This is a genomic window from Streptomyces sp. NPDC007917 (genome assembly GCF_042959105.1).
Classification (GTDB): domain Bacteria; phylum Actinomycetota; class Actinomycetes; order Streptomycetales; family Streptomycetaceae; genus Streptomyces.
The window spans coordinates 227,917-284,150 of the sequence record NZ_JBIBKK010000010.1 but is presented as its reverse complement, the minus strand read 5'-3'; the positions used below and the strand labels follow the sequence as shown (position 1 = coordinate 284,150).

Genomic DNA, 56,234 nt, shown 5'->3' with positions numbered 1-56,234 from the left:
CGCACAGAGCCGCCGCCGTCCGTCCCCAGGCTCAGCGGACCCGCGCCCAGCGCCACCGCGGCGGCGCTGCCCCCGCTCGAGCCGCCCGCGGTGCGCCTCGGGTCGTACGGATTGCCCGTCACCCCGTACACCGGGCTGTCCGTGACGCCCTTCCAGCCGAACTCCGGGGTCGTCGTCTTCCCCAGGAACACCGCGCCGTGCTCGCGCAGCCGGGCCACCGAGGGCGCGTCCTCGTCCCACGCCCGGCCCTCGGGCGCGACGGTCAGCGAGCCGCGCAGGGTGGGGCCGCCGCGCTGCAGCAGGATGTCCTTCACCGACACCGGCACCCCGTCCACCAGACCGGCGGGTTCGCCGCGTCGCCACCGCTCGGCCGACTCCTCGGCCTGCCGCAGCGCGGCCTCCGCGTCCACCCGGCTGAACGCGTTGACCTCTGGCTGGATCTGTTCGATCCGCTCCAGTGCGGCGCGGGTCGCCTCGACGGGGGAGAGGTCGCCGGAGGCGTACCGCTCGAGGAGTTGAACGGCTGTCAGATCGTGGATATCGGTCATCCACCCTCTCCTTCTAGTCGACCGGTACGTAGCCCAGGCGCTTGTCGACGACGTTGAGCAGCGGTTCGCCCGCGGCCCAGCGGTCGTAGTTGTCCTGGAACTGCTCGGCGAGCTGGTCCCGCCAGCCGATCGTGTCGCCGCTCATATGGGGCGAGACGAACAGCCCCGGCACGTCCCACAGGGGGTCGTCGGCGGCCAGCGGCTCATGCTCGAACACATCCAGCGCCGCGCCCGCGATACGCCGCGCGACCAGCGCCGCCACCAGGTCGTCCTCGACGACCAGCGGCCCGCGCCCCACGTTGACGAACGCGGCGCTCGACTTCATCCGGGTGAAGGCCTCGCGCCCGAACATGCCGCGCGTGCCGTCGGTGAGCGGGGCCGCGCAGACCACCCAGTCGGCCTCAGGCAGCAGCCCGTTCAGCTCGTCGGCGCCGCGTACGCCCTCGCGGGCGGTGCGCCCCACCAGGTCGACCACGATGCCGAGGGCGGCCAGCGTACGGCCGATGGCCCGGCCGATCGGGCCGGCGCCGACGACGACCGCCCGGCTGCCGGCCAGCCGCACCGTCTCGCGGTGGCGCCAGCGGCGCTGCCGCTGAAGCTCCCAACTTCCGTAGAAGTCCTTGGCCATGGCGATGACGAGCCCCGCGACGTACTCGGCGATCGGCTGCTCGAAGACGCCCCGGGCATTGGTCAATACGGTGTCCGACTCGATCAGTTCGGGGCACATCAGCCGGTCCACGCCCGCGCTCGCGGTATGGACCCAGCGCGGCCTGGGCCCCTCGCCGGGCCAGGCGGCGCGTACCGCCTCGGAGGCGAAGTCCCAGACCAGCAGGGCGTCGGCGGCGGGCAGCAGTTCGGGCAGCGAGGACTCGTCGCAGACAAGGATCTTGGCCCGGCCGGCCAGCCGGTCGAGACGGACGGGTGGGTCGTCGCCGAAGACGACCACGGTGCTTTCGGTCATGGGCGAGAAACCGTTTCGAAACGTAGGTGCGCTTGGCTGTCGAGGGTGTCGGGAAGTCGCCTCAGAGCGAGGATTGACCACGCTAGGCAGCGGAAACTACCGTCGTCAACAACGGCATCGCTCCGGTATCTGTCCCGACGTCCCGGCATTCAGGCCGGCTCTTTCCCTCTGGCCAATGGTCCAGCCCTCCGTTGTGTATTGGGGCTCGATAATGGACGTCTCATTTCTGGGTGGCCCGCAGCCGCAGCGCGGTGTGGGCGTCGTAGCACCATTCGATTTCGCGCTCGACCGTGAGCTGTGGCGCTGGGTGCCCGACGAGGTCTCCTTGCATCTGACGCGCACTCCGTTCGTCCCGGTCGAGGTCAGTCTCGATCTGGCGCGGCTGGTCAGCGAGCACGAAACTCTGCACGAGGCGGTGCGCGCCCTGTGCGCGATCGCGCCCGAGGTGGTGGCATACGCCTGCACATCGGGCAGCTTCGTCGGCGGCGTCGCCGGCGAGCGCGCGATGTGCGCGGCGATGACGCAGGCGGGCGAGATGGCGTCGCTCACCACGTCGGGGGCGCTGCTCGAGGCGCTGCGGGAGATCGGCGCCCGGCGCATCGCCGTGGTGACGCCCTATACGAAGTCGGTGACCGACTCCCTGGAGGAGTATCTGGGCGAGGCCGGGATCACCGTGACCGGACGGGCGTACCTCGGGTTGACCAGGCACATCTGGAAGGTGCCCTACCGCGACGTGGTCGACATGGCGCGGCAGGCGGTGGTCGGCGCGGCCGACGCGCTCTTCATCAGCTGCACCAACCTCCCCACGTACGACGTGATCCCGCAGCTGGAGGCCGAGCTGCGGATGCCCGTCCTCTCGGCGAACCAGGTCACGATGTGGGCGGCGCTGCGGGCGATCGGTGAACGGGCGGTCGGGCCGTACCAGGCCCTGCTGGACCCGGCGGCGCGCCGCGGCCCGGCGGGGATGGCGGGGCCGCCGGGGCTGGCGGAGCTGGGCGGGCCGGCGGGTCCGGCCGGCCCGACGGGGCTGACGGGCCCTGGCGACCCGGTGATCAGCCCCGCGGATTCCGTCGCGGGGGCGATGGATCACCTGGTCGGGCCGGTGGAGCCGGTGGTGATTCCCTCCGTGCCACTGGCCGATCCCGCCCCGTCCGTGCCCCTGCCGGAGCCCGAGGCGGCGCTGGCCGGCCCGCCGCCGGCGGTGGACGGGGAGCCGGGCAGCGCTGGTGGCGGCCCGGACCCGGCGTTCGGCTCCGGGATGGGGGACGTCCCGTACCGGGACGAGACGGGAGGCAATCCGCCGGCGCTGTGAGGGAACGCGAGGGGCGGCCGCGGTGTATCAGAAGTGTCAGGCGGACGGAGCGGCGCCCGAGGGGCCGCTTGAGAGGGAGGCAGCCATGGTGGAAGCGGCGACGGACGGGGCAGTGGGCGAGCTGGTGGGCGACACCGTGGGCTTCCTCTACCCGGGATACTCCGCCGAGGACGACTATCCGCGGCTCGAATCCATCCTCGGCGCCGGTGGCGCCGGTGTCCGGCTGCCCCTCGTCCATACCAACATCGGCGAGGACGCCCACCGTGTGGACGCCTTGCTGGAGATGGGCTCGGCCCTCCGGCTCGCCGCCGGGGTGGGGGAGCTGAAGGCGCGCGGCGCCCAGGCCGTGGTCTGGGCCTGCACCAGCGCCAGCTTCGTCTTCGGCTGGGACGGCGCGCATGAGCAGGTGCGTGAGCTGTCGCAGACGGCGGGGCTGCCCGCCTCCAGCACCTCCTTCGCCTTCGCCCACGCCGTGCGGGCGCTCGGAGCCGAGCGGGTGGCCATCGCCGCGACCTATCCGGAGGATGTCGCGGATCACTTCCGGGGCTTTCTCAAGGCGGCGGGCGCTGAGGTCGTCGCGATGCGCGGCAGCGGGATCATCACCGCCGCCGAGGTCGGCACCTGGGGCCGGGAAGAGGTGCTGCACCTGGCCCGGGCCGGCGACCATCCCGATGCGCAGGCGGTGCTCCTTCCGGACACCGCCCTGCACACCGCCGCCTGGATACCCGACTTGGAGGAGGCCCTTGGCAAGCCGGTGCTCACGGCGAACCAGGTCACCGTCTGGGAGGGGCTGCGGCTGCTGGGCAGGGAGGTGGCGTCCGACCGGCTCGGCAGGCTCTTCCGCTCTTCATGAGCCTCGTGGGCGCGTGCGTGAGCCTCACGGGAATAAAGCGGAGCCGTTCTCCGGTTGGCAGTCTGCGGTGCGGAGTGACGCACACCGAGCGGCGCAGACAGGGCGACAAGGAGGCGGGCCACCGTGGCCGACGAGCAGGACCGGCGGGACCGGCAGGATGAACAGGACCGGCAGCGAGGCGCAGACGGCCGAGCCGGAGCACAGGGCGGGCGCGACCCCCGTCACGAGCAGGACGGGGCGCAGGGCCACGGCGTCTACGCCACGCCCAAGGGAAGCGCCCCGATCCCGCTGTCGGTGCTGGACCTGGCGACCGTCGGCAGCGGGCGGACCGCCGCCCAGGCGCTGCGGATCACCGTGGCGCTCGCCAAGCTCACCGAGCAGCGGGGTTTCCACCGGTTCTGGGTGGCCGAGCACCACTCCATGCCCGGCGTCGCCAGCTCCTCCCCGGCGGTGATCCTGGCCCACCTGGCCGCCCATACGGAGCGGATCCGGCTCGGTTCCGGCGGGGTCATGCTGCCCAACCACGCGCCGCTGGTCATCGCCGAGCAGTTCGGGACGCTGGAGGCCCTGGCGCCGGGGCGGGTGGACCTGGGGCTGGGGCGGGCGCCGGGGACGGACGGAGCCACGGCCGCCGCGCTGCGCCGCACCGACCGGCTGAACGAGGGCGCCGACGACTTCCCGCAGCAGCTCGCCGAACTGCTCCGGTTCCTCGACGACGACTTCCCGGACGGCCACCGCTATGCGCGCATCCACGCCGTCCCCGGGCCGGTGCAGGGCACGGTGCCCGGTGGGGTGCAGTCCGCAGACCGGCCCTCGGTGTGGCTGCTGGGGTCCAGCGGCTTCAGCGCCCGGCTCGCCGGGGCGCTCGGCCTGCCGTTCTCCTTCGCCCACCACTTCTCCGCGGCGAACACTCTCCCCGCGCTGGACCTCTACCGCCAGTCCTTCCGGCCGTCCGCGATCCTCGACCGGCCGTACGCCTCGATCGGGGTCTCGGCGTTCGCCGCCGAGGACGAGAAGGAGGCGCGCCGCCAGGTGCTCACCGGCGCGCTGTCGATGGTGCGGCTGCGCACCGGGCGGCCCGGCCTGATACCGACCCCCGAGGAGGCGGAGGCGCATGAGTTCAATGCCATCGAGGAGGACTTCGTCGACAGCTGGCTGACCAACGTCGTGTACGGCACCCCGGACGCGGTGCGCGAGGGACTCGACGGGCTGATCAAGCGGACCGGCGTGGACGAGATCAAGATAACGGCCAACGTCCATGGCCCCGAGGCCAAGCTGCGCTCGTACGAGCTGATCGCCGACGCCTACGATCTGCCGACGGCCGCAGCCTGACCCCGTCCGTGCCTGCCTGATTCGCCCCCTACTGCGCGCCCGTGGCCGCCGGATGGCCGCCGATCATGGCGGAGATACGATCCGGCGGCACCGGGCGGGAGTAGAACCAGCCCTGTCCGGTGTCGCAGCCGATCCGCGCCAGCCGCTCCGCCTGCTCGGCGCTCTCCACGCATTCGGCGGTCACCGTGAGACCGAGCCGGTGCGCGAGCTCGACGAGCGCCTGGACGATCGTTTCGTCTGCCGGGTTCGGGTGTTCCTCCGCCCGGAACCCCTGGACGAACGATCCGTCGAGCTTGAGCGTGGAGACGGGGAGCCGGCTCAGATAGGCGAGGTTGGAGTAGCCGGTCCCGAAGTCGTCGATGGCGATGGCCACCCCCATCTCGCTGAGTTGCAGCAGCGCCTGCAGCGGCCGCCCCGCCGAGCCCATCACCGCGGACTCGGTCAGCTCCAACTGCAGCAGATGCGGCGGCAGCCCCGTCTCGGCGAGGATCGAGCCGACATCCGCCACCAGATCCGAGTCCCAGACCTGGCGGACCGCCACATTGACGCTGACGATCAGCGGGTTGAGCGGGTGGGCCAACTGCCAGTCGCGGGCCTGCCGGCAGGCCGTCCGCAGCACCCACCGCCCCAGGGGGACGATCGCGCCGTTCTCCTCGGCCAGCGAGATGAACCGATTCGGCGAGAGCCTGCCGAACTGCGGATGCTCCCATCGCACCAGCGCTTCCACGCCCTTGACCACACCGTCGACCAACCCGACCAGCGGCTGGTAGTCGAGTACGAACTCCTCCCGCTCGACCGCCGGACGCAGCGTGCTGGACAGCGCCTGCCTGGTCATCCGGTGGGCGTTGCGCTCCGGGTCGAAGAGCGTCCAGCGCGCCTTGCCGTCCTCCTTGGCCCAGTACAGCGTGGTGTCCGCGGCCTGCATCAGCCAGGTGGTGTGCGTCTCGGCGGCGGGCCGCTCCACCACGCCGATGCTGGCCGACACCGACAGCCGCTGCCCCGCCACGTCGAACGGCCGCTGCAGCGCCGCCAGCACGGCCTTGGCCAGCTCGCACAGCTGCTCCGTACCCGTGGAGTCCCGGACCAGCAGGGCGAACTCATCGCCGCCGAGCCGCGCCACCAGATGGCCACCGGGCGCGGCGCATTCGGTGAGCCGCTGGGCCACCGCGCCCAGGAGCCGGTCTCCGACGCGGTGGCCGAGCGTGTCGTTGATCGCCTTGAAGCCGTCGAGGTCGAGGTAGCACAGGCCGATCCGCCCGGTGCCGCCCCGGTCGTACGCGGCGGCCTCCAGCGCGGAGGCCAGCCGCTCGAAGAAGAGATTGCGGTTGGGCAGCCGGGTCACCGGGTCGTGCATCTGCAGATGGCGCAGCCGCCCCTGCAGATCGCGCCGCTCGCTGATGTCGGCCATCGACAGCAGCACACTGCAGCTGTCGGGCACCGGCTCGACGGTGATCTCCGCCCACAGGGCATGGCCGTCGGGGCGCTGCAGCCGACGGGTGCAGCACAGCCGGGGCCGGCGGCCGTGCAACACCTCGCGGTACTCGCTCCAGGTGCGCGGATCCTCGCGCAGATCGGCCAGGTCCGCGGCGCTGCGGGCGATCAGCCGGGCCGGCTCGGCGCCCAGCAGCGCGCCGAGCGCGGGGTTGGCGTCGAGCACCACGCCCTCGCGGTCGATGACGGCCATGGCGAGGTGCGCCGCGTTGAACGCGGCGCGGTAGTCACTCGGCGCGGTGCCGGGCGGTGGTGTGCTCCCGGGCGGCCCGGCACTGGGCGCCGCGTTACGTTCCGTGATCGTCGGCAGAGTCGCGCCGGGCGCGCGGCCCTGGCCGTCAGGGGATCCGCTCACCGCTCGCTCCCGCGTGGCGCTCGTCTCGTACAGGTCTGTCGTACACGTCTTGTGCATGTCTCACACCGGGTGCCGGACGGGCCCTGAATGCCCGCCCGAATAGGGAGTCCCCGCTGGAAATGTGCCGATCATAGAGGCTCGCGCTCCGACCGTTCCAACAATGCGATCGCGACCATCGATGCGTTGTACATGTGTTTGGTCGTATCTGTTCGACTCTGCACGGACCCACTGCCCTCACGACCGACTGTGACCGTCTGTTACGTACCCGCATCGGAGCCGGTTCACTCGACTGGGCCAGCCGAACAGGGCGTACCGCGCGCATCCGACTCAGGGTGGATGGGGGTGGTCCGAGTATGTCCGGGAGGTCGACATGGCGCGTCCTCAGCCGCCCGAGGGGGTGGGCCGGCTCCCCGCGAGGGTGGGCCGGCTCCCCGAGGGTGTGGGGCGCCCGCCTCGGCTGCGCCGCACCGGAGCCGTGCTCACCTCCCTCAGCGCCATGATCGCGACCACCGTCGTGTCCGGCCCCGCCTTCGCGGCCGGTGCGGGCGGGCCGTGCACGCTCGAACGCACCGGAGCCCACCACTCCGAGGGCGTGGACACCTGGAACGCGAGCTACCCCCGCCCCGCCCACACGCTCCACGCGGCCATGGTCTTCCTCTCCTTCCCGGACGCCACGCCCAAGGTGACCCCGCGACAGCTGGCCGCCGACCACATCCCCGCGACCACGGCATTCTTCCGGCGCGCCTCATACGGGCAGTTCAGACTGCGGGTGCACGCCGCGAAGCGGTGGATCACCATGCCCGAGGCGTCCACCTCGTACGCCATAAAGCGCGACTGGAACGCCGGGCGGCGGGCCGCGTATCTGCGCGACGCCATCGCCGCCGCCAACCCCTCGCTCGACTTCGGCCGCTATGACGTCGTCTACCTCGTCGCCGACCCCGACGCCCCGGGCGTAGACGCCGACGCAACAAAAGTGGTCAACTTCGAGCAGCCGCTGCGCGCCGACGGTGTTGAGCTGCGCCGGCTCGTCACCGTATTCGAAAACCATCCGCCGGACCGGAATGTGCTGGCCCATGAGACCGGCCATGTCTTCGACCTCCCCGACCTCTACCACCGGCCGAAGGGCTCCGACGGCGAAGGCGACTGGGACACCTACGTCGGGGACTGGGATCTCATGGGCAGCCAGTTCGGCATGGCGCCCGACCCCTTCGGATGGCACAAGTGGAAGCTCGGATGGCTGCGCCCGCGCCAGGTGCAATGCGTGCGCGCCGCCGGCGCGACCCTGCACACCCTCGAACCCCTCGGCGCGCCCATGGCGGGCGGCAGCCCGGCCACCGACAGCCGCACCCGCCTCGTCGTGGTCCGCACCGGCGCCACCACCGCGCTGGCCATCGAGGCACGCGGCGCGTACGGCAACGACGCCGGCACCTGCACCGAGGGTGTGCTGGTCTACCGGGTGCGCAACGACACCGCCTCCGGCGACGGCCCGATCGAGGTGCTGGACGGCCACCCCGGCAGCGGGGCGTGCTGGAACGAGTCGGTCTACCCCGAACTTGCCGACGCGACGCTGGGTGTCGGGGAGACCCTGTCCGCGCGGGGCGACAACGTGCGCGTGACCGTCACCGGCCGCACCACGGGCGGCGGCTGGACCGTGGAGGTCGACCGGAAGGCACAGCCGAGCTGACAGGGGGCACCTCCCAGCGGTAGCTGGGGGAGGACCGAGCCACCAAAAAAGGGGGCTCACCTGGAGTGGGTGCTCTTCCGGTACGCGGCGGCCGCATACGCGCCGAACAGCGCGAACCACCCCGCCAGCACCGCCACCGCCCCGAGCGCCGGCAGCGAGCCCTCGGACACATCCCACCCGAGCTGCGCGAAGCGGTTCGTGGGCGTCCACTCGGCGATCGAACCGAACCAGTCCGGGAAGGCGCTCAGCGGAATCCACAGCCCGCCGATGATGGACAGCCCCATGCTGGCCGCCGTATTGACCATGCCCGTGGACTGGGCCGACAGACGGTAGCCGTTGCCGAGGCCCAGCAGCGTGAACGGCAGCGTGCCCAGCCACAACACCGCCACCAGGGCGAGCGCCCGCAGCACCGGCATCCGCACCCCGTTGACCAGGAACCCGGCGCCCAGCACCGCCACGATCGACGGCAGCACCACCAGCGAACCGGTCACCGCCCGGGCCCCCACCACCTCCAGCGGCGTCAGCGGCGTGATCCGCAGCTGCCGCAGCCAGCCGCGCCCCCGGTCCTCCGCCACGCCCGTGCCGTTCGCCAGCGCGGCGCCGAGCGCGCCGTACGCCGCCATCCCGATCATCGCCGCGGTGTCATGGGCGCCCTTGTCGCCGTCCCCGCCTCCGACGTTGGTGAAGAGCAGATACATCACCACCGGCAGGGCGACCCCGAAGACCAGGAAGGCCAGGTCACGGGTCATCCTGCGCAGCTCAAGCGCGATGGACGTCAGCATCAGACCAACGCCTCCTCTCGGTCGTCCCTGTCGGTGGTGAGCGCGACGAAGGCGTCCTCCAGCCGGGACACCCGCACCTCCAGATTCCGCACGTCCCCGCGCTCGGCGAGCGCCAGCACCGTCGCGTCCGATTCGGCGCTGCGCAGATACGCCCGGCCGCGCCGGATCTCCACGCTCGTCACCCCCGGAAGCAGCTCAAGACCCTCGGAGGAGCGGCCCCCCAGGTCGAAGGCGACGACATTGCCGCCCACCGTCCGCTTGATCTCCTCGCCCGTGCCGTCCGCCACCTTGCGGCCCTTGTCGATCACCACGATCCGGTCCGCGTTCTCATCGGCCTCTTCGAGATAGTGGGTGGAGAACAGGACCGTGTTGCCCCGTGACGCGTAGGAACGCATCGCCGCCCAGAACTCGCGCCTGGCCCCCACGTCAAGCGCCGCCGTCGGCTCGTCCAGCACCACCAGCTCCGGGCCGCCCGCCATGGCGAGCGCGAACCGCAGCCGCTGCGCCTGCCCGCCGGAGAGCCGGTCGGCCCGCCGCTCCGCGAGCTCGGTCAGCCCCGCCAGCTCCAGCGTCTCGGCGACCGGCAGGGGCCTCGGGTAGGTGCCGGCCACAAAGGCGACCAGCTCACGGACCGTCACACGGGTGATCAGGGCGCCCTCCTGCAGCATCGCGCCGATCCGCCCCGAGCGGACCGCCGACTCCGCCGTGCCGCCGAAGAGCCGCACCCGGCCCGCGCTCGGCGGCAGCAGCCCGAGCAGTATGCCGATCGAGGTGGACTTGCCCGCGCCATTGCGGCCGAGCAGGGCGATCGACTCGCCGCGCCGGATGGTCAGATCGATGCCCCTGACCGCGCGCACCGCGCCGTAGTGCTTCGCCACACCGGCGAACTCCACCACAGGCGTGTCCGCCGCTGTCATCGCTGTACTCGTCATGGAAGAGACGCTACGCACCGTGACGGAGCGGCGACAGTGTCGACAGTCCGCAGTCCGGCAGGACAAATGTCATGGTGCGGGATATGAGCCGCACAGGTTTGCCGCTTGTCCTATGACCTGCCCAAGCTCGAGCCGCCTTCGAGCCGCCGCCCCGACACTCCCTACCACCGGACGGTCCAAGCAGCCGCCTCGCTGCCTCGGCACCTCGATGCCCCCTCTACCGAGACAGCGAGGCGGTGTGGGGCCGGGTCCCGTCAGGCGCTGGGGAGACGAGAATGCACCGACATACGAATCTGGCCGAGGCCCTGATGGACCGGGCCGCGCACTGCGCCGCCGACGAGGCGCTGGTCCACCCGGCGGAAGGCGGCGGCGAAGAGCGGATCACCTACGCCGCCCTCGACGCCCACGCCCGCGCCGTATCCGCCTGGCTGCGCGCCCGCGACGCGCCCGGCCGCCGGGTGCTGCTCGCCCTCGACCCCGGCCCGCACGCGGCGGCCGCGCTGCTCGGCTGCCTGTACGCGGGGGCGGTCGCGGTCCCCGTCCCCGCGCCCACCGCCTCCCGCACTGAGGCGGAGCGCACCGCCGCCATCGCCAAGGACGCGGCCGTGGACCTGGTCCTGACCGAGACCGCACACGCCACGGAGACCTCCCGCAGGCTTTCGCTCGTCGGCCGCACCGGTATCACCTGCCTGGCCGTGGACGGCCTGCGCCCGCACACCCCCCCGGCCCCGTACACCCACGCCGCCCCGCACACCGCCACCGCCCCGGACGCCCACACCGCCGTACCCGACACCCCCTCCGACGCCCCACTCGCGCGCATCACACCCGACACCCTCGCCCTCCTCGCGTACGACGCCGGCCCGGCCACCGCGCCGCGCGCGGTGCTGATCACCCACGGCAACCTGCTCGCCGCCATGTCCGCCCTGAGCCAGGCGCTGGGCACCGGCCGCCGCTCGCGAATAGGCGGATGGCTGCCGCGCCACCACACCCCCGGCCTCGTCGGCCAGCTGCTGCACCCGCTGTGGCTCGGCGCCACCGCCGTACCCCTGCCCGTACGCCCGTACCCCGCCGACCCCGTCCACTGGCTGCGTGCCCTCAGCCGCCACGGCATCACGCACACCGTCGCGCCCGACACCTGCTACGCCCGCTGCGCCGCCGAGGCCACCGACGAGCAGCTGGCCGGGCTCGACCTCTCCCGCCTCCGTACGGCGCTCAACGCCGCCGAGCCGGTCTCGGCCGCGACCATGGCGGCCTTCCACCGCCGCTGCGCGGCCGCCGGGCTGCGCCCCGGCGCCCTGGTCGCCGGATACGCCCCGGCGCGGGCGGCGCCGTTCCTCACCGCCGAGGGCCGGGGGCCGGTGCCCGGCCTCGACCTGTGGGTGGTCGACCCGGCGACCCGGCGGCGGCAGCCCGACGGCGTGGCCGGGGAGATCTGGGTGCGCGGCCCCGCCGTGGCCGCCGGACACTGGGGCCGCCCGCACGACACCGAGGCCGCGGGCGGGTTTCTGCGCACCGGCGACCTCGGTGTCGCGCGGGACGGCGAGATCCGGATGACGGGCCGCACCCATGAAGGAGGCCTCGCCGACAGCCTCATGGTCGACGGGATGCCCCTGCACCCCCAGGATGTGGAGCGCGAACTGCTGCGCTGCGGAAGGCCGTTCGGGTCGGCCCGGGTGTTCTGCGCGGGGCCGGGCACCGGGCCCCTGGTGGTGGTCCAGGAGGTCCGTACGGCGGGTGGTTCGCACGCCGCGCTCGCCGGGCTGGCCGGGCGGGTGCGCGAGCGCGTGGCGGAGGAGTTCGGCGCCGCCACGGGTGGGGTGCTGCTGGTCCGCCCCGGTACGGTCCGCCGCGCCGGGTCCCACAAGGTGCCGCGCGCCACGCTCCGCGAGCAGTTCCTGCGGGGGGAAGTCCGGCCCCTGTACCAGGATTTCGCACCCTTGCCGCGCGAGCCCGCCGCCGGAGGCGTGGCGTGACGGCGGACGGACCACCTCCGCCGCCACCTTCTCCGCCACCCCTGCCACAGCCCCCGTCGCCCCTGCCGCTGACCGGCCCCGACGGCCCCTGGTGGCCGGTGCGGGAGGCGTACGCCGCACACGGCCGGGCGGTCGTCCACGGCCGGTGGCGGGAGTGGCTGCCGACCGACCCCCAGGGCGTGGCGCTCGATCCGGCCCTGCGCGGGGTGCTCGACGACCGCGACCGGCGCCGCCTGCGCACGCTGCCCCGCCCGGCGGCCCGCGGACGCTTCGTGGCCTCGCGGCTGCTGCTCAAACACCTCGTCGCGGCGGTGTCGGACACCGCGCCCGAGGCCGTGCGCCTCGCGTACGAGCCGGGCGGGCGGCCGTACGCGCTGTGCGCCGGGGCGGGCCGGGTGGAGCTGAGCCTCAGCCACACCGGGGATCTGCTCGTCGCGGGCGTCAGCCGGCGCGGCCACATCGGTGTCGACGTCGAGGCGGCCGGGCGGCCGATGCGCTACGCCGACGTGGGCCGGCGGCTGTGTGCCCCCGCCGAGCGCGCGGCGCTGGCCGGCCTCGCCGAACCGGAGCGCGAGCGGGCGTTGTTGCGGCTGTGGACATTGAAGGAGGCCTATACAAAAGCGCTGGGACGCGGAATGCGACTGGCGTTCGCCGGATTCGAGTTCGATGCCGCCATATCGGGCGGCGGATGGCGATTCACCGTTTCCGAAGTGGGAAGCGGTTGGCCATCAGAAAGTCATTTCATAAGCTCGGTTTGGTGGCAGCACGAGTGTTCGGTGGGCGGATTCGGCCGAGAATTGGTGGAGCGGCCGAGAAGATTTGGGAATAATCGTATGCGGGCATACGACGGGGGTTGAGCAGGCAGGGGCAGGGGCGACGTGGTCAGAGTGCTGATAGCCGAAGACATGCACATGCTGCGCAAGGCACTTGTCGCGCTGTTGGAATTCGAGCCGGACATCGAGGTCGTCGCCGAGTTCCCGAGCGGTGCGGAAATCCTGCCGCGCGCCAAGGAGTTGCGCCCGGATGTCGCGGTCCTCGACATCGACCTCCCCGGTGTGGACGGCCTGACGGCCGCCGCCGAGCTGCACACCGCCGTGCCCGAGTGCCGGACGATGATGCTCACCAGCCTCGGCAGGCCCGGCAATCTGCGCCGCGCCCTGGCGGCCCATGTCTCGGGCTTTCTGCTCAAGGACAGCACCCCGGACAAGCTGTGCGACGCCATCCGCGCGATCGCCAAGGGCGAGCGGGTCATCGACCCGCAGCTCGTCCTCGCCGCCCTGGACGACAAGCCGCAGCCGCTGACCCCGCGCGAGCTGGAAGTGCTGCTGCTGGCCTCCCAGGGGGAGGGCTCCGCCCAGATCGCGGCCCGGCTCTACCTGTCCGTGGGCACGGTGCGCAACTATCTGACGTCCGTCGTCACCAAGCTGAACGCGCGCAACCGGGTGGACGCCATCCGGATCGCCCGCGAGGCCGGCTGGCTGTGACGGCCAGGCCACGACGCCGTCACGGCCGAGTCCCACGACACCGTCACGGCCGAGCCCCACTACGCCGTCACGGCCGAGCCGTACTCGTCCTCCGAGCCCCGCTCGCGCCCCTCCGGGGCTGATTCCACGGGCAGTTCGAGCTCGGCCCGCAGCTCGAACCAGCCATCGTCCCGTACGCCCGCGCTCAGCCGTCCGCCCAGATGCTCCAGCCGTACCTTGAGGTTGCCGATTCCGCTGCCGCCGTCCGACCTGTCGGCGCTGTCGGCGCGCAGGATCGTCGAGGGCTTGCCCACCCCGTCGTTGGCGAGCGTCAGCCGGACGGTCCGGTCGGTGCGCCGCGCCTCGATCGTGCAGTGCTCCGCCTTGCTGTGCCGCAGCACATTGGTCAGCCCCTCCCGCAACACGCTCGCCAGCACGGTGTCCACCAGGTCGGGCAGCTCCCCGCAGTCGACCTCCGCGGTGGTGCTGATCCCGACCGCGGCCAGCATGGACTTGGCCGTGCCCGCCTCCGCCGACAGCGACATCTGGCGGTATCCGCTGGCCACGGCCCGTACGTCCGCGAGCGCCTGACGTGAGGTCTGCAGGATCTCGGCGAGCTCCTGCTGGGTGCGGGAGTCCTGCGACGGCACCAGGCGGTGGACGAGCTCACACTTGAGGGTGATGGTGGACAGGCTGTAGCCGAGCAGGTCGTGCAGATCGCGGGCGAACCGCAGCCGCTCCTGGGCCACCGCCAGCCGGGCCAGTTCGGCCCGCGACCTGGACACCTCGGCGACCAGCCCGGACAGCCGGGAGAGGCCGAAGACCACCAGACCGGTCAGGGCGGTGGAGACGGTGGTGTACGCGACCTCGCCCCACCCGAACCCCACCTGGAACAGCAGCACATCGGTGCAGCACATGATGGCGGCGAAGGCCACCCAGGACAGCGGGGGCGCCAGCACCAGCAGCGAGGAACCCGCCAGGAACCCCGGCATGCCGAGCCAGGCGTGCTTGAAGACGGCGAAGGGGAGGAAGGTCAGCAGCGCCTGCAGCCCCAGCGTCCAGTGCCGGGCGCCGCTGAGCCGGGGCGCGAGCCCGGGGAAGGAGTGCGTCAGCTGCAGCCCCAGCAGGGCGGCCAGCACGGGGAGCAGCGCCAGCATCAACAGCGCGGCGTCCAGGGCCCGTCCCGACGGGCGCGCGTCGACCACGTAGGTGACCGCGACGCAGAAGTAGCCCACGAGCACCACCGCCGTGATCACCACGGCCAGGCGCGGTGCGAGATCGTCGCGGTGACGAGCCGAGTCGCTCCCGGCGTCGCCGGGCAAGGGGGTGCCCTGCACTCGTCCTCCGGATGGTCGGGCCGGATGAGATAACTTGCCCGAGAGTATCCGAACTTTTCCGGTGATGGAGAGGTGGCGCAGGACGCCGACTTTACACAGAGGGTTACCGGTGCTCACAGTCGATCACAAGGAATTACAGAAAAAGAGGGACGGGGTTGAGGCGGTGGTACGGGGTGGGTTCGGCCAGCCGCCCCAGGGCCACCGGCACCTGGAAGAGCCGGCCGGGCGCGAAGCGGGCCCAGTGCGGACGCAGCCCGGGCACCAGCACCTTCGCCACCGGCAGCCCGACGTCCGGCCGCGTCTGGTCCAGGACGAGCAGTTCCATGCCGTGGCCGCGGACCAACTCGACTATGAGGTCAAGGGCGTCGGAGCCGTGCGGCGCGGGTATGTCCGCGCCCCGCGCCGCCACCCCTGACGGGGCCAGATAGGGCTGGTTGGCGACGGTCGCGGTGCGGAACCAGCGCAGCGCCTCCGGGTCGGCCGGCACCCCGTACCCGCCGCCGTCGGCGCGGGCCTCGACCACGGGGGGCAGCATCTGGTTGAGCTCGGCCAGGGCGTGACGCAGCGCGGTGTGCCGGTCGAAGTGGGCCCCGAAGCCCAGGGTGATGTCCTCGGCGGCCTTGTCGGTACGGCGGGAGACGGCGGCCACCACGGGGATGCCGAAGTCGGAGGTGAGGTCGAGCGCCCACACCTCGCGCCGCAGTCCGGCGTGGACGCGCCGCAGTTCGTCGATCCACGGGTCGTCGTAGTCGTCGAGGTCGAGCGCCGGCTGACGGGTGCGGTTGTACCACCACAGGGCGACCGCGTCCCGCTCCACCAGCTCCAGGAAGCCGCGCAGCACCGCGCCGGCCAGACTGCCCCCGGCGGCCGCGCCGTTGGAGTCCGCCCGGCAGTAGCGCCGCCCGGCCGGCTGGGGCGCGCCGTAGTACAGCAGGGCGGTGGGCAGCAGCCGGTGCCGCTGTGCGGTGAGCGACCACACCGGGGTCCAGTCGAGCTCCGCCCGCTCGTCGAACGGATCGCAGACCCGGTGGCGCGCGGAGGTGCCCCGGTCGCGGAACTGCCGCGGGTCGAAGAGCTGCACCGCGTCCGGGTGCACGGCGTCGTCGGGGTCCAGATCGCGGTAGCGGGCGCGCTGCCGGGGCTCATCCCCATGGAAGTGGCCGCTGTAGTGCTCCAACGCCTCGCACAGCGCGCTCGCCTGCCCCTGCTCGGAGGTCATGCCCTTGCCGTGGGCGGCGGTGCGCAGCCCGGCCCGTACGGCGTCGAGCCCGGGGGGCGCCCCGGGGCCGACGGGGCCGGTGTGCGCGGTGGGGCCGGTGTGGGTGAGGTCGACGGGGGCGTACGCGGGGTGCGTGGCGTGGAAGCAGTTGAGGAAGGCGGGCCCGCGCGGGTCCCGGCGGATCTCGCTCACCAGACCGGTCACGGGGCTGATCAGATGCCCGTACGTCTCCATGATCCGCCGCGGTGTGCTGTCGGCGATCTGCCACGGGGCGTCGTCGTCGCGCGTGGCCGGCGTCAGGGGCGCCCGTATCCGCGCCGCGACCAGCCGCGGGTCGCCGCAGGCGGGGCACTGCGGGCGGCGGCTCGCCGCGTGGTGCTCCAGGGCGGAGGTGAGGGTGTCCAGGGTGCACAGCGCCCGCTGCCCCGGGTGGCGGTGCCCGGCCAGCCAGGTGGCCGCTTCCAGCGCGGCCAGCTGCAGCGCGGCGGCGCGGCTGGCCGCCAGTGACGCGGGCGGGCGCGGCACCGGGCCCTGGCGGCCCAGCCTGTGCTGGAGGTGTGCTTCGGCCTGCCGCCGCCGCCAGAGCCGGTCGGCGAGACAGGACCAGCACGGGTCGTCCGGGGCGCCCAGGAACGGGCCGATCCACGCCGTCGTGCCGACCGGCTTGACCGGCAGCCAGCGGCGGCCGGACGCCCGGTGCTCGGCGTCGAGCGCCGAGAGGCGGGGATCGAGGTAGTCGTCACATATCGCGAGAGTGAGAAAGGCGTCGCCGTGTTGACGCTTGTCGATTTGACATGCTCCGCGCCTGTCCCGTGCCTCGCCCCCGGCTCCCCGCTCGTCTCCGTCTGCCGCTCCGCCCCCTTGCCCGTCCCCCTCCACGGTGCGGATGCCCGCCGCCCGCAGCGCCTGGACGGCCTCGTCCCGCTCGGTGCAGCCGAGGGCCACAAGGGCCACGACGGCGGACTGCAGGGCGCCGGCGCAGGGCGCCCTCGGGAGGATGATCGGCGCCGGGACGGAGGCGGCGGTCACCCCGGCCAGCCCCCAGTACGCGTCCTCGGGGCGTGGATGGCGCCCGCGCTCGCACACAAGACCCGCCTCGCACAGCCGGGCGATGACGCGGGTGACCAGCGCGGCGGCCTCGGCGGGGTCGCTGCGCACATCCGCCTCGGCGAGGATGTGCTCCAGGTCCCTGGAGCCGTCGAGCAGCGGGGCGAGCGTCTCGACCGTCCGCCCGTGCAGCGCCGTGACGCCGCGCTCCGAGACGAGGTAGACGGCCTCGCCCGGCACCCGCTCGACCCGTAGGTGCGGAGAGAAGCCCAGTGTGCCCATCAGGCGACGCTGATGGTGCAGATGCAGATGCCCGGAGCGGGCGAGGGCCATGGCTCGGCGGAGAGGTCCTCGATGACCAGGTCGTCGACGCCCGGGTCGGCGGGGCCGGGGCCCGCGGCGCACAGGGCCGAAGGGCTCACGGGGACGGGGGGTGTGTCGGTCATAGTGGGCTCTCCTCGGGGTGAGAGGCGGTCCTGGCAAGGAGTCTGCGATGACGGATGCACGGCTTGCCAGTGCTTTCCTCATAACCAGGGTGTGAACTTGTCATGACCTCCGCCTCACAGGACTCATGCACGGTTCGGGAGTCCGGCACTGGCCGTGTCCACCACCCGCACGCGAGGCTCATATGTGCCTCGAAGGCAGGGCCGCGCGGCCAAAGAGGCACCTGGTGGACCGTCTGACGGAGGGGTACAGGACCATGGAAATCAAGGTGTTGGGGCCGCTGAGCGTCGAGGCCTGCGGTCAGTCGATCGTGCCCAGCGCGGGCAAGCCGCGGCAGATCCTTGCACTGCTTTCCGTGTACGCCAACCAGATGCTCCCGGTGCCCACCCTTATGGAGGAAATCTGGGGCGCGCAGATGCCGCGCAGCGCGCTGACCACGCTGCAGACGTACATCCTGCAGCTGAGGCGGAGACTGGCCGCGGCGTACGGCCCGCAGGCGCCCGAGGCCTCCAAGAGCGTGCTGGCCACGCGGTACGGCGGATATGTGCTGGAGGCCCAGCCGGGCGCGGTGGACATCCACGAGTACGACCGGCTGGTGGCCGCCGGGCGGGACGCGCTCGACGTCGGCGACGACGTCGAGGCCTCCTTCCTGTTCCGCGAGGCGCTGGCGGTCTGGCGCGGTCCCGCCCTCGTGGACGTGCGCGTCGGACCGATCCTGGAGATCGAGCTGGCCCGGCTGGAGGAGAGCCGGCTGGGGGTCCTGGAGCGTCGGATCGAGGCCGACCTGCGCCTCGGCCGCCACGCCGAACTCCTCACCGAGCTGACCGAACTGACGGCCCGACATCCGCTCCACGAAGGGCTGCACGCCCAGTGCATGGCCGCCCTGTACCGGTCCGGCCGCCCGTGGCAGGCGCTGGAGGTGTACCAGGGGCTGCGCGCCCGGCTCGTCGAGGACCTGGGGCTCGAACCCTCCCCGCGGCTGCAGAAGCTGCAGCAGGCGGTGCTCGCCTCGGACCCCGCGCTCGACCTGGAGCCGGGCGGGCAGTGGCGCCGCCCCGTGCTCGACCTGTTCGCGGCGTAGGTCCCTGCCGGTCCACCACCCCGTCGCACCTCCCCTGAACGCCCGGCGCCGCCCTTCTTGCCGGGTCGGCTACGGCTCCGCTTCCCGACACCCCCCGCGCGGGCGAGCGGAGCCGTAGTGCTGTCCGCGTACGTGTCCGGCTGTTCCAGCCGTATTCCAGGCGCCCCTGGCACCGTCCGGCGACGACTTTGCCCAACAGCAGCCATAGGGGGCCGCCTTGCGCATCATCGACCTGTCGACACCCGTGGACGCCTCCGGCTGGGAGCCGGACCCGCTGGTCCACGAGATCATGACGCCGGCCGAGGCGGCCCACCACATGAGCGAGGAGATGCGCGAACACTTCGGCATCGAGTTCGACCCGTCCGAACTGCCGGGCCAGGAACTGCTGTCCCTGGACAGGCTCACCCTCACCAGCCACACCGGCACCCATGTCGACGCCCCCGCGCACTACGGCTCCACCGGAACGTACGGAGTGCCGCGCACCATCGACCAGATGCCCCTCGACTGGTTCCTGCGCCCGGCCCACGTCCTGGACATCACCGCCGCGGACCCGGAGACCCGCACCGTCGGTGTCCCGCACCTCGAGAAGGAGCTGGCCCGCGTCGGCTGCCGGCCGCAGCCGCTGGACATCGTCCTGCTGCGCACCGGCGCCTCCCGGTGGGCCGGCACATCCCGCTACTTCACGGAGTTCACCGGCCTCGACGGGCCCGCCACCGACTATCTGCTCGACCTCGGTGTCCGCGTCATCGGCACCGACGCGTTCAGCCTCGACGCCCCGTTCTGCGACATGATCCGCCGCTACCACGCCACCGGCGACCAGTCGGTGCTGTGGCCCGCCCACTTCGCGGGCCGCCGTCGCGAGTACTGCCAGATCGAGCGGCTGGCGCGGCTGGAGACGCTGCCGCCCACCGGGTTCCGGGTCGCCTGTTTCCCCGTGAAGATCGCCGGCGCGGGCGCGGGCTGGACCCGCGCGGTGGCGTTGCTCGACGAGTGACGGGCGCGCCACTCGCCATCACGCGGGCTCCGTCCCGAGTCGAGCGCGGGTTGAGAGGCGGGCGGCACTGTCACACGAACGGTACCGAGCAGGAGGGTCGAACCGACGTGATGCATCAGCGCGTTATCGATCGACGGGGGAGGCGTCGGGTGGCGATCACCGGCATAGGCGTGGTGGCCCCGGGCGGCGTGGGGACCAAGGAGTTCTGGGCGCTGCTGACCGAGGGCCGCACGGCCACCCGCGCCATCTCCCTCTTCGACGCCACCCGCTTCCGCTCCCGGATCGCCGCCGAGGCCGACTTCGACCCGCACCACGAGGGCCTGACCCCGCAAGAGGTACGCCGGATGGACCGCGCCGCGCAGTTCGCGGTGGTCGCGGCCCGGGAGGCGGTGTCCGACAGCGGCCTCGAGGCCTCCGGGTACGACCCGTACCGCGTGGGCGTCACCGTCGGCAGCGCGGTCGGCGCCACCACCAGCCTGGACACCGAGTACCGGGTGGTCAGCGACGGCGGTGCGAAGTGGCACGTCGACTACACCTACGCGGTGCCCCACCTCTTCGACCACTTCGTACCCAGCTCCTTCGCCGCCGAGGTCGCCTGGGCCGTGGGCGCCCAGGGACCGGCGTCCGTGGTCTCCACCGGCTGCACCTCGGGCCTGGACGCGGTCGGCCACGCCGTCGAACTCATCCGGGAGGGCAGCGCGGACATCATGGTCGCGGGGGCCACCGACGCGCCCATCTCCCCGATCACGGTCGCCTGCTTCGACGCCATCAAGGCCACCTCGCCGCGCAACGACGACCCCGAACACGCCTCGCGCCCCTTCGACCGCACCCGCAACGGCTTCGTCCTGGGCGAGGGTTCCGCGCTCTTCGTCCTCGAGGAGCTGTCCCTGGCGCGCGGCAGGGGCGCCCATGTCTACGCGGAGATCGTCGGCTTCGCGTCCCGCTGCAACGCGTACCACATGACCGGGCTGCGCCCCGACGGCCGGGAGATGGCCGAGGCCATCCGCGTGGCCCTCGACGAGGCCCGGCTGCCGGTGACGGCCGTCGACTACATCAACGCGCACGGCTCCGGCACCAAGCAGAACGACCGCCACGAGACCGCCGCCTTCAAACGCGCCCTCGGCGAGCACGCCCGGGCCACGCCCATCAGCTCGATCAAGTCGATGGTCGGCCACTCGCTGGGCGCCATCGGCTCCCTGGAGATCGCCGCCAGCGCCCTGGCCATCGAGCACGGTGTCGTACCGCCCACCGCCAACCTCCACGAGCCCGACCCCGAGTGCGACCTCGACTACACCCCCCTGGTCGCCCGCGAGCGGCGCGTCGAGGTGGTGCTGAGCGTGGGCAGCGGATTCGGCGGTTTCCAGAGCGCGATGGTGCTGGCCCGGGCGGAAGGCGACGGGGCGCGGAGGGGTACGTGGTGAGCGCCGGGGCCGCCTTCACCGGCATCGGAGTCTGCGCGCCCAACGGCCTGTCGGCCCCGGTGTGGTGGAAGGCCACGCTGAACGGCGAGAGCGGCATCCGCCCGGTCAGCCGCTTCGACGGCTCCCGCTACCCGGCCCGGCTCGCGGGCGAGGTGCCCGGCTTCGACGCCGCCGAACACATCCCCAACCGCCTGCTCCCGCAGACCGACCACATGACCCGCCTCGCCCTGGCCGCCGCCCAGGAGGCGTTCGAGGACGCGGACACCGACCCCGCCCAGCTCCCCGAGTACGCCGCCGGGGTGGTCACCGCCGGCTCGGCCGGCGGTTTCGAGTTCGGCCAGCGCGAGCTGGAGGCGCTGTGGAGCAAGGGCGGCCAGTACGTCAGCGCGTATCAGTCCTTCGCCTGGTTCTACGCCGTCAACACCGGCCAGATCTCCATCCGGCACGGGCTGCGCGGGCCCAGCGGCGTCCTCGTCACCGAGCAGGCGGGCGGCCTCGACGCGGCGGCCCAGGCCCGCAGACGGCTGCGCGGCGGCAGCCGGCTCATCGTCACCGGCGGCGTGGACGGCGCGATCTGCCCCTGGGGCTGGACGGCGCAGCTCGCGGGCGGCCGGCTCAGCCTCGCCGACGACCCCACGCGCGCCTATCTGCCCTTCGACGCCGCGGCCCGCGGCTATGTGCCCGGCGAGGGCGGGGCGATCCTGATCCTGGAGGAGGCCGCCGCGGCCCGCGCCCGCGGCGCCCGCGTCTACGGCGAACTGGCCGGTTACGCCGCCACCTTCGACGCGAAGCCCGGGAGCGACACCCGCGGTGTTCCCGGTCTGCGCCGCGCCGTCGAGCTCGCCCTCGCCGACGCCCGCCTCGCCCCCCACGACATCGACGTCGTCTTCGCCGACGCCTCCGGCGTACCCGACCTCGACCGGGCCGAGGCGGAGGCCATCACCGCCGTCTTCGGGCCCCGGCGGGTGCCGGTGACCGCGCCCAAGACCATGACGGGGCGGCTGTACGCGGGAGGGGCCGCCCTCGACCTCGCCGCCGCCCTGCTCACGATCCGCGACGCGCAGATCCCGCCGACCGTGAACGTCACCCGGCTCGCCGAGGGGCTGGAACTCGACCTGGTGACCGCGGAGCCGCGGCCCCGCCCCGTACGCGCCGCCCTGGTGCTGGCCCGCGGCCGCGGTGGCTTCAACGCCGCGGCCGTGGTCGTCGGGCCCCAACCCCACTGAAGCCCCGAGAGAGAGGCATCACGAGATGACACAGATGACCCGGATGACGCTGGCCGAGCTGACCACCCTCCTGCGCGAGTGCGCCGGCGAGGACGAGACCGTCGACCTCGACGGAGATGTGCTCGACACCCCCTTCACCGACCTCAACTACGACTCGCTCGCGGTCCTGCAGACGGTGGGCCGCATCGAGCGCGAATACGGCGTGCTGCTGGCGGACGACACGGTCGCCGAGGCCGCCACGCCCCGGCTGCTGCTGCAGTTCGTCAACGCGGGCCTGACCGAGGCGCGCACCCGTCCCGCCCAGGCCTAGGAGGCGCTGTCGTGCGCGTACTCATGGTCGTCACCCCCGTCAGCAGCCATCTGCAGCCGCTCGTCCCCCTCGCCTGGGCGCTGGCCGGCGCGGGCCATGAGGTGATGTGCGCCGGGGAGCCCGGGGCCGTGGAGGCGGCGCGCTCCGCGGGCCTGCACACCCTCGCCGTCGAGGCCGGGCCGCTGCCCGCCGACGCCCCGCCCCCGGCTCCGGCCCGGCCCACGGGCAGGGAGCCCGCGGCGGTGTGGGAGCCCGACTGGGAAGTGCTCGCGGTCCGCTGGCGGGCCCGGGTCGGCCGGGTGCTCGACGGATATCTGAGGTTCGCCCGCGAATGGCGGCCCCACCTCGTGCTGTCCGATCCGGTCGAGTTCTGCGGGCCGATCGTCGCCGGCGCGCTGGGTGTACCGTCGGTGGTCCACCGCTGGGGCACCGACATCCTGACCACGCTGGCCCGCGGCCCCGCCCGTGCCGCGCTGCGGTCCCTGTGCGAGCGGGCGGGCACCCCCCAGGGCCTGCTGCCCGACCCCGATCTGCTGCTCGACCCCTGTCCGCCGCTGCTGCGCCACCCCCGGGCGGCCCCGGCCAGGCCGGTGCGCTTCGTGCCGTACAACGGGCCGGGCAGCTACCCCTCCTGGGGGCCGCCGCGCTCGCCGGAGCAGCGGACCATATGCGTGTCGTTCAGCCACCAGACGATCGAGCGGTCGGGGACGGCGCCCCTGGCGGCGACGGCCCGGGCGTTCGAGGGCCTGGAGGGCGTACGGGGCGTGTTCACTCTGCCCCGGGCGCGCGTCGAGGAGCTCGGGCCGCTGCCGGCCAACGTACGCGTGATCGAGCCCACCCCGCTCTCGCAGCTGCTGCGGCGCTGTACGGCGCTGGTCCACCACGGCGGATCGGGCACCGGGCTGACGGCCCTGCACCACGGCCTGCCCCAGCTCGTCCTGGCCCCGCCGCTGCCCAGCCTCGGCGTCTACGCCGAACGGATCGCGGCCTGCGGCGCCGGCCGGTCGCTCGACCCCGGTGAGCAGCGGGACCCCGAGGCGATCCGTACGGCGCTCCGCGAGCTGCTGGACGACCGGTCCTACCGGGCGGCGGCCGGCCGGGTGCGCGAGGAGATGGCCGCCATGCCGGCCCCGGCCGAGGTGGTCGCCGACCTGGAGGAGCTGGCCGCGCCGCGCACCGCGGCGTCGCGGGTCGCCGGTTCCCGCGCGGCCTGAGCGCGGGCTGTCCGGCGCGCGGCCCGAGGACGGGCGGCATCCGGCGGGCGCATCCGGCGCGCGGCCTGAGCGCGGCCCGCGGCGGGCCTAGACGGTCACGGGCGCCTCGCGTTCACGGGCCACGGCCGGGGCCAGGCGGGCGAGGGCGGCGGCCTCGTGGCTCCTTGCCTCGGCGCCGAAGACATGCATCATCAGGCCCGTCTCGCCGGGCGCGGCGGGCACGTGCAGCGTCTCGTAGTTCAGGGTGAGCAGCCCGGCCTCGGGGTGGCGCAGCCGCTTGCGCCCCGCCCCGCACATCACGACCTCGCCGGTGGCCCAGATGCGCCGGAAGTCGGCGCTGTGCGTGGACAGGTCGGTGATGAGCGCGGCCAGGTCCGCGTCCTCGGGGTAGCGGCCCGCGGAGACCCGCAGCTGCCCCACGCTCTCGGCCGCGCGGTCCTCCCATTCGGGGAAGACGGTCCGCGACGCGGGGTCGAGGAAGAAGTACCTGGCCTGGTTGTGGTCGCGGCGGCCCGGGTCGGACAGGCCGCCGATCAGCTCGCCGCCCAGGTCGTTCCAGGCGAGCACGTCGAGGCGGTGGTTGGTGACGAAGGCCGGGACCCCGGCCATGGAGTCGAGGACCTGCCGCAGCAGGGGGCTGACCCGGGCCTCGGGCGGGGGACCGCCCCGCGTGCCGGCCAGGGTCGCGAGGTGGGTGCGCTCCGCCGCGTCGAGGCCGAGGGCCCTGGCGAGCGCGTCGAGCACCTCGGGGGACGGCTGGGTGGCGCGGCCCTGTTCGAGGCGGACGTAGTAGTCCACACTGATCCCGGCGAGCTGGGCCAGCTCCTCGCGGCGCAGCCCGCGCACCCGTCGGCGCCCGCCGCCGGCGATTCCGACGTGCTCGGGTGCGACGCGCCCACGGCGGGCGCGCAGAAAGCCGCCGAGCGCCCGCCGGGTGTCGCCGACCCCGTCGAGCCTGTCGATCGCGCCGGCTCGGTTGATGCCGTTGCTGTCCATGCCTTCCAGTATGGGTGGTCCTCGCAATACCAGGACTGCCGTTCCGCCGGTCACACAGGGTTCTGGCTACGGTGCCGCGCCCGGGGCAGCGTGGTGTGCATGACCAAAGCCACGCCGCAGCGGCGGAAGAAGATCCTGATCGTCAGCGCCCACCCCGAGCCCCGTTCCCTCACCACCTCCCTGACCTCCTTCGCGGCCGAGGAACTGCGCGCGGCGGGGCACGAGGTGCGGGTGTCCGACCTCTACGCGATGAAGTGGAAGGCGGCGGTGGACGCCGACGACTTCCCCGACCACGGAGGGGACCGGCGTCTTGATGTGCTGACGGCCTCGGGTGAGGCCACCCTGGCGGGGCGGCTGTCGCCGGACATCGCGGCGGAGCAGGAGAAGGTGCTCTGGTCGGACGCGGTGATCCTGCAGTTCCCGATGTGGTGGTTCTCGGTGCCCGCGATCCTGAAGGGCTGGATCGACCGGGTGTTCACTCATCAGTTCGCCCACGGCCCGGCCGTCCCCCCGCCGTACAGCGAGGGCGCCCTGGCGGGGCGGCGGGCGCTGGTGTCGGTGACGGTCGGCGCCCGCGAGTCGGCGTTCGCCGACCGGGGCATCCACGGGCGGCTGTCGGACGTCCTCTTCCCGCTCCAGCACGGCCTGTTCTGGTTCACCGGCATGGCACCGCTCGAACCGTTCGCGCTGTACGGCTCGCTGGATGTGTCCGAGGAGCGGTTCGAGGAGGTCAAGCGGGCGTACGGGCGGCGGCTCGACCGCCTCTTCACGGACGAGCCGGTCCCGTTCCGGACGCTCGACGGCGGCGACTACGGCCGCGACATGCGGCTGCTGCCGGGCGTGGAGGCGCCCGGGACGAGCGGCCTCGACATCCACGCCCGCCCGCGCGGCTGAGCCCTATGCGGCCGCAGCCTCCTCCAGGGCGGTGACGCGGTCGGCGGGGCTCGGCATGCGCAGCACCTCCGCGCGGAGACGGGCGGCGGCGCGGGCGTGGCGGGCGTCGTCCACCAGGGCCTCGACCGCTTCGCTGACGGCGGCGGGGTCGGACTGCCGCTCGGGCGGCAGGATGAGTCCGGCGCCGTGGCGGTGCAGGCGTTCGCCGATCTCGGCGGTGACCGGGATCTGCGCCAGCACCAGCTGCGGGGTTCCGGCCGCGGCCGCCGTGAGGCCGGTGCCCGAGCCGCCGTGGTGGACCACGGCCGCGCAGGTGGGCAGCAGCTCGGACATGGGCAGGCCCACCGCGACACGCGCCTTCCGCGGGGCCGAGGTCAGCGTCCGCGCCTGGTCCGCGCTGATCGCGAGCACCACTTCAAGACCCCGGCCGGCCAGGGCGTCGGCGGTCCGCGTCAGCAAGGGGGGCAGGGCGCCGGGGCGGACCTTGTGCCCGGAGACCCCCGCCGTGACGCACACCCGTGGCCTGGCGCGCTCCTCCAGCACCCAGCGCGCCACGTCCCCGGGGCCGTTGTACGGCACGTAGCGCACATCGAGCCGGGGGCGCGGCGCCGGATCGGGGAGGCGCAGCGCGGGCGGGCAGGGGTCGAACCAGGCGGTGGGGCCGGAGCGCGGGGGCACGCCGTGGCGCTCGAACAGACGCGGGTAGCCCGGCAGCGGACGGGCGCCCAGCTCGTGGTTCTCCACCCGCATGATGGTGGCCGTGCCCCAGCCGTGCCCGTAGGCGGGGACGCCGAGCGCGGCGGCGGCCACCGTGCCCGCGAAGCACAGCGCGTCGTGGACGACCACATCGGGCCGCCAGTGGCGGGCGAGGGCGAGGAGGTCGTCGGCCATCGCGTCCGCGACCGCGAACTGCTTGTCGGCCAGCGCGCGGAGCACCGCCTGCTGTGCCCCGTCCAGCAGACCGGGCCGCGACGCCCAGCCCTCCGGCCAGCGGCCGGGGCTGCGCCAGGGCGCGAGGTCCGCGCGGCTCCTGATCTGCTCCACGGCCACGTCCCGGCCGACGGGCACCCCGGTCAGCCCGGCCCGCGCCGCCGACGCCATGCACGAGGGCGGGGCGGCGAGCCGTACGTCGTGCCCGGCGGCCCGGCAGGCCCAGGCCAGCGGCACCAGGCTGAACAGATGGCCGGGCTCGGCCCATGTGGCGAACAGCACCCGCACGTGATCAGTCCAGGTCGTCGCGGTGGACCCGACGGTCGAGCACCAGCCACCTGCCGTCGCGCCGCACCAGCAGGTCCGCGCAGGTGGTGGAGGCCCGCAGGACGGGCTGCCCGGCGCGCGGGGTCTCCAGGACCTGGGCGTAGGAGCGGACGAAGACGGTGTTCTCGTCCTTCGGTTCGAGTGAGAGCATGCCCAGCCAGTGGCGGCGCCTGACGCCCCGCGCGGCGAAGTCGTCGGTGGCCTGGCGGGCGCCGGCGGCGATGGCCGCCCGGCCGCTGAACGGCTCGGGGTGGGCGTTGGCGGCGAAGACGCCGTCCTCGGCGAAGGTCTCCGCCCAGGCCTCGGCCTCGCCGTCGTCGAGCAGCCGCATCTGGTGGGCGTAGAACTGCTGGATCTCCGCGTACAGCTCGGCAGGCCCGGCGGCGGGTGCTGCGGCGGCGGGTCCGGCTGGTGCGGTGGCGGGGCGTGCCGCGACGGTCATGGCGGTCCCTCTCTCGCGTGCGCTCGGTTCCGGTGTGGTGTGCGCCAGCGTCGCCGCGGGCCCTCGTACGCCCCTTGACGGGCGGTGGAACGGCCGCTCGACCGCCGTGCGATCGAGGATCGAGAGCCCACGGTCACTCTCGGTGCAGACAACGCACTCAGGGAGCCCGGGGAGGACGACGCGCATGGCGAGCGACGAGCGGCGGGTGGCACTGGTCACCGGAGGCACGAGCGGAATCGGTCTCGCGGTGGCGCGGGGCCTGGCGGCGGCGGACTTCGCGGTCTTCATCTGCGCGCGGACCGCCGAGTCCGTGGAGATGACCGTCAAGGAGCTGCGGGCCGCGGGCCACGAGGCGGACGGTGTCCCCGCCGACGTGAGCAAGCGGAAGGGCGTGCGCGACCTGGTGGCGGCGGCGACCGGCCGGTACGGCCGGATCGACGTCCTGGTCAACAACGCCGGGCGCAGCGGCGGCGGCGAGACCGTCGGGCTGGCCGACGAGCTGTGGTACGACGTGATCGACACCAACCTCAACAGCGTCTTCCTCACCACGCGCGAGGTGCTGGCCGAGGGCGGGATGCGGGAGCGCGGCTGGGGCCGGATCGTCAACATCGCGTCCACCGGAGGCAAGCAGGGCGTCGTGCTCGGCGCCCCGTACTCGGCCTCCAAGCACGGAGTGGTCGGCTTCACCAAGGCGGTCGGCCTCGAGCTGGCCAAGACCGGCATCACGGTCAACGCGGTGTGCCCCGGATATGTCGAGACGCCGATGGCCGAGCGCGTCCGCCAGGGGTACGCGGCGGTGTACGGAACCACCGAGCAGGCCATCCTCGAACGCTTCCAGGCCAAGATCCCGCTCGGCCGCTACTCCACACCACAGGAGGTGGCGGGCCTGGTCGGCTATCTGGTCACCGACACCGCCGCGTCCATCACCGCCCAGGCGCTCAACGTCTGTGGCGGGCTGGGCAATTACTGAGGGGAACGGGTGCCGTGACCACCACCGAGACATACCTCACCACCCACGCCATCACCGTGCTGGCACCGGCCCGCACCGTGTACGGCATCGTCGCCGACGTCGCCGACTGGCCCCAGCGCTTCGCCCCCAACGTGCACGTCGAACACCTGGAGCGGACGCCCGGCGGCGAGCGGATCCGGATCTGGGCCACCGCGGGCGGCGTGGTCAAGAACTGGACCTCGCGCCGTGAGCTGGACCCGGACGGGCTGCGCGTCACCTTCCGGCAGGAGGTGTCCGCGCCACCGGTGGCGGCCATGGGAGGTGAGTGGATCGTCACCGCCCACGGGGAGAACGTGTCCCGGCTCGAGCTGCGCCATGACTTCCGCGCGGTCGACGACGACCCGTCGGGTGTCCGCTGGATCACCGCGGCGGTGGACCGCAACAGCGAGTCCGAGCTGGCGGCGGTGAAGAAACTCGCGGAACTCGGCGAACAGCTGGGGGAATTGGAGTTCTCCTTCGAGGACACGGTGTTCACGGCGGGTGACCCCGCGCTGATCTACGACTATCTGTACCGCGCCGATCTGTGGCCCGAGCGGTTGCCGCATGTGTCCAGGCTCGACCTCAAGGAGGACCCGGCCGGCGAAGGGGCGGCGGGCGCGGCCGAACCGCGGGTGCAGGTGATGGCCATGGACACCCGTACCGCCGACGGCTCGGTGCACACCACCGAGTCCGTACGGGTCTGCTTCGGACCGGACCGCATCGTCTACAAGCAGACCACCGTGCCCGCGCTGATGACCGCGCACACCGGGAGCTGGACGATCACCCCGGCGGGCGACGGGGTGGCCGTCACCTCCCGGCACACCGTGATCCTCAACCCGGCCGCGGTGGAGCGGGTGCTCGGCCCCGACAAGACCGTCGCCGACGCCCGCGCGTATGTGCAGCGCGCGCTGAGCACCAACAGCACCACGACGCTGCGCCACGCGCGGGCGTTCGCGGAGGCGGCGGCCACTCGTGGGTGAGGCGAGCGGCGGGGCCGGGACGGTCGGCACCACCGAACGGCTCGACGGGCTGCCCGCCACTGCCGCCCGCGCCCACCCCACGCGGACCGCGCTCGTGTGGGGCACAAACGCCCCCGGCCAGGAGGCGGCCGAGCTGGACTTCGCGGGCCTCGACCTGCGGGTCTCGCGCGCCGCGTACGCCATGCGCCGGCTGCTGCCGGGGCGGGAGAGGGCGGCGGTGGCAGTCGCCTCCGTGCTGCACCCGGACTTCGCCGTGGCCTATTACGCGGCCGCGCGCAGCGGAAACGTGGTGGCGGTGGTCAATCCGCTGCTGCGCGAGGAGGCGCTGCTGCACACCCTGTCGGTGAGCGAGGCGCGGCTGGCGCTGGTGGACGCCGGGCTGTACGCGCGGCTCGCCCCGGTGCGCGACCGGCTGCCCGCGCTGCGGGAGGTGGTGCTGATCGGCCCGGTCGAGCCCGGGGCCCCTCCGGGCGTACCGCGTCTGGACGACGTCCTGGAGCCGCGGACGCCGGCCGGGCCGCCGGGCGCGGTGGGCCCGGACGACGTGGTGTGCGTCCAGTTCACCAGCGGGACGACGGGGCTGCCCAAGGCCGTGCGGCTCACCCATCGCAATCTGGTCGTCAACGCCGCGCAGATCGCCGAGGCACACCGCGTCGGCCACGGCTCGGTCGCCCTCAACCACCTGCCCACCTACCACCCCATGCACCTCAACTCGGCCGTGTTCGCGGGCGCCACCCAGGTGCTGTGCGCCGCCCCCGACCCGATCGACGCGGTCGAGGCGGCCAACCGGCACTCCGCCACGCACTTCTACAGCCTTCCGGTCCGCCTCGCCCGTCTCGCCCGGCTCGCCGCCGACCCCGCGCGCGCCCGCGCCCTTGAGGGGTTGCGGCTCGCGACCGTGCGGCAGATCGCGTCCGGCGGCTCGGCGCTTCCGGTGCGGGACGCGGCGCGGCTCGCCGAGCGGTTCGGGGTGCCGGTGTTCCAGGGGTACGGGCTCGCCGAGACCTCCCCGCTGACCCACAGCGACGACCCCGGCCGCCCGGTGCCCGGCTCGGTGGGCCGCCCGGTGGCGGGCACCGAGTGCCGGGTCGTGGACGTCGAGCGCCGTACGGTGCTCGCGCCCGGCGAGGTGGGCGAGGTGCAGGTGCGCGGCCCGCAGGTGATGAAGGGCTATCTCGGCGGCCCGGACGGCACCGGCCTGGAGGACGGCGGCTGGTTCTCCACCGGCGACGTCGGCCGGATCGACGAGGAGGGGCGGCTGTTCCTGGTCGACCGGCTCGGGGACACGTTCAAATGCGACAACTTCCTCGTCGCGCCGACCGAGATCGAGCAGGTGCTGCTCGGCCACGAACAGGTCCGCGAGGCCGTGGTCTTCGGCCTGCCGGACCCCGCGCGGGGCGCGCTCGCCGCCGCGCTGGTGGTGCTCCAGCCGGATGCGGGCGGGCCGGACGACGGCCGTCCGGCGGCCATCGCGGCGGCCGTGGCCGACCAGGTCCCGTACTACCAGCGGCTCCACCACATCGAAGCGGTGGAGGCCATCCCGCGCAACGCGAACGGAAAGGTGCGCCGCCGCGCCCTGCGCGACGCCCTCATGGCGCGCCTTCGGACGCGACCCCGCGCCCACGCCACTGTCCGAACCCAGGAAGGCCGAACCGTGGACCACCCGACCGGTCTGTTCACCGTCATCAACACCTTCACGCTCAAGGACCACGGCCGGGCCGATGAGTTCGAGCGGCGCTTCCTCGACCACGTGGCGTGGATGCGCGCCCAGGACGGCTTCGACTCGCACCAGGCGGTGCGGCTGGTGGAGCGGCCCGGGGTGTACGTCAACCTCGGCCGCTGGCGCTCGCCCGAGTCGTTCCAGCGGGTGCGGGGCAGCGAGGTGTTCCAGGCACACGCCGAGGAGTTCCACGAACTGGTGGAGGTGGACGCCGACCCGTCCCGCAATGTGCTGCGGACGGGCGGCGATGTCACGGAGGGCGCGCCGGTGGTGGTCGTCGAGCGGCTGGGCATTGAGGGGGCCGGTCCCAGCCTCGACGCGTTCGACGACTCCTACCGGGAGTACGCCGGTGCCCTGACGGCGCGACCGGGCTTTCTCCACGCCGACCTCAGCCGCTCGCTGACGCGGCCCGGCCACTACACCTTCGTCACCTGGTGGTCGGATGTGGACGCCTGGCGGGCGGCCCGCGCCGACGCCCCGGCCAACGGCACGGCCGAGTGCGCCGTGCACCTCGCCGCGCAGGCCGCGGCGGTGAAAGCGGCGGATCGTGTCGGCTGAACCGCACGTGTGGGCTGAACCGCACGTGTCGGCTGACTCGGCCACGCTGGGGCTCGACGGAAAGGTCGCGCTGGTGACGGGGGCGACGCGCGGCGTCGGCTTCGCGGTGGCCCGCAAGCTGGCCGCCGCGGGCGCCCAGGTGATCCTCGACTACGCGCACAGCGAGGCGGACGCCGAACGCGCGCTGCGCGATCTGTCGGGGCTCAAGGGCAGCGCGATCGCCCGGCGGGCGGATGTCACCTGCCCCGAGCAGCTGCACGCGCTGCTGGCCGCGGTGCGCGAGCGGTACGGCCGGCTGGACGTCTTCGTGCACAGCGTCGCGTCCTGGCACCCGATGCCGGCGGTCGGGGCGCGCCCCGAGGACGTACGGGCCGACCTCTCGGCCGCACTGGACCCACTGCTGCACGGCGCCTCCGCGATCGCCGACCTCATGGCGGGCGGGCCCGGGCGGATCGTCGCGGTGTCCAGCAGCGGGGCCCACCGCGCCGTGCCGCGCTATGTCGGCCCCGGCATCGCCAAGGCGGCGCTGGAGAGCCTGGTGGGCTATCTCGCCGTGGAGCTGGCGGGCCGCCGGATCGCGGTCAACGCGGTCGCCACCGCGAAGCTCGACAAGGGTCCCGACACCCCCGACCCGGCGGCCGCCGCGGCGCTTGCCGCGCGCACCCCCGGCGGCCGGCTGACCACACCGGCCGACGTCGCCGATGTGGTGGCCCTGCTGTGCACGGCGGAGGCGGGCTGGATCCAGGGCCAGGTGATCACCGCCGACGGCGGTCTGGGGCTGCGCGCGTGAGCGCACCGGCGGCGCGTCAGAAGGGAGCGCAGATGGCGGAGGAGGAGTTCGACACCGATGTGTGCGTGGTCGGCGGCGGTCCGGCGGGGCTGGTCCTGGCGCTGCTGATGCTGCGCTCGGGGGCGCGGGTGACGGTGGTGGAGCGCTCCCGCAGCCACCACCGGGAGTTCCGCGGCGAGATCCTGCAGCCCGGCGCGATGGCGCTGCTCGACGACCTCGGCGTGCTGGCCGGGGCCCGGGCGCGCGGCGGACACGAGCACGACCGGTTCCGCCTGGTCGAGGGGGACCGGGTGCTGCTGGAGGCCGACTACCGGCTGCTGCCCGCTCCGTACGACCACCTGCTGAGCATCCCGCAGGCGCATGTGCTGGACGAACTGCTCGCGCACTGCCTCCGCTTCACCGGTTTCCGGTGGCTGGAGGGGCGGCGGGTCGGCGGTCTTGTGCGCCGGGAGGGCCGGGTGGCCGGCGTCACGGCGGCCGGGCCGGTGGGCCCGTGCACCGTGCGGGCCCGGGTGGTCGTCGGCGCGGACGGCCGCTATTCGCGGATCCGGCGGCTGGCGGGCATCGGGGCGGGGCGCACGGAGGCGTTCGACCACGATGTGCTGTGGTTCAAGCTCAAGGAGAGCAGAAGCCAGAACAAGCAGCAGAGCACAGTCCCGGACAGAGACCGGACCAGGAACGAGAGCGGAAGCGACCGCCTCGAGCCGCCCCTCCGCGATGTGCGCGTCTTCCGCGCCGGCGGCAGCCCCGTGCTCGTCTACGCCTCCTGGCCCGACCGCATCCAGATCGGCTGGACCCTGCCGCACAAGGGGTATCGCGATATCGCCGGGCAGGGCCTGGACCACGTCAGGGACGAGCTCTGCCGCGCCGTGCCGCCGTACGCCCACCTCATCCGTGAACAGATCCGCTCGCAGGGCGATCTCAGCCTGCTGGACGTCTTCTCGTCGCGGGCCGAGCGCTGGGCCGACGACGGCCTTGTGCTGATCGGCGACGCCGCCCACACCCACAGCCCGATCGGCGCCCAGGGCATCAACCTCGCCGTCCAGGACGCGGTGGTGCTCCACCCGGTCCTGGTCGGGGCGCTGGCCGCGGGGGACACCGGCGCGGCGCGCCTCAGGGCGTTCGAGGAGCGCCGGAGCCCCGACATCGCGGCCGTCATGCGGCTGCAGGCCCTGCAGAGCAAGGCGATGCTCTCGCAGGGCGCCTTCGCCACCCGGGTGCGCCCCCGCCTCGCCCGGGTGCTGCGGCACACGCCGCTCTACCGCAAGATCCTCCACCGCATCGCGTACGGCAATTCGTCGATCCGTATCTCGGACGGCTCACACGAAAGGGTTATGTCATGCCGGAGAAGAAGCACGGCCCCGCCCCTGTGACGGTGGTCGCGCGCTTTGTGCTGACGGACAGGCACAAGCAGGACACGGAGGCCTTCGAGGAGGCGTTCGACGGCTACCGCGAATACATGACGACCCAGCACGGATTTCTGCGCACCTCGCTGCTGCGGTCGCCCGACCACCCCGACCGGCACGTCATCGTCACCGAGTGGCGGGACAACCCGTCCTACAAGGCCGCCGTCATGGTCCCGGACTTCCTCCTGCTCACCGCCGCCGGGCTGATGGAACTCGCCGACCTGGTCAACGACCACGGCCCGGTGCTGGCCTCGGCCCGCGCTCCGGAGGCGGACGCGGCGGAGGCGGCCGGCGACGGGGTGGGGCAGTACTGCGTGGTGACCTCCCACGAGCCGGGCGACGAGGCGCCGCTGCCGGCACGGCTCGACGCCGCGTCCCGCCGCGCGGGCTTCGTCTCCGGCTCGGTGATCGCCTCAGACCGCCGCAAGGGCGGCGGTGTGAGCCTGGTGCGGGTACGGGACGCCGAGGCGGCGCGGGCCGCGGCGGGGCCCGGTGAGGAGATCTACGAGGTGATGGCCGAGGCCTCCATGGACGGCGCGGCCAGCCGCGCGGCCTGAGCCGGCCCGAGTGGCGGACCGACTGAGGGCCGGCCCCGCGGGGCCGGCCCTCCCACACGTCCCCAAGGCCCCTCACACCGGCTGCGGCTGGGCCAACTGCTCCAGGTCGGCGACGACCCGCGAGGGCACCGGCATCCGCTCCATGTCCTGCCGCAGCTCCCCGGCCGCCTTGGCGTAGCCGGGCTCGGACAGCAGCGTGGTCAGACACTCGCGCAGCACCTCGGGGTCGTCCTGGCGGGCCGCGTCGTCGAGCGTGATGCCCGCGCCCACCGCGGCCAGCCGGTCGCCGGTGGCGAACATGCAGGCCAGCTGCGGCAGTACGAGCTGCGGCAGGCCGAAGGCCGAGGCGGTGAGCGCGGTGCCGGCCCCGCCGTGGTGGATCACCGCCGCACAGCCGCCGAGGAACAGATGCAGCGGCGTGGGGTCGATGATCCGTACGTTGTCCGGGACCGGGCCAAGCTCCTCGCGGTACTCCTGCTCGACGGTCGCGACCGCCTCGACGTCCGACAGCCCCTCGAAGGCCCGCAGCACCTGCCGCAGATGCGGGACGCCGTTGAGGACGAGGGTGCGCAGTCCCATGGAGACGGCCACCCGCCGGGGCCGGGAGCCCGCCCGGGCGACGGCCTCGTCGCGCAGCCAGTCCGGCATGACACCGCTGCCGTTGGCGGGCACGTACCGGATCGGGGTGCCCGGCTCCGCCGTCGGGAGCTGGAGCGCGGGCGGGCAGGGGTCGAGCAGCACGGTGGGGTCGGGCAGCCCGTCCAGGCCCAGGCGCTCGCACACCCCCTGGAGGGCGAGGCGCGCCGCCGGGCGCGCGGGGCGGGTGTACGGGTCGACGCCCCAGCGGTAGTGCGCCACCGGCACGCCCAGCACCCCGCCGAGGATCGGCGCGGTGTACTCCAGCAGATCGGAGACGATCAGGTCGGGGCGGTAGGCGCGGGCGAAGTCGAGGTAGTCGGGCAGCAGGTACTTGGTGTGCACCATCCACATCCGGGCCGCCCCGGCCACCTGCTCCGACGCGGGGCGGCCGAGCGACTCGACGAGCCGTTTGCCCTCCGGGAGGCCGCCGAGCAGCAGGTCGTCGACGTGGAACCAGTCGCCGATGCTCACGGCGCTCAGCCCCGCGGAGCGGGCCGGGCCCATCACATCCGGCTGCCCGGCCACCAGCACCTCGTGTCCCGCGCTGCGCAGCGCCCAGGCCAGTGGCACCAGGGGCGCGAAGTGGGAGGACACGGGGGTGGACATCATCAGGACGCGCATCTGCTCTCCTCAGGTGGACGGTTGCGGGGCGTCGGCGGGGGCGGTGGGCGTGGGGGCGGCGGGGGTGGTGGCGGGCCGGGGGCCGGGGGCGGTCAGCCGTACGTCCGGGATGAGGAGCGCGAGCGCGAGACCGGCCAGCATCACCCCGGCGGCGCACCGGAACACCGTGTCGGTGGCCAGGACGTAGGCGTGCACCGCGTGTGCCGTGCCCGGGTGTCCGGAGTAGCGGTGCTCCAGGACCGCGCCGAGCACCGCGGCCCCGCACGCCTTGCCCAGCATCAGGAAGAACCGGGTGCCGGTGGTGATGACGCCGAGACTGCCGGGCGGCGCGGCCGCCTGAGCGGTCTGCAGGACGACCTGTACGACCCCGCCGAGCCCGATGCCGAGCAGCACCAGCAGCAGCCCGAGCGCCAGCCCCGAGGTGTGCGCGTCGACCGTGCCGAACAGGGCCAGGGCGAGCGCCGCGACGGCGGTGTTCGCCACGAGCAGCGGCTTGTAGCGCCCGATCCGGGTGATCACCACCCCGGACACGCCCATGACGACCATCACCCCCGCGGCCACCGGGGCCAGCCGCAGCCCGGCGTCGCCCGCCGGCACGCCCCGGGCGATCTGCAGATAGGCGACGATGAACAGCGGGGAGGCCAGCACCGCGAAACCACCGAGGAACTGCAGCGGGGCGGCGATCCGGAACACCGGGTCGCGGAAGAGCGACATCGGCAGGATCGGGTCCGCCACCCGCGTCTCCCACCAGCAGAACAGCACGAGCAGCGCGGTGCTCGCCGCGCCCAGCGCCAGGATCGGCGCGGAGGACCAGGCGTAGTGCTCCCCGCCCCACTCGGCGACCAGCAGCAGCCCGGTGGCGCCCGCGGTGACCAGCGCCGCGCCCGTCACATCCACGCGGTGGCCGGTGGCGCGGTGCGGCAGCCGCAGGGTGGCCAGGGTGATGGCGATGGAGACGGCGCCCAGCGGCAGATTGACGTAGAAGATCCAGCGCCAGGACAGATGCTGGGTCAGAAACCCGCCGAGCAGCGGACCGGCGAGGATGCCGAGGGCCACCAGGCCGCCGCCCATGCCCATGCCACCGCCGCCGCTGCCCTGCCGGGGCGGGTAGACGGTGGCGAGGATGATCAGCGTCAGGCTCATCAGCCCGCCGCCGCCCAGGCCCTGCAGGGCGCGGTAGGCGATCAACTGGCCCATGTGGGTGGCGGTTCCGCACAGCGCCGAGCCGAGGAGGAAGACGAGGACGGAGAAGAGGTAGACCCGCCGGGGGCCGAGCGTGTCGCTGAGCTTCCCGTACAGCGGCTGGGACGCGGTCGCGGCCAGGGCGTAGGCGGTGATCAGCCAGGGGATGGCGCCGACGCCGCCGGCCGGGTCGAGGTCCTGGGCGATCGGCCAGGCGGCGGTGGCCACGATGTTCTCGTCGAGCAGCGAGAGCAGCATGGTCAGCAGGGCACCCAGCGAGAAGAGCTGGATCTGACCCTCGGACATGGTGGGCGTCGCGGATTTCGTGGACGGGTCGGGCCCCGTGCTCATGACGCGGCGGCCAGGGCCGGGGCCCGGTCGGTGGCCGTGGCGACGAGCTGTTCGAGGTCCGCGGCGACCCGCGCGGGCGAGGGCATGTGCCGTACCTCGTCCGCCAGTTCCGCGGCGGCCCGGCGGTGTCCCTCGTCCGAGAGCAGGGCGGAGATCGCGGCGCGCACCCGCTCCGGGTCGTCCTGCGCCGCCGCGGTGTCCAGGCTGATCCCGGCGCCCGCGGCGGCCAGTCCCTCGCCGACGGTGAACTGGTCCAGGAGCTGGGGCAGGACGAGCTGGGGCAGCCCGGCCGCGGTGGCCGTCAGCGCGCTGCCGCAGCCGCCGTGGTGGACGACCGCGTCGCAGGTGTGGAGGAACAGGTTCAGCGGGGTGGGGTCGACGATGCGTACGGCGGAGGGCACCGGGCCCACCTGGTCCCGGAAGCGCGGGTCGACGGTCACCACGGCCTCGACGTCCGCCCCGCCCGCGTCCCGCGACCCGTCCAAAGAGGCGAACGCCTCCAGCACATGGCGCAGCAGCGGCAGCCCGTTCGTGACCAGGGTCTGCCGGCCCAGGGTGACACACACCCGTCGGCCGGCCGGCCGTTCGGCCACCCAGTCCGGCCTGGTGCCCACGCCGTTGAACGGTACGAACCGGATGGGTGTGCCGGGCGCGGCGTCCGGGGCCTGGAGCGTGGGCGGACACGGGTCGAGGACGGCGTGCGGCTCGGGCAGGCCGTCCATGCCGAGACGGCGGCACAGCCCGTCCAGGAAGATGGCGGCGATCGGCCGGGCCGGGCCGGTCAGCGGGTCCACACCCCAGCGGTGGTGGACGGCGGGCACGCCCAGGGCGCCGCCGATCATCAGCGAGGTGTAGTCGAACTGTTCCCCCACGACCAGGTCCGGCCGCCACTCGCGGGCCACGTCCAGATAGCCGCGGACCAGGTAACGGGCGTGCGTGGCGTACACCTTGGCGGCGCCGGGCAGGACCTCCTTGTTGCCGCGGCCCAGGGCCTGCAGCGGCCGGATGCCCGGGGGCAGATAGGGCAGCACCGAGTCGTTGCCGTAGTACGGGGCGCCGACGCTCACGCTGCTCAGCCCGGCCGAGTGGGCCGTCTTCTGGATGTCGGGCTGGCCCATCACCAGCACCTCGTGGCCCGCGGCCCGCAGCGCCCAGGCGAGCGGGATCATCGGGGCCAGATGGGACGGCGAGGGCGTGGTCGTCATCAGGACGCGCATGTGGGCTCCTCGCGGGAGGCGGAGGCGGAGGCGGAGGCGGGGCCGGGGCCGGGGCCGGGGCCGGGGCCGGGGGTGTCGCGCTGCGCGGTCAGCACCCGCCACAGCGCGGCGGGGGTGGCGAAGGTCTCCCCGCTCAGCGCGGCGTCGGGGAAGTCCACGCCGTAGGCCTCCTCCAGCCGGACCAGGAGCTCGATGGTGGCCATGGAGTCGAGCCCGGCCGTCTTCAGGTCGAGGGCGGGGTCGAGCGGCGCGTGGCGGGAGTGCTGGGGAAGGACACCGAGGACCAGGTCCTCGAAGCGCTGCTCCCAGGGGCCGGACCGGCCGGAACGATCCGAGTGCATGGCGGTGACCTCTTCCTTGTCTGTTCCTGAGGGTCTGTTCCTGAGGGGAGCTGTTCTGCTAGCGAGGGGAGGTGCGGAGCATCCGCCGCAGCCGCTGCTTGTCCGTCTTGCCGTTCGGGGTGAGCGGGAGCGCGGCCAGGACCCGGCAGTCGGCCGGGACCTTGGAGCCCTCCAGCCGTTCGCCGAGCGAGCCGAGGACGCGCTCCGGCGTCAGCTCGGTGACGGCGAAGAGCGTGAGGTCCCCCTCCGGGCCGGGAGGGAGCACGGCGGCGGCGGTGACCCCGTCGATGTCCAGCGCCGCCGCCTCGATCTCCAGCGCCCCGGTCAGCACGCCGCGCCGCTTGAACAGGTCGTCGCGGCGCCCGTGGAAGTAGAGGTGGCCGTCCTCGTCGAGATGGCCGAAGTCGCCGGTGTGCAAGGTCACCTCGCCGGTCAGCGGATCGGTGCGGAACCGGGCCGCGGTGAGCTCGGGCGCCCGCCAGTAGCCCCGCATGACGTGCGGGCCGCGGACCGCGATCTGCCCGGTGCGCCCGGCGGGCAGCGGCTGCCCCGCGTCGTCCAGGACGGCCACGACGGTGCCCGGCAGGGCGGTGCCGACGGAGCCCGGTTTGGCGAGGTCGCCGTCGGGTTCGAGCACGGTGATCCGTTTGCACTCGGTGATGCCGAACATCGGCGCCACCGCCGCGCCCGGGAACGCCCGCCGCAGCCCCGCGATCAGCGGGGAGGTGAGCGCCGCGCCGGTGTTGGTGAACAGCCGGACGGGCGGGGCGGCGGCGGAGCGCTCCCGGGCGGCCAGCCGGAGCAGCATCTCGGCGAGCGAGGGCACCACGGGGACGACGGTGACGCCGTGTTCGCGCACCGCCGCCATCAGCCCGACGTGGTGGTCCGGCTCGGTCAGGACGGCCTCGGCGCCCGCGAGCGAGGCCAGGAGGATCTGGTAGAGGCCGTAGTCGAAGGAGAGCGGGAGGGCGGTGAGGACGACGTCGTCCGCGCGATAGCACAGCCGGGAGGCGATGGCACGGGCCGCGAAGCAGATGGCCGTGTGCGGGCACATCACGGCCTTGGGCGCGGCGGTGGAGCCCGAGGTGTAGATGAGCAGCGCCAGGTCGTCGGGGGACACCGGCGACTCATCCCCGGCGGCGGCCTTCGGCGGCGGCCGTAGCGCCAGCGCCTCCACACACCGCCACACCTCGTCCAGGTCATGGACGGGGCGGCCCGTCACCTTCCGCAGCCCCGGCAGCGTCGCGGGGTCGTCGGCGCGGGCGACGACGAGCGCGGGGTCGCAGTCCTCCGCCACCGAGGTCAGATGGAACGGCCGCATCGCCGGATTGACCGGGACGAACACCGCCCCGTGGCGCACCGTGCCGAACAGCATGGCGGCGAACTCCCGCCGGCTGCCGACCCGGACCAGCACCCGCTCGCCGCGCCGTACGCCCCGCTCGTCCAGCCAGTCCGCGAACGCCGCCGCGTGTGAGGCGAGTTGGCGGTAGGTCCACGCGCCCGTACGGTCCCTCACCGCCCAGGCGTCCGGCCGGGTGGCCGCGGCGGTCTCCAGCAGGGCGTGGACGGTGCCGGAGGTGGCCTGGGGCGGGCCCGGGGCGGTGGTCACGTCCACCGCGGGACCTCGGTGATCTCCAGGAGGGCGGTGGTGCAGGTGAACCCGGACCCGCCGCCGAACAGCAGCACCCGGTCACCGGGCCTGACGCCGTCGGTCTCCACCAGGTGGGCCAGACCGGCGGCCAGGTCCCCGCCGCCGATGTGGCCCGTGGTGCGCCCGTACTCCCAGGTGGTCTGCCGCTCCTCCACGCCGAGCAGATGGTGCAGCTGGTACTCGCCCTTGCGCCGCCCGGTCGCCGGGATCACCACCTTCGCCAGGGCGGAGGAGGGCAGGCGGGCGGCGGCCAGCGCCTTGACCTTCGCCTGCAGCATCACCCGGGCGTGCCGCAGCGCGGCCTCGTCCTCGTCGTGTTCGGCCTTGTACTGGCGGGACCGCCGGGTCAGGTCGAGCGGGGTGCGCGCGGCCGGGGACACCGGGTGGAACGGCTCGTCGCCGCGCGCCATCGGCTCCAGCGAGTTGTCGGCCACGGTCGCCGTGGACAGCAGCCGGGCGAATCCGCCCCGGCGGGAGAGGACCATGGCGGTGGCGCCGTCCCCGTACACATGGTCCTCGTGCAGGGACCACCGGTTGACCCCGGGACCGTCCCAGCGGTCGGCGGTGGTGAGCATCACCGCCGAGCCGCGCGCCCCGGCGGCCAGATGGGTCGCGGCCAGCTCGATACCGCCGACCCCGATGTTGCAGCGCTGCTGTACGTCCAGCGCGGGCACGGTGCGCCCCACCGTGCGCTGGGCGATGTACGAGCCGGCCGGCCAGACGTCCAGGCCCTGGAACCACAGGCTGCCGTGGAGCAGCAGCCCGAACTCCTTGGGGGCGATGCCGGAGCGCTTGAGCGCCGTCTCGGCGGCGTGCACGGCCATGTCCGGCGGGGCGATCCCGTCGGGGGCGACGAGCACCGACCGGTAGCCGAAGACCTCGCACCGCTCCTCGGTCAGCTCCCCGGACCGTACGGCGGCCTCGACGGCCACCGGTTCCGGAAGCCAGGTGCCGACCGCGGCGATGTGGATGTTCTCCCAGCGCATGGACTCTCTCTCCTCCGACGCCGCACTCGATGTGCCGGACGCGGGAGATGGTCGGCAATGCGGCTCAAGCCGGGCTGGAGGTCCGGTACACGGCGGACCGGCGGCGGGGTTCACCGGTCTTCGAGGGGTCCTCGACCGGGCGCTCACATGCTCGCGCTGTCCGCTAAGGAGGACTTACATGAAGGCTCTCGTGCTGTCCGGCGGGTCGGGGACCCGCCTGCGCCCGTTCAGCTACTCGATGCCCAAGCAGCTCATCCCCATCGCGAACAAGCCGGTCCTCGAACACGTCCTGACGGCGATCCGCGACATCGGCGTCACCGAGGTCGGCATGGTCGTCGGCGATCGGCTCCGGGCGATCGAGGCGGCGCTGGGCGACGGTTCGGCCCTCGGAGTGCGGATCAGCTACATCCCGCAGGCGGAACCGCTGGGGCTGGCCCACTGCGTCGCCATCGCCCGCGACTTCTTGGGCGACGACGACTTCGTGATGTACCTCGGCGACAACATGCTCCCGGAGGGAGTGGCGGACGTCGCGGCCGAGTTCCGCGCCAAGCGGCCCGCGGCGCAGGTGGTGGTGCACAAGGTCCCCGATCCGCAGGCGTTCGGGGTGGCGGAGGTGGCGCTGGACGGCTCGGTGCTGCGGCTGGTCGAGAAGCCCGCCCGGCCGCGCTCGGACCTGGCGCTGGTCGGGGTGTACTTCTTCACCCCGGCCGTCCACGAGGCCGTGGCCGCGATCGCGCCGAGCGCCCGCGGCGAGCTGGAGATCACCGACGCCGTCCAGTGGCTGGTCGACCGGGGCGAGGCGGTACGCGCGAGCGAGTACGCGGGCTACTGGAAGGACACCGGCCAGGTCGAGGACGTCCTGGACTGCAACCGCGAGCTGCTGCGCACCCTCACCCGCTCGGTGGCGGCGGACGTGGACGAGGCCAGCGAGATCACCGGCCCGGTCGTGGTCGAGTCCGGCGCCCGGGTGGTGCGCTCCCGGATCGAGGGACCGGCGATCATCGGCGCGGGCACGCTGGTGGAGGACAGCCACGTGGGGCCGCACACCTCGGTCGGCAGCGGCTGTGTGCTGCGGGACACCCGGCTGGACGACTCGATCGTGCTGGACGGCGCCTCCCTGGTGCGGGTGCGCGGACTGTACGGCTCGGTCATCGGCCGCTCGGCGGCCATCGCCACCGTCCCGGCCCCGGAGGCGGCCCCCGAAAGGGCCGTGTCCACCGCCACGAGCCGCCACCGGCTCGTCGTCGGCGATCACACCCGTATCGAGGTGGCCGCGTGAGGATCCTGGTCACCGGTGGCGCCGGCTTCATCGGCTCCACCTACGTCCGCACCCTGCTCGCCGACGGCTACCCCGGCTGCGCGGGCGCCCGGGTCACCGTCCTGGACAAGCTGACCTACGCCGGACACCGGGACAGCCTCCCGGCCGCCGACCCGCGCCTGACCTTCGTACGCGGCGACATCTGCGACGCCGCGCTGCTGAACGAGGTGCTGCCGGGCCATGACGCGGTGGTGCACTTCGCCGCCGAGTCGCATGTCGACCGCTCCCTGGAAGCCGCCGCCGACTTCGTGACCACCAACGCGTGCGGCACCCAGATCCTGCTCGACGCCTGTCTGCGCGCCCGCGTCCCCCGGGTGGTGCACGTGTCCACCGACGAGGTCTACGGCTCCATCGAGCACGGCTCGTGGACCGAGGAGTGGCCGCTCGCGCCCAACACCCCCTACGCGGCGTCCAAGGCGGCCTCCGACCTGATCGCCCGCGCCTGCTGGCGCACCCACGGCCTCGATGTGTCGATCACCAGGTGTTCCAACAACTACGGCCCGTACCAGCACCCCGAGAAGCTCATACCGCTGTTCGTCACCAACCTCCTGGAGGGCAAGCAGGTCCCGCTCTACGGCGACGGCTCCAACATGCGCGAGTGGCTGCACGTCGAGGACCACTGCCGCGCCATCCACCTGGTACTCGACCGAGGCCGGGCGGGCGAGATCTACAACGTGGGCGGGGGCAACGAGTACACCAACGCCGCCCTGACCCGGCGGCTGCTCGAACTGTGCGGCGCCGACGAGCGCATGGTGCGCCATGTCCCGGACCGCAAGGGGCACGACCTGCGCTACTCCCTGGACGAGACGAAGATCCGCGAGGAGCTGGGCTACGCCCCGCGGGTGCCGTTCGACACCGGCCTGGCCGCCACCGTCGCCTGGTACCGCGACAACCCGGGCTGGTGGAAGCAGGTGACCCGCGGATGAGCCCGACGCGGCAGCACCTCCCGGAGGACGCCCCGGGGCCACGGGAGGCCCCGCACCCGCGGGACACCCGGCGGGAAGCCCCGCGGGACCACGCCGCCACCCAGGTGCTCGTGGTCGGCGCCGGGCCCGTGGGGCTCACCACGGCGCATGAACTGGCCCGGCGCGGGGTGCGGGTACGCCTGGTCGACGGCGCCCCGGGCCCGGCCACCACCAGCCGCGCCCTGGCCACCCACGCGCGCACCCTGGAGACCTACGACCAGATGGGCGTGGCCGAGGAGCTGGTCTCCCGCGGACAGCGGGTGGAGCACTTCACCCTGCACCAGAACGGCCGCCGCCTCATCCGCCTGGACACCGACTACAGCCGGCTGCCCACCCGCTTCCCCTTCACCCTCATGGTCGACCAGGTGATCACCGAGGAGGTGCTGCGCCGGGCCGCGGCCCGGCACGGGGTCGAGGTGGAGTGGGGCGTGCGGCTGACCGGGTTCGAGGACCTGGGCACCGCCGTACGCGCCCGGCTGCGCCACCCGGACGGCAGCGTGGAGGAGGCGCGCGCCGGATGGCTGGTCGGCTGCGACGGCGGACACAGCACGGTACGGAAGAAACTCGGGCTGCCGCTGCTCGGCGACTCCAGCGAGACCTGGCTGATCGCGGACGCGGTGGTGGAGTGCGATCTGCCGCGCGACAGCATCCACTGGATGCGCACCCCGGCCGGGACCGTGATGATGGTGCCCTTCCCGGAGCCCGGCAAGTGGCGGCTGCTGGACACCACGGACGTCGAGTACGGCGGTGGCGAGGCGCAGGACGCGGACGTGGCGCGGCGGTTCGCCGCCAAGATCCGGGCCGGCACCGGCCGCCCGGTGCGGGTGGACACGCCCAGCTGGGTGTCGGTGTTCTCCATCCAGCAGCGCATGGTGCCCCGGATGGGCGTGGGGCGGGTGTTCGTCGCGGGCGACGCGGCCCATGTGCACAGCCCCGCCTCCGGGCAGGGCATGAACACCGGCGTCCAGGACGCGGTCAACCTCGCCTGGAAGCTCGCCGCCGTCGTCCGCGGCGAGGCGGGCCCGCGGCTGCTGGAGTCCTACGGCGCCGAGCGGGTCCCGGTCGGCGAGCGGCTGCTGCACTCCACGCGGTTCGCCACTGCCCTGGTGCAGCTGAAGAGCCGTACCGCCGCCTCGCTGCTGCGGACGGCGTTCGGCGTGGTCCGCGCGCTGCCGCCGCTCAAGGCCCGTATCCAGCGCCGGATCATGGGCGGTATGACCGCGCTGGACCTGGTGTACCGGACCGGGCCCGCGGTCCTGGGGGAGGCGGCGGGCACCCGCGTGGCCACGGTCGGGCCGCGGCGGGCGGCGCGCAGCCCCGGGTGGCGGGAGCTGATCGCCGAACTGGCCGAGCCCGGCTGGACGCTGCTCGCCTTCGCCACCCCGGACCAGTACCCGTCGCTGTGCGCGCTCGCCGAGGCGTACGGGGGCGCTCTGACCGTCCGTACGGTCGTGACGGCCGTGCCCGTCATGCCCGAGGGCGCTGTGGAGAGCGCGCCGGGGCCGCTGGCCGACCCGGGCGCCCGGCTGCGGACCGATCTGCGCGCGACGCCCGGCGGCTGGCTGCTGATCCGGCCGGACGGCTACGCGGCGGCCCGCGGCACGGCCGCGGACCGCCCGCGCGACGCGTTCGGGGCGCTGGGGCTGCGGCCGGTGCTGCACCTGGTGGCACGGCCGGCCGGGACGCGGCCGAAGGCGCAGGGGGGCGAGGGCTGATGCGTGTCCTGTTCGTGGTGTCCAACTGGCCCGGCCACTGGTTCTCCATGGTGCCGCTGGGCTGGGCGCTCCAGGCGGCCGGACACGAGGTGCGGGTGGTGTGCGCGCCCAGCCAGGCCGAGCCGGTGGGGCGGGCCGGACTGACCCCGCTCGCCGTCCTCGACGCGCCGGACCTGGCGTTCATGGCCCGGCTGCTCAACTACTCGGCCGCGCAGGGCGGACGCTGGCCCTACCGGGAGCTTCCGCCGCATCCGGTCACCGGCCGCCCCGTCGCCTCGCTGGAGGAGTTCGAGCCGGGCGCCTGGCTGCGGGACCACCATGAGCACCTGGTCGACATGGCACACCGCTCCACCGACGCGGCGGTCTCCTTCGGCCGCTGGTGGCGGCCCCACCTGGTGGTGCACGACCTGCTGAGCCTGGAGGGGCCGCTGGTCGGGCGGGTGCTTCGGGTGCCCGCGCTGCTCCACCTGTGGGGCCCGGTGGGGCCGGAGGACCGGGTGCGCGGTGTGCCCCTGGTGCCGCTGGACACCAGCCGCGCCTTCCAGCGCTACGAGGTCGGGGCGCTGCGGCGGGAGACCTACGAGTACGCGATCGACCCCTGCCCGGCCGGCGCCGCCCCGCCGCTGACCGCCCACCGCATCCCCGTACGCCATGTGCCCTACAACGGGCCCGGGGCCATGCCGCCGTGGCTGCAGGCGCTGCCCGAGGCGGGCGGGCCGTTCGGGCGGCCCCGGGTCTGCGTGGTGTGGGGCACTTCGGTGAGCGTCACCTTCGGGCCCGGCTCCTTCGCCGTCCCGAAGGTGGTGAAGGCGCTGGCCGAACTGGACGCCGAGGTGCTGCTCACCGTCACCGGCGCCGACCGGGAGCGGATCGGCACCCTGCCGCCGGGGGTGCGGCTGCTGGAGCACACCCCGCTCCATCTGCTGCTGCCCTCCTGCGATCTGGTGGTCCACCACGCCGGCGGGGGCTGCGCCATGACCGGTCTTGCCGCCGGTGTGCCGCACCTGATGCTGCCGTGCGGCCTCGACCAGGAGACGATCGCCGCCCGGATCGTGGAGGCCGGCGCGGGCATCGCCCTGCCCAACGCCACCGCGGACGTACCGGCCATCCGCGCGGCCGCCCGCACCCTGCTGGGCGATTCGTCCTACCGGGCGACGGCGCTGCGGCTCCAGGAGGAGATGGCGGCGGGGCCCCACCCCTCGGCGCTGGTGGCCCGGCTGGAGGAGCTGGCCGCGGGCGCGCTGCTGGTACGCGGCTGAGCGCCCGCGCACCGGCGCATCCGCGCACCCGCCACCCACCCACCGCACCCCCACCCACCTACCGCACCGCCTGTGCGCCACCGCACGCCCCCACCCACCGCACCGACTCTCGAACTTCAGGACGTGGCATGGAGATTGTGGGAAACGGGTTCCTCGCCCGGAGCCTTGAGCCGATCGCCCATAAGCACCCGGAGACCGTGGTCCTCGCGGCCGGTGTGTCATGGGCCAGCGGCACCTCGGACGCGGACTTCGCGCGCGAGGCGGCGCTGCTGCGGGAGGTGGCGCGGGGGTGCCGGGCCACCGGGCGGCGGTTGCTGTTCTTCTCCACCGCCGCCACCGGGATGTACGGCGCGGTGGACGGCCCCGGGCGGGAGGACAGCGCGATCGTCCCCTGCACCCCGTACGGGGCGCACAAGCTGGGCCTGGAGCGGCAGTTGCACGCCTCCGGCGCCGACTGGCTGGTGCTGCGCCTCGGCCATCTGGTCGGCCCCGGGCAGCCGCCGCACCAACTGCTGCCCGCGCTGGTGCGGCAGATGCGGGAGGGCCGGGTCCGTATCCACAAGGGGGCGGCGCGGGATCTGATCGACGTGGGGGACGTCGTGCGCGTCATCGACCTGCTGCTGGCCCAGGACCTGCGGGGCGAGACGGTCAATGTGGCCTCCGGGGAGGCGGTTTCCGTGGAGCGGATCGTCGACCACCTGGAGCGACGGCTGGGCCTGGCGGCGGACCGGGAGTACCAGGAGGCCGGGGCCCAGCACGTCATCTGCACCGAGAAGCTGCGGGCCCTGGTCCCGCAGACGGCCCGCATGGGCTTCGGCCCCGGCTACTACCGGCGGGTCCTCGACGCCTTCGCGAGGACCTGCGCGGTCGGCCCGGCCGTGCCGGCGGTGCGCAGCTGCCGTTCGTAGAGCTCGCGACAGGCGTCGTAGGTGGCCAGCAGCCCCTGGTCGGCGGCCTCGGCCAGGGACGGGGCGCGGGCGTCCTTCTCCGAGATCAGGGGCTCGCCGCTGAGCCCGAGGTGCCACGGCAGCCCGAGCGCGGGGTCCAGCGGCTGGAGGTCGATCTGGGTGCCGGGGACGTACTGCGTCGAGCACAGATAGCTGATGCAGGTGTCGTCGGTGAGCGCCACGAAGCCATGGCCCAGGCCCTCCGCGACGTACACCGCGGTGCCCTCGTCGGCGTCGAGCGTGGTGGTGTCGTACGCGCCGAAGGTGGGCGACCCGAGCCGCAGGTCCACCACCACGTCGAGCAGGGCCCCGCGCACACACGTCACGAACTTGGCCTGGCCGGGCGGCAGCCGCACACCGTGCAGGCCGCGCAGCGTGTTGCGGACCGACACGGAGTAGTTGACCTGCAGCGGGACGAACACATGGCCTGTCCGCCGGGCCAGTTCCCCGTACGCGTACGACTCGAAGAAGCTGCCGCGCGTGTCGGTGTGGTGGCGCGGCACGACGCGGTAGGCGTCCGGCACGGCGGTCTCATGGATCTCCATGGTCGCCCGACGGTAGGCGGTGCGGGTCGAGGAGGACTCGAGTCACGGCGAGGACGATGGCGGCGCTGTCAGAGGACGGCGCTGTTCGGAAGAGAACGCCGTGAGGAGACGCCGATGGTGTCGCAGGCTGCCGGGATGTCGGCCGTCGTACTCGGGGGCACCGGCTCGCTCGGGCGCCGTATCAGCGAGGTCTTCGAGGCGGAGGGCGCGCGGGTGCTCACCGTCTCCCGCTCCGCCGCCGGCCGGCCCTCCGGCGGGCGCCACATCTGCCTGGACCTGACCGGAACACCGCCCGCGCGCCTCGCCGCCGTGCTGGCCGGGGCGGGGGCGGACATCGTGGTCAACGCCGCCGGCCTGGCCTGGGGCGGCGGCGAGGAGGAGCTGGCGGCGGCCAACGCCGGGCTGGTGCGCCATCTGGTGGAGGCCGTCGCAGCGCTGGCGCACCGGCCCCGCCTGGTCCAGCTGGGCACGGTCCACGAGTACGGCCCGGTGGCGCCGGGCACGGCGATCACCGAGGGGCTGCCCCCCGCGCCGGTGTCCGCGTACGGGCGTACGAAACTGCTCGGCGCGGAGGCGGTGCTGCGCGCGGCGCGGACCGGCGCGGTGGACGGCACGGTGCTGCGGATCGCCAATGTCCACGGCCCCGGAGCGCCCCGCACCAGCCTGCTGGGCGCGGTCGCCCACCACCTGGCCGAGACGGCGCGCGGCCGGTCCGCGCAGGGCGCCCTGCGGCTGGCCCCGCTGACCGCGCGGCGCGACTTCGTGGACATCAGGGACGTCGGGCAGGCCGTGCTGGCCGCGGCGACGGCGCCGCGGACCGATGCCGTCCTCGGCGCGGTCGTCAACATCGGCTCGGGGCGGGCGGTGGCGGTGCGTGAGCTCGTCGACCGGATGATCGAGCTCAGCGGGGTCGAGGCACCGGTGGTGGAGCGGGCGGGCAGCCGGCCCGGGAGCCCCGCCGGGAGCGGCGGCCCGGGGCCGGCCGGGAGCGGCGCCGACTGGCAGCTGCTGGACATCTCCGCGGCGCGGCGGCTGCTGGGCTGGCGGCCGGTGTACGGCATGGACCGCTCGCTGCGGGACCAGCTGGCCGCCGCGGGGCTGCCGCCCGACCGGGTGTCGAGAGCGGTTCGAGCCGCGGGCGGAAGTGTCCGGCCCGTACGGAACGGATGACGGCACAGCGGTGGCTGGTCCCCCGGACAGGGCCCAGCGGTGAGCGGTTACGGACAGGAAGGACATGGCGATGAGCGACCACAGGGCGCTTGTTCTCGACGAGGTCCGCAAGTACCACCAGGAGCGGGAGCAGCGGGAGCCCCGCCGGGCGTTCGTCCCCGGAGTCACCGAGATCTGGCCGTCGGGCGCGGTGCTGGACGAGGACGACCGGGTGTCGCTGGTGGAGGCGGCCCTGGAGATGCGGATCGCCGCGGGGCGCAGTTCGCGCAAGTTCGAGTCCGCGTTCGCCCGCAAACTGGGGCTGCGGAAGGCGCATCTGACGAACTCGGGCTCCTCGGCGAACCTGCTGGCCGTCGCCGCGCTGACCTCACCGCAGCTGGAGGACCGGCGGCTGCGGCCGGGGGACGAGGTGATCACCGTCGCGGCGGGGTTCCCCACCACCGTCAACCCGATCCTGCAGAACGGTCTGGTGCCGGTCTTCGTCGATGTCGACCTGCGTACGTACAACACCACCGCCGAGCGGGTCGCCGCCGCCATCGGCCCGCGCACCCGCGCCATCGCCGTCGCCCACGCGCTGGGCAATCCGTTCCCGGCGACCGAGCTGGCCGAACTCGCCGAGCGCCACGAGCTGTTCCTCATCGAGGACAACTGCGACGCGGTGGGCTCCCGCTACGACGGCCGGCTGACCGGCACCTTCGGCGATCTGACCACCGTGAGCTTCTACCCCGCCCACCACATCACGATGGGGGAGGGCGGCTGTGTGCTGACCTCGAACCTGGCGCTGGCGCGGATCGTGGAGTCGCTGCGGGACTGGGGCCGGGACTGCTGGTGCGAGCCGGGGGAGTCCAACAAGTGCCTCAAGCGCTTCGACTACCAGATGGGGACGCTGCCCGCGGGCTACGACCACAAGTACATCTTCTCCCACGTCGGTTACAACCTGAAGGCCACCGATCTGCAGGCGGCGCTGGGGCTGACCCAGCTGGCCAAGCTCGACGACTTCGGCGCGGCGCGCCGCCGCAACTGGCGGCGGCTGCGCGAGGGCCTGGACGGTGTGCCGCATCTGCTGCTGCCCGAGGCCACCGAGCGCAGCGACCCCAGCTGGTTCGGGTTCGTCATCACGGTGGCGCCGGGGGCCCCGTTCGGCCGCGCCGAGCTGGTGGACTTCCTGGAGTCCCGGCGGATCGGCACCCGCCTGCTGTTCGCGGGCAACCTCACCCGGCACCCGGCGTACACCGGGCTGCCGCATCGGGTGTCCGGCGACCTCGGCAACAGCGATCTGATCACCGAGCGGACCTTCTGGGTCGGGGTCTATCCCGGTCTGACCGAGGAGATGCTGGACTACGTCATCGCGTCCATCCGCGAGTTCGTGGCGTCCCGCGGGGCGCGTGGCGCGGGCCGGGCGCGGGCCCGGTCGGAGACCGGACACCAGACGGAGACCGGACACCAGGCGGCGACCGGACAGCAGGCGGCGACCGGACACCAGGCGGCCACGGCGTGATGGACCTCGGTCTGGAGGGACGTACGGTCCTGGTCACCGGCGCCACCGGCGGCATCGGGCGGGCCACCGCGCGCGCCTTCGCGGAACAGGGCGCGCGGGTGGCGGTGGCCTACCGCCACCGGCGCGAGGCGGCCGAGGCGTTCGCCGCCGAGCTCGGCGGCGGGGCCGGCGAGAGCCGGGCGTTCGCCGTGCCGTACGCGCTGGACGACCCCGCCTCGCCGCGGTGGGTGGTGGCCGCGGTGGAGCGGCGCTGGGGCAGCCTGGACGTGCTGGTGGCGAACGCGTGGCGGTGGGGGCTGCGGCGCGGTCCGCGCGAGCGGTTCGAGGATGTACCGGAGGAGGAGTGGCTGCCGGTCGTCTCGGACAACCTGGCCCCCGCGATCCGTACGGTCCAGTGCGCCGTCGCCGGGATGCGCGAGCGCGGCTGGGGCCGGATCGCCCTGGTCTCCTCGCACAACGCGCTGGACGGCGCCCGCGGCCAGGAGTTCTACGGCGCGGCGAAGGCCGGGCTGCACGGCCTGGCCCGGAGCCTGATGTGGGACGTGGGCGGCGACGGGGTGCTGGTCAACGTGGTGTGCCCGGGGCTGACCACGACCGAGCGGGTGCTCACCGGGCTGCCGGGCGCGGTCCGGGAGCGGGAGCTCGCCGCCACGCCCACCGGGCGGCTGAGCACGCCCGAGGACATCGCCCGGGCGCTGTTGTTCCTGTGCTCGGCGGCCAACGGCAACATCACCGGCGAGGTGTTGACGGTGTCCGGCGGGCGGTGAGCGAGCCCCCGGCCACCGCTCTCCCGAACTTCCGGAGGAGTTCCGTGCGCGTTCTGTTCACCACCTGGTCCTCGGGCGGGCACCTCGCCCCGCTGGTGCCGCTCGCGCGGGCGTTCCTGGCGGCCGGCCACCACGTGCGGGTCGCGGTGCCGTCCGGCTGCGCGGCGGCCGTCGCCCACGCCGGTCTGCTGCCCGTCCCGGTCGGCACCCTGCCCACGGCGTCCGGCGCCGCCGGTGCGGTGCCCCGCCGCACCGTGAGCCGGCCCGCGGACTGGCCGGTGCGGCCCGCCGGGCTCGGCGCGGAGGAGCGCGCCGTGCTGCGCGCCCTCGGTGACAAACAGGTGCGGATCGCCGAGGCGATGGCGCAGGGCCTGGTGGCCTTCGCCCGCTGCTGGCAGCCCGGCCTGGTGGTGCACGACGCGAGCGCGTACGCGGGCACGGTGGCCGCGGCGGTGCTGGGGGTGCCCGCGGTCGGCCAGATGTGGGGGAGCGCGGCGGTGCTCCGGCTGGACCGGCAGGATCTGCACGGCCCGCCGCTGCCCGGGTACGCCCGGCTGATGCGGCGTTACGGCGTGGACCCGGCGCACGAGCCCGACCTGTGGCTGGACCCGTGCCCGCCCAGCCTGGCCCTGCCCTCGCCGGTGCGGCGGATGGCGGTGCGCTTTGTGCCGGACGGGCAGGGGGCGCCGGACGGGCAGGACGGAGCGCCGGACGGGCAGGGGGCGCCGGAGGGGCAGGACGGAGCGCCGGACGGGCAGGACGGAGCGCCCGGCGAGGGCGAGGCCGCGTACCGGGTCGGTGTCGCCTGGGACGACGCCGGCGGTCCGCCCGAGGCCGTACGCTCCGCCCTGCGCCACGCCGAGGCGCGAGGCGCGGAGGTGGTGTTGTGGCCAGGCCCGGGAGCGGGAACGCCGCCGTACCCGCTGCCGGCGGGCTGCCGGGCCGTGCTCCACCAGGGCGGCGGTACGGCCGTCGTGGCCGCCGCCGCGGCGGGGGTGCCGCAACTGGTCGTCGCGCCGCGCCCGGAGCAGCAGCTCAACGGGGCGCGGCTGGCCCTCGCGGGCGCCGGGCGCCTGGTGCCGGTGGACGCGTCGCCCGCCCGTCTCTTCGCCGAGCTGTCGGCGCTGCTCGAGCGGCCCTCGTACGCCGCGGCCGCGCGCGAACTGCGCGCCGAGGTACTGGCGATGCCGGGGCCCGACGAGGCGGTGACCAGGCTCGTAAGCCCGGCGCAAGCCTCCCGTGCACCATAGGCACACGACACAAGGCCACACCGGTACCGCCCGTCCACACCCACTCGTCTCTCCAGCCCGAGGAGCAGCCCCGTGTCGACCACCAGCCTGCCGACCCGCCCCGTACTGCGGCCCCGGGAGGACCCCGGGCTGCCCGCCCGGCTGGCCCGGTCGGCCGCCGCGGGCCAGGGGGCCCGGCTGCGCACCGAGGACTTCGGCGGCTGGCTCGCCGACCGCGGGCGCGCGCACGACTTCAGCGTGGACCGCATCGCGTTCGCCGAACTGGACGGCTGGTCCTTCGAGTCCGGCACCGGCAATCTGGTGCACCGCAGCGGGCGCTTCTTCACGGTGGAGGGGCTGTCCGCCGCCACCGACGAGGGCCCGTACCACCGCTGGCACCAGCCGATCATCGTCCAGCCGGAGGTGGGCATCCTCGGCATCCTGGCCAAGGAGTTCGACGGGGTGCTGCACTTCCTGATGCAGGCCAAGATGGAGCCGGGCAACCCCAATCTGCTGCAGCTCTCGCCCACCGTGCAGGCGACCCGCTCCAACTACACCAAGGTGCACAAGGGCCTGGACGTGAAGTACCTGGACTACTTCGTCACGCCCGGCCGCGGCCGGGTCCTGGCCGACGCCCTGCAGTCCGAGCACGGCTCGTGGTTCTACCGCAAGAGCAACCGCAACATGATCGTCGAGGCGCTGGACGACGTCCCGCTGTACGACGACTTCTGCTGGCTGACCCTGGGACAGATCAATGAACTGCTCCACCGGGACCTGGTCATCAACATGGACGCCCGCACGGTGCTGTCCTGCATGCCGGAGTACGGACAGGAGCTCGGGACCGGGCGCGGGCCCGGCGGCGGGGAGCGCGCGCTGCACACCGACGCCGAGCTGCTGTCCTGGTTCACCGGCGAGCGCTCCCGGCGCGAACTGCGCGCCGAGCGCGTTCCGCTGGCCTCGGTGCCGGGCTGGGTGCGCGGCGAGCGGTCCGTCGACCACGAGGAGGGCCGGTACTTCAAGGTGGTGGCGGTGTCGGTACGGGCCGCCAGCCGCGAGGTGAGCCGGTGGACCCAGCCGCTGTTCGAGCCGGTGGGGGCAGGGGTCACGGCGTTCGTGGCGCGGCGGATCGGCGGGGTCCTGCATGTGCTCGCGCACGCCCGCGTCGAGGGCGGCTTCCTCGACACGGTCGAGCTCGGCCCCACCGTCCAGTGCACCCCCGGCAACTGGGACCATCTGCCGTCCGAGGACCGGCCGCCCTTCCTCGACCTGGTCCTCGCCCCCCGCAGCGGCCGGGTGCGGTACGAGGCGGTGCACTCGGAGGAGGGCGGGCGGTTCCTGAACGCGAACAGCCGCACCCTGGTCGTGGAGTGCGAGGACGCCCCGCTCGACCCGCCGCCGGGATACCGCTGGGTCACCCCGGCCCAGCTGCGCTCGCTGGTCCGGCACGGCCACTACGTCAACGTCCAGGCGCGTACGCTGCTGGCCTGCCTGACAGCGATGGGAGGGGACGGCCGATGAACGACGCGCCGATGAGCGACGCCAGGCTGCGCGTCGGGGTGCTGGGCTGTGCCGGTTTCGCGCGCCGCCGGATGCTGCCGGCCATGGTGGCCGCGCCCGGCGCCGAGGTCGTGGCGGTGGCCAGCCGGGACGCGGCCAAGGCCGTGGAGACGGCGCGGACGTACGGCTGCCGCCCGGTGACCGGGTACGCCGAACTGCTGGCGCTGGAGGAGGTGGAGGCGGTGTACGCACCGCTGCCCGCCGCCCTGCACGCTGTGTGGGTGGAGGCGGCGCTGCGCGCGGGCAAGCATGTGCTGGCGGAGAAGCCGCTCACCACCGACCGGGCGCGCACCGCCCAGCTGCTGGCCCTCGCCCGAGAGCTGGGCCTGGTGCTGATGGAGAACGTGATGTTCGTCCACCACGGCCGGCACGAGGCCGTGCGCAAGGCGCTCGCCGAGGGGGCGATCGGCGAGCTGCGCGCGCTGCACGCGGCGTTCGCCATCCCCCGGCTCCAGGACACCGACATCCGCTACGACCCCGAGCTGGGCGGCGGCGCGCTGTGGGACGTCGGCGTGTACCCGGTGCGCGCGGCGCTGCACTTCCTCGGCCCCGAGCTGCGGGTCGCGGGCGCGGTGCTCAGCCACGGCGAGGGGCGGCGGGTCGACACCTCCGGGGCCGCCGTGCTGCACACCCCCGAGGGGGTCACCGCCCAACTGACCTTCGGACTCGACCACCCCTATGTGGCCATGTACGAGCTGTGGGGCACCGAGGGGCGGCTGACCGTGGAGCGCGCCTACACCCCGCCCGCCGACTTCGAGCCGACGATCCGGCTGCGGCGCGCGGACGGCGACCAGGAGCTGCGGGTGGCGCCCGACGACCAGGTGGCGAACACCCTGACCGCCTTCGTGCGGGCCGTCCGGGACGTCCAGGGCGGCCGGGAGGCGCGGGACGGCCGGGCCGCTGTGCTGCGCCAGGCGGAACTGCTGGAGGAGATCCGGGAGGCGGCGGCACGTACCGTCACGCCCCAGCACTGAACGTGCGTCGAACGCGAAGGCCCCCTCGCCGTGACGAGGGGGCCTTCGCACTGTCTGTGCGCCGCCAGGGACTCGAACCCCGGACCCGCTGATTAAGAGTCAGCTGCTCTAACCAACTGAGCTAGCGGCGCCTGCTGACGTAGAAGACCTTAGCACCCGGATCCGGCGGAGTGAAAATCGATATCCCTCACCCCGGAAAAACGGCGGGTGTGCTGGTCACAGCGGTGCGGCCGAGGAGCTGGGACGCCGCGCGAGCGGCCCTGACGCACGCCCACAGCAGCGCCTCGGGGCCGGGCAGCCAGGGGCGCCGGACGTCGGGGGCGACCAGCCAGCGGCCCTCGGCGGTGGCCGTCTCCTCGGGGTACGGCGGCGGGACGGTGACCGCGTCGCCCCAGCCGTAGCAGAGCAGCGGCGGCGCGGACGCCGCCCACTCCTCCCAGCCGAGCAGCGCGGCGAGCCGCCGGGCCGCGCCCGGAGCGGCGAACAGCATGACGCGGCCGCGCTGGGTCGCCACCGGGCCGGTGCCCGGCCCGTCGGTCCATAACCGGCTCACCACCCGGCGGCCGAAGAGGGCGTCCATGCTGACCACGTCGAAGGCCGTGCCGCACGGCAGGGTGACGGGCACGGCGGGGCGCTGCGCCCACAGCGTGTGCACGCTACGGGGGCAGGCGCTGGCCGAGGCGAGCCAGTCCGCTCCGGCGGGGGTGACATAGGCGGCGGCGTGATGTGAGTCCC

Annotated in this window: 50 protein-coding genes and 1 tRNA gene (2 of these 51 only partly in view); 31 read left to right on the top strand and 20 right to left on the bottom strand. The window is 73.9% G+C overall.

The features are described 5' to 3' along the window. Both ACFZDL_RS22425 and ACFZDL_RS22420 read right to left on the bottom strand, forming a co-directional pair. Positions 1-548, bottom strand: partial view of an amidase gene (locus ACFZDL_RS22425; protein WP_353593688.1) — the start only. 874 nt of this gene lie to the left of the window's left edge; the window shows 548 of its 1,422 coding nt (coding positions 1-548); it begins with the start codon at positions 546-548; its stop codon lies beyond the left edge, outside the window. A gap of 13 nt (positions 549-561) precedes the next feature. Next, positions 562-1,509, bottom strand: coding sequence for a D-2-hydroxyacid dehydrogenase (locus ACFZDL_RS22420; RefSeq protein WP_353593687.1), 948 nt, complete (start codon positions 1,507-1,509; stop codon positions 562-564). A gap of 211 nt (positions 1,510-1,720) precedes the next feature. Here ACFZDL_RS22420 and ACFZDL_RS22415 point away from each other — a divergent pair, with 211 nt between their 5' ends. The 3 genes from ACFZDL_RS22415 (at position 1,721) to ACFZDL_RS22405 (ending at position 5,006) form a co-directional block, all read left to right on the top strand. Next, a complete protein-coding gene (locus ACFZDL_RS22415; protein WP_353593686.1) occupies positions 1,721-2,821 on the top strand; it encodes a decarboxylase in 1,101 nt (366 codons plus the stop codon). 85 nt (positions 2,822-2,906) lie between these two features. Next, positions 2,907-3,674, top strand: coding sequence for a decarboxylase (locus tag ACFZDL_RS22410; RefSeq protein WP_353593685.1), 768 nt, complete (start codon positions 2,907-2,909; stop codon positions 3,672-3,674). A 282-nt stretch (positions 3,675-3,956) separates the two neighbouring features. Beyond that, positions 3,957-5,006: an LLM class flavin-dependent oxidoreductase gene (locus tag ACFZDL_RS22405; RefSeq protein ID WP_353593732.1), complete on the top strand. Its 1,050-nt coding sequence runs from the start codon at positions 3,957-3,959 to the stop codon at positions 5,004-5,006. Positions 5,007-5,034: 28 nt separating this feature from the next. Here the strand turns inward: ACFZDL_RS22405 and ACFZDL_RS22400 are convergent, their stop codons facing one another. Next, complete coding sequence (locus tag ACFZDL_RS22400) at positions 5,035-6,909, bottom strand: EAL domain-containing protein (RefSeq protein ID WP_353593684.1); 1,875 nt, start codon at positions 6,907-6,909, stop codon at positions 5,035-5,037. Positions 6,910-7,222: 313 nt separating this feature from the next. Here ACFZDL_RS22400 and ACFZDL_RS22395 point away from each other — a divergent pair, with 313 nt between their 5' ends. Next, entirely contained in the window at positions 7,223-8,536 is a 1,314-nt protein-coding gene (locus tag ACFZDL_RS22395) for a M6 family metalloprotease domain-containing protein (RefSeq protein ID WP_353593683.1), read from the top strand. Positions 8,537-8,592: 56 nt separating this feature from the next. On the opposite strand, the gene ACFZDL_RS22390 is transcribed toward ACFZDL_RS22395, so the two are convergent. Beyond that, on the bottom strand, positions 8,593-9,318 hold the full coding sequence (locus ACFZDL_RS22390; RefSeq protein WP_353593682.1) for an ABC transporter permease: 726 nt from the start codon (positions 9,316-9,318) through the stop codon (positions 8,593-8,595). Continuing rightward, positions 9,318-10,250 carry an ATP-binding cassette domain-containing protein gene (locus tag ACFZDL_RS22385; protein ID WP_391192002.1) on the bottom strand — a complete coding sequence of 311 codons (933 nt, stop codon included), beginning with the start codon at positions 10,248-10,250 and terminating at the stop codon, positions 9,318-9,320. The genes ACFZDL_RS22390 and ACFZDL_RS22385 overlap by 1 nt, the downstream gene beginning before the upstream one ends. A gap of 275 nt (positions 10,251-10,525) precedes the next feature. Between ACFZDL_RS22385 and ACFZDL_RS22380 the strand changes: the two genes are divergently transcribed. Genes ACFZDL_RS22380 through ACFZDL_RS22370 form a run of 3 tightly spaced genes read left to right on the top strand, consistent with a single transcriptional unit; the run spans position 10,526 to position 13,707 of the window. Beyond that, the gene (locus ACFZDL_RS22380) at positions 10,526-12,223 is read left to right on the top strand and encodes an AMP-binding protein (RefSeq protein ID WP_353593681.1); all 1,698 of its coding nucleotides are present in this window, start codon (positions 10,526-10,528) and stop codon (positions 12,221-12,223) included. After that, positions 12,220-13,080: a 4'-phosphopantetheinyl transferase superfamily protein gene (locus ACFZDL_RS22375; protein WP_353593680.1), complete on the top strand. Its 861-nt coding sequence runs from the start codon at positions 12,220-12,222 to the stop codon at positions 13,078-13,080. The genes ACFZDL_RS22380 and ACFZDL_RS22375 overlap by 4 nt, the downstream gene beginning before the upstream one ends. 21 nt (positions 13,081-13,101) lie before the next feature. After that, entirely contained in the window at positions 13,102-13,707 is a 606-nt protein-coding gene (locus tag ACFZDL_RS22370; protein ID WP_353593679.1) for a response regulator transcription factor, read from the top strand. Between the two features lie 59 nt (positions 13,708-13,766). Here the strand turns inward: ACFZDL_RS22370 and ACFZDL_RS22365 are convergent, their stop codons facing one another. The 3 genes from ACFZDL_RS22365 to ACFZDL_RS22355 form a co-directional block, all read right to left on the bottom strand. Beyond that, positions 13,767-15,023 (bottom strand): histidine kinase, encoded by a 1,257-nt coding sequence (locus tag ACFZDL_RS22365; RefSeq protein ID WP_353593678.1) that lies wholly within the window; start codon positions 15,021-15,023, stop codon positions 13,767-13,769. Positions 15,024-15,156: 133 nt separating this feature from the next. Next, positions 15,157-17,571, bottom strand: coding sequence for a TOMM precursor leader peptide-binding protein (locus ACFZDL_RS22360; RefSeq protein ID WP_353593677.1), 2,415 nt, complete (start codon positions 17,569-17,571; stop codon positions 15,157-15,159). After that, positions 17,571-17,735 (bottom strand): hypothetical protein, encoded by a 165-nt coding sequence (locus tag ACFZDL_RS22355; protein WP_353593676.1) that lies wholly within the window; start codon positions 17,733-17,735, stop codon positions 17,571-17,573. Before ACFZDL_RS22355 ends, ACFZDL_RS22360 begins: the two co-directional genes overlap by 1 nt. A 254-nt stretch (positions 17,736-17,989) precedes the next feature. Here ACFZDL_RS22355 and ACFZDL_RS22350 point away from each other — a divergent pair, with 254 nt between their 5' ends. The 6 genes from ACFZDL_RS22350 (at position 17,990) to ACFZDL_RS22325 (ending at position 23,979) form a co-directional block, all read left to right on the top strand. Continuing rightward, positions 17,990-18,814, top strand: coding sequence for an AfsR/SARP family transcriptional regulator (locus tag ACFZDL_RS22350; protein WP_353593730.1), 825 nt, complete (start codon positions 17,990-17,992; stop codon positions 18,812-18,814). Positions 18,815-19,031: 217 nt separating this feature from the next. Then, a complete protein-coding gene (locus tag ACFZDL_RS22345; RefSeq protein WP_353593675.1) occupies positions 19,032-19,808 on the top strand; it encodes a cyclase family protein in 777 nt (258 codons plus the stop codon). A gap of 110 nt (positions 19,809-19,918) precedes the next feature. After that, entirely contained in the window at positions 19,919-21,229 is a 1,311-nt protein-coding gene (locus ACFZDL_RS22340) for a beta-ketoacyl-[acyl-carrier-protein] synthase family protein (protein ID WP_353593674.1), read from the top strand. Further along, the gene (locus ACFZDL_RS22335) at positions 21,223-22,455 is read left to right on the top strand and encodes a ketosynthase chain-length factor (RefSeq protein ID WP_353593673.1); all 1,233 of its coding nucleotides are present in this window, start codon (positions 21,223-21,225) and stop codon (positions 22,453-22,455) included. The genes ACFZDL_RS22340 and ACFZDL_RS22335 overlap by 7 nt, the downstream gene beginning before the upstream one ends. Positions 22,456-22,480: 25 nt before the next feature. After that, positions 22,481-22,765 carry an acyl carrier protein gene (locus ACFZDL_RS22330; protein ID WP_353593672.1) on the top strand — a complete coding sequence of 95 codons (285 nt, stop codon included), beginning with the start codon at positions 22,481-22,483 and terminating at the stop codon, positions 22,763-22,765. Positions 22,766-22,776: 11 nt separating this feature from the next. Then, positions 22,777-23,979, top strand: coding sequence for a nucleotide disphospho-sugar-binding domain-containing protein (locus ACFZDL_RS22325; protein ID WP_353593671.1), 1,203 nt, complete (start codon positions 22,777-22,779; stop codon positions 23,977-23,979). An 87-nt stretch (positions 23,980-24,066) separates the two neighbouring features. On the opposite strand, the gene ACFZDL_RS22320 is transcribed toward ACFZDL_RS22325, so the two are convergent. After that, positions 24,067-24,975, bottom strand: coding sequence for a helix-turn-helix transcriptional regulator (locus ACFZDL_RS22320; RefSeq protein WP_353593670.1), 909 nt, complete (start codon positions 24,973-24,975; stop codon positions 24,067-24,069). A 99-nt stretch (positions 24,976-25,074) separates the two neighbouring features. Between ACFZDL_RS22320 and ACFZDL_RS22315 the strand changes: the two genes are divergently transcribed. Then, entirely contained in the window at positions 25,075-25,869 is a 795-nt protein-coding gene (locus ACFZDL_RS22315) for an NAD(P)H-dependent oxidoreductase (protein WP_353593669.1), read from the top strand. 3 nt (positions 25,870-25,872) lie between these two features. Here the strand turns inward: ACFZDL_RS22315 and ACFZDL_RS22310 are convergent, their stop codons facing one another. Next, a complete protein-coding gene (locus ACFZDL_RS22310) occupies positions 25,873-27,087 on the bottom strand; it encodes a nucleotide disphospho-sugar-binding domain-containing protein (protein ID WP_353593668.1) in 1,215 nt (404 codons plus the stop codon). A gap of 4 nt (positions 27,088-27,091) precedes the next feature. Continuing rightward, positions 27,092-27,568, bottom strand: coding sequence for a nuclear transport factor 2 family protein (locus ACFZDL_RS22305; RefSeq protein WP_353593667.1), 477 nt, complete (start codon positions 27,566-27,568; stop codon positions 27,092-27,094). A 184-nt stretch (positions 27,569-27,752) separates the two neighbouring features. On the opposite strand from ACFZDL_RS22305, the gene ACFZDL_RS22300 reads away from it, so the two are divergent. Genes ACFZDL_RS22300 through ACFZDL_RS22275 form a run of 6 tightly spaced genes read left to right on the top strand, consistent with a single transcriptional unit; the run spans position 27,753 to position 34,567 of the window. Then, the gene (locus tag ACFZDL_RS22300) at positions 27,753-28,538 is read left to right on the top strand and encodes an SDR family NAD(P)-dependent oxidoreductase (protein WP_353593666.1); all 786 of its coding nucleotides are present in this window, start codon (positions 27,753-27,755) and stop codon (positions 28,536-28,538) included. A gap of 14 nt (positions 28,539-28,552) precedes the next feature. Further along, positions 28,553-29,536, top strand: coding sequence for an aromatase/cyclase (locus ACFZDL_RS22295; RefSeq protein WP_353593665.1), 984 nt, complete (start codon positions 28,553-28,555; stop codon positions 29,534-29,536). Further along, positions 29,529-31,814, top strand: coding sequence for an AMP-binding protein (locus ACFZDL_RS22290; protein ID WP_353593664.1), 2,286 nt, complete (start codon positions 29,529-29,531; stop codon positions 31,812-31,814). Before ACFZDL_RS22295 ends, ACFZDL_RS22290 begins: the two co-directional genes overlap by 8 nt. 25 nt (positions 31,815-31,839) lie before the next feature. Continuing rightward, the gene (locus ACFZDL_RS22285) at positions 31,840-32,604 is read left to right on the top strand and encodes an SDR family oxidoreductase (protein WP_353593663.1); all 765 of its coding nucleotides are present in this window, start codon (positions 31,840-31,842) and stop codon (positions 32,602-32,604) included. 32 nt (positions 32,605-32,636) lie between these two features. Next, positions 32,637-33,977 (top strand): FAD-dependent monooxygenase, encoded by a 1,341-nt coding sequence (locus ACFZDL_RS22280; RefSeq protein WP_353593662.1) that lies wholly within the window; start codon positions 32,637-32,639, stop codon positions 33,975-33,977. After that, complete coding sequence (locus ACFZDL_RS22275) at positions 33,944-34,567, top strand: antibiotic biosynthesis monooxygenase family protein (protein WP_353593661.1); 624 nt, start codon at positions 33,944-33,946, stop codon at positions 34,565-34,567. Before ACFZDL_RS22280 ends, ACFZDL_RS22275 begins: the two co-directional genes overlap by 34 nt. Before the next feature lie 72 nt (positions 34,568-34,639). Here ACFZDL_RS22275 and ACFZDL_RS22270 read toward each other — a convergent pair whose 3' ends face one another. From ACFZDL_RS22270 to ACFZDL_RS22245, 6 genes are read right to left on the bottom strand one after another with little or no spacing between them, the layout of a single operon-like run. Beyond that, on the bottom strand, positions 34,640-35,827 hold the full coding sequence (locus tag ACFZDL_RS22270; protein WP_353593660.1) for a nucleotide disphospho-sugar-binding domain-containing protein: 1,188 nt from the start codon (positions 35,825-35,827) through the stop codon (positions 34,640-34,642). A gap of 9 nt (positions 35,828-35,836) precedes the next feature. After that, complete coding sequence (locus tag ACFZDL_RS22265; RefSeq protein ID WP_353593659.1) at positions 35,837-37,360, bottom strand: MFS transporter; 1,524 nt, start codon at positions 37,358-37,360, stop codon at positions 35,837-35,839. Further along, positions 37,357-38,577 carry a nucleotide disphospho-sugar-binding domain-containing protein gene (locus tag ACFZDL_RS22260; RefSeq protein ID WP_353593658.1) on the bottom strand — a complete coding sequence of 407 codons (1,221 nt, stop codon included), beginning with the start codon at positions 38,575-38,577 and terminating at the stop codon, positions 37,357-37,359. The genes ACFZDL_RS22265 and ACFZDL_RS22260 overlap by 4 nt, the downstream gene beginning before the upstream one ends. Then, entirely contained in the window at positions 38,565-38,918 is a 354-nt protein-coding gene (locus ACFZDL_RS22255; protein ID WP_353593657.1) for a phosphopantetheine-binding protein, read from the bottom strand. Before ACFZDL_RS22255 ends, ACFZDL_RS22260 begins: the two co-directional genes overlap by 13 nt. A gap of 58 nt (positions 38,919-38,976) precedes the next feature. Next, on the bottom strand, positions 38,977-40,533 hold the full coding sequence (locus ACFZDL_RS22250; protein WP_353593656.1) for an AMP-binding protein: 1,557 nt from the start codon (positions 40,531-40,533) through the stop codon (positions 38,977-38,979). Then, a complete protein-coding gene (locus tag ACFZDL_RS22245) occupies positions 40,524-41,555 on the bottom strand; it encodes a ketoacyl-ACP synthase III family protein (protein WP_353593655.1) in 1,032 nt (343 codons plus the stop codon). The genes ACFZDL_RS22250 and ACFZDL_RS22245 overlap by 10 nt, the downstream gene beginning before the upstream one ends. A gap of 178 nt (positions 41,556-41,733) precedes the next feature. Here ACFZDL_RS22245 and ACFZDL_RS22240 point away from each other — a divergent pair, with 178 nt between their 5' ends. The 5 genes from ACFZDL_RS22240 (at position 41,734) to ACFZDL_RS22220 (ending at position 47,720) form a co-directional block, all read left to right on the top strand. Then, positions 41,734-42,834, top strand: a complete 1,101-nt coding sequence (locus tag ACFZDL_RS22240; protein WP_353593654.1) for a glucose-1-phosphate thymidylyltransferase — start codon at positions 41,734-41,736, stop codon at positions 42,832-42,834. Continuing rightward, positions 42,831-43,799, top strand: a complete 969-nt coding sequence (gene rfbB, locus ACFZDL_RS22235) for a dTDP-glucose 4,6-dehydratase (protein WP_353593653.1) — start codon at positions 42,831-42,833, stop codon at positions 43,797-43,799. The genes ACFZDL_RS22240 and rfbB overlap by 4 nt, the downstream gene beginning before the upstream one ends. Continuing rightward, on the top strand, positions 43,796-45,553 hold the full coding sequence (locus tag ACFZDL_RS22230) for an FAD-dependent oxidoreductase (RefSeq protein WP_353593652.1): 1,758 nt from the start codon (positions 43,796-43,798) through the stop codon (positions 45,551-45,553). Before rfbB ends, ACFZDL_RS22230 begins: the two co-directional genes overlap by 4 nt. Beyond that, positions 45,553-46,812, top strand: a complete 1,260-nt coding sequence (locus ACFZDL_RS22225) for a nucleotide disphospho-sugar-binding domain-containing protein (RefSeq protein ID WP_353593651.1) — start codon at positions 45,553-45,555, stop codon at positions 46,810-46,812. Before ACFZDL_RS22230 ends, ACFZDL_RS22225 begins: the two co-directional genes overlap by 1 nt. A 128-nt stretch (positions 46,813-46,940) precedes the next feature. Next, positions 46,941-47,720: an NAD-dependent epimerase/dehydratase family protein gene (locus ACFZDL_RS22220; protein WP_353593650.1), complete on the top strand. Its 780-nt coding sequence runs from the start codon at positions 46,941-46,943 to the stop codon at positions 47,718-47,720. On the opposite strand, the gene ACFZDL_RS22215 is transcribed toward ACFZDL_RS22220, so the two are convergent. Further along, complete coding sequence (locus ACFZDL_RS22215) at positions 47,639-48,304, bottom strand: dTDP-4-dehydrorhamnose 3,5-epimerase family protein (RefSeq protein ID WP_353593649.1); 666 nt, start codon at positions 48,302-48,304, stop codon at positions 47,639-47,641. The two genes, ACFZDL_RS22220 and ACFZDL_RS22215, sit on opposite strands and share 82 nt — an antisense overlap. 114 nt (positions 48,305-48,418) lie before the next feature. On the opposite strand from ACFZDL_RS22215, the gene ACFZDL_RS22210 reads away from it, so the two are divergent. The 6 genes from ACFZDL_RS22210 (at position 48,419) to ACFZDL_RS22185 (ending at position 55,499) form a co-directional block, all read left to right on the top strand. Further along, positions 48,419-49,474, top strand: a complete 1,056-nt coding sequence (locus ACFZDL_RS22210) for an NAD(P)-dependent oxidoreductase (protein WP_353593648.1) — start codon at positions 48,419-48,421, stop codon at positions 49,472-49,474. Between the two features lie 70 nt (positions 49,475-49,544). Beyond that, positions 49,545-50,972, top strand: coding sequence for a lipopolysaccharide biosynthesis protein RfbH (gene rfbH / locus ACFZDL_RS22205; RefSeq protein ID WP_353593647.1), 1,428 nt, complete (start codon positions 49,545-49,547; stop codon positions 50,970-50,972). Then, positions 50,972-51,739, top strand: a complete 768-nt coding sequence (locus ACFZDL_RS22200) for an SDR family oxidoreductase (protein WP_353593646.1) — start codon at positions 50,972-50,974, stop codon at positions 51,737-51,739. The genes rfbH and ACFZDL_RS22200 overlap by 1 nt, the downstream gene beginning before the upstream one ends. Before the next feature lie 44 nt (positions 51,740-51,783). After that, positions 51,784-52,989, top strand: a complete 1,206-nt coding sequence (locus ACFZDL_RS22195; RefSeq protein WP_353593645.1) for a nucleotide disphospho-sugar-binding domain-containing protein — start codon at positions 51,784-51,786, stop codon at positions 52,987-52,989. A gap of 72 nt (positions 52,990-53,061) precedes the next feature. After that, the gene (locus ACFZDL_RS22190; RefSeq protein ID WP_353593644.1) at positions 53,062-54,486 is read left to right on the top strand and encodes an NDP-hexose 2,3-dehydratase family protein; all 1,425 of its coding nucleotides are present in this window, start codon (positions 53,062-53,064) and stop codon (positions 54,484-54,486) included. Continuing rightward, positions 54,483-55,499, top strand: a complete 1,017-nt coding sequence (locus tag ACFZDL_RS22185; protein ID WP_353593643.1) for a Gfo/Idh/MocA family oxidoreductase — start codon at positions 54,483-54,485, stop codon at positions 55,497-55,499. Before ACFZDL_RS22190 ends, ACFZDL_RS22185 begins: the two co-directional genes overlap by 4 nt. Before the next feature lie 57 nt (positions 55,500-55,556). On the opposite strand, the gene ACFZDL_RS22180 is transcribed toward ACFZDL_RS22185, so the two are convergent. Continuing rightward, positions 55,557-55,630 (bottom strand) — tRNA-Lys (locus tag ACFZDL_RS22180). A 56-nt stretch (positions 55,631-55,686) separates the two neighbouring features. Continuing rightward, positions 55,687-56,234 carry the 3' portion of a bifunctional DNA primase/polymerase gene (locus ACFZDL_RS22175; protein WP_353593642.1) on the bottom strand. The gene runs 16 nt beyond the window's last position, so 548 of the gene's 564 nt are visible here — the last part of the coding sequence; its start codon lies beyond the right edge, outside the window; it ends in the stop codon at positions 55,687-55,689.

Bases quoted from the DNA above. Each gene is read 5' to 3' on its own strand.
- ACFZDL_RS22320 (WP_353593670.1), bottom strand. From the start codon at position 24,975: ATGGACAGCAACGGCATCAACCGAGCCGGCGCGATCGACAGGCTCGAC.
- ACFZDL_RS22220 (WP_353593650.1), top strand. From the start codon at position 46,941: ATGGAGATTGTGGGAAACGGGTTCCTCGCCCGGAGCCTTGAGCCGATC.
- ACFZDL_RS22215 (WP_353593649.1), bottom strand. From the start codon at position 48,304: ATGGAGATCCATGAGACCGCCGTGCCGGACGCCTACCGCGTCGTGCCG.
- ACFZDL_RS22200 (WP_353593646.1), top strand. From the start codon at position 50,972: ATGGACCTCGGTCTGGAGGGACGTACGGTCCTGGTCACCGGCGCCACC.
- ACFZDL_RS22255 (WP_353593657.1), bottom strand. From the start codon at position 38,918: ATGCACTCGGATCGTTCCGGCCGGTCCGGCCCCTGGGAGCAGCGCTTC.
- ACFZDL_RS22410 (WP_353593685.1), top strand. From the start codon at position 2,907: ATGGTGGAAGCGGCGACGGACGGGGCAGTGGGCGAGCTGGTGGGCGAC.
- ACFZDL_RS22230 (WP_353593652.1), top strand. From the start codon at position 43,796: ATGAGCCCGACGCGGCAGCACCTCCCGGAGGACGCCCCGGGGCCACGG.
- ACFZDL_RS22225 (WP_353593651.1), top strand. From the start codon at position 45,553: ATGCGTGTCCTGTTCGTGGTGTCCAACTGGCCCGGCCACTGGTTCTCC.
- ACFZDL_RS22355 (WP_353593676.1), bottom strand. From the start codon at position 17,735: ATGACCGACACACCCCCCGTCCCCGTGAGCCCTTCGGCCCTGTGCGCC.
- ACFZDL_RS22265 (WP_353593659.1), bottom strand. From the start codon at position 37,360: ATGAGCACGGGGCCCGACCCGTCCACGAAATCCGCGACGCCCACCATG.
- ACFZDL_RS22380 (WP_353593681.1), top strand. From the start codon at position 10,526: ATGCACCGACATACGAATCTGGCCGAGGCCCTGATGGACCGGGCCGCG.
- ACFZDL_RS22185 (WP_353593643.1), top strand. From the start codon at position 54,483: ATGAACGACGCGCCGATGAGCGACGCCAGGCTGCGCGTCGGGGTGCTG.
- ACFZDL_RS22395 (WP_353593683.1), top strand. From the start codon at position 7,223: ATGGCGCGTCCTCAGCCGCCCGAGGGGGTGGGCCGGCTCCCCGCGAGG.
- ACFZDL_RS22240 (WP_353593654.1), top strand. From the start codon at position 41,734: ATGAAGGCTCTCGTGCTGTCCGGCGGGTCGGGGACCCGCCTGCGCCCG.
- ACFZDL_RS22415 (WP_353593686.1), top strand. From the start codon at position 1,721: ATGGACGTCTCATTTCTGGGTGGCCCGCAGCCGCAGCGCGGTGTGGGC.
- ACFZDL_RS22420 (WP_353593687.1), bottom strand. From the start codon at position 1,509: ATGACCGAAAGCACCGTGGTCGTCTTCGGCGACGACCCACCCGTCCGT.
- ACFZDL_RS22390 (WP_353593682.1), bottom strand. From the start codon at position 9,318: ATGCTGACGTCCATCGCGCTTGAGCTGCGCAGGATGACCCGTGACCTG.
- ACFZDL_RS22270 (WP_353593660.1), bottom strand. From the start codon at position 35,827: ATGCGCGTCCTGATGATGTCCACCCCCGTGTCCTCCCACTTCGCGCCC.
- ACFZDL_RS22385 (WP_391192002.1), bottom strand. From the start codon at position 10,250: ATGACGAGTACAGCGATGACAGCGGCGGACACGCCTGTGGTGGAGTTC.
- ACFZDL_RS22350 (WP_353593730.1), top strand. From the start codon at position 17,990: ATGGAAATCAAGGTGTTGGGGCCGCTGAGCGTCGAGGCCTGCGGTCAG.
- ACFZDL_RS22280 (WP_353593662.1), top strand. From the start codon at position 32,637: ATGGCGGAGGAGGAGTTCGACACCGATGTGTGCGTGGTCGGCGGCGGT.
- ACFZDL_RS22260 (WP_353593658.1), bottom strand. From the start codon at position 38,577: ATGCGCGTCCTGATGACGACCACGCCCTCGCCGTCCCATCTGGCCCCG.
- ACFZDL_RS22315 (WP_353593669.1), top strand. From the start codon at position 25,075: ATGACCAAAGCCACGCCGCAGCGGCGGAAGAAGATCCTGATCGTCAGC.
- ACFZDL_RS22275 (WP_353593661.1), top strand. From the start codon at position 33,944: ATGCCGGAGAAGAAGCACGGCCCCGCCCCTGTGACGGTGGTCGCGCGC.
- ACFZDL_RS22245 (WP_353593655.1), bottom strand. From the start codon at position 41,555: ATGCGCTGGGAGAACATCCACATCGCCGCGGTCGGCACCTGGCTTCCG.
- ACFZDL_RS22330 (WP_353593672.1), top strand. From the start codon at position 22,481: ATGACACAGATGACCCGGATGACGCTGGCCGAGCTGACCACCCTCCTG.
- ACFZDL_RS22340 (WP_353593674.1), top strand. From the start codon at position 19,919: ATGCATCAGCGCGTTATCGATCGACGGGGGAGGCGTCGGGTGGCGATC.
- ACFZDL_RS22210 (WP_353593648.1), top strand. From the start codon at position 48,419: ATGGTGTCGCAGGCTGCCGGGATGTCGGCCGTCGTACTCGGGGGCACC.
- ACFZDL_RS22305 (WP_353593667.1), bottom strand. From the start codon at position 27,568: ATGACCGTCGCGGCACGCCCCGCCACCGCACCAGCCGGACCCGCCGCC.
- ACFZDL_RS22360 (WP_353593677.1), bottom strand. From the start codon at position 17,571: ATGGGCACACTGGGCTTCTCTCCGCACCTACGGGTCGAGCGGGTGCCG.
- rfbH (WP_353593647.1), top strand. From the start codon at position 49,545: ATGAGCGACCACAGGGCGCTTGTTCTCGACGAGGTCCGCAAGTACCAC.
- ACFZDL_RS22400 (WP_353593684.1), bottom strand. From the start codon at position 6,909: ATGCACAAGACGTGTACGACAGACCTGTACGAGACGAGCGCCACGCGG.
- ACFZDL_RS22300 (WP_353593666.1), top strand. From the start codon at position 27,753: ATGGCGAGCGACGAGCGGCGGGTGGCACTGGTCACCGGAGGCACGAGC.